57 protein-coding genes and 1 riboswitch (2 of these 58 running past the window's edge) are annotated in these 54,790 nt (G+C 70.1%); of the genes, 42 read left to right on the top strand and 15 right to left on the bottom strand.

The features are described 5' to 3' along the window. From cobN to HWX08_RS20555, 6 genes are all read left to right on the top strand, one after another. Positions 1-312, top strand: the final stretch of a protein-coding gene (gene cobN, locus HWX08_RS20580; protein WP_174922934.1) for a cobaltochelatase subunit CobN. The gene continues 3,498 nt to the left of window position 1, outside the view; the window shows 312 of its 3,810 coding nt (coding positions 3,499-3,810); its start codon lies beyond the left edge, outside the window; its stop codon occupies positions 310-312. Continuing rightward, positions 309-1,385 carry a magnesium chelatase ATPase subunit I gene (locus HWX08_RS20575; RefSeq protein WP_069256651.1) on the top strand — a complete coding sequence of 359 codons (1,077 nt, stop codon included), beginning with the start codon at positions 309-311 and terminating at the stop codon, positions 1,383-1,385. The genes cobN and HWX08_RS20575 overlap by 4 nt, the downstream gene beginning before the upstream one ends. Positions 1,386-1,453: 68 nt before the next feature. Then, positions 1,454-2,062, top strand: coding sequence for a vWA domain-containing protein (locus HWX08_RS20570; protein WP_069256652.1), 609 nt, complete (start codon positions 1,454-1,456; stop codon positions 2,060-2,062). Positions 2,063-2,132: 70 nt separating this feature from the next. Then, on the top strand, positions 2,133-2,585 hold the full coding sequence (locus HWX08_RS20565) for a YaiI/YqxD family protein (protein ID WP_011351963.1): 453 nt from the start codon (positions 2,133-2,135) through the stop codon (positions 2,583-2,585). Positions 2,586-2,729: 144 nt separating this feature from the next. Beyond that, entirely contained in the window at positions 2,730-3,302 is a 573-nt protein-coding gene (locus HWX08_RS20560; protein WP_069256653.1) for a DUF1993 domain-containing protein, read from the top strand. A 31-nt stretch (positions 3,303-3,333) separates the two neighbouring features. Continuing rightward, complete coding sequence (locus HWX08_RS20555; protein WP_174922935.1) at positions 3,334-3,660, top strand: low molecular weight protein tyrosine phosphatase family protein; 327 nt, start codon at positions 3,334-3,336, stop codon at positions 3,658-3,660. Positions 3,661-3,681: 21 nt separating this feature from the next. On the opposite strand, the gene HWX08_RS20550 is transcribed toward HWX08_RS20555, so the two are convergent. Both HWX08_RS20550 and HWX08_RS20545 read right to left on the bottom strand, forming a co-directional pair. Beyond that, complete coding sequence (locus HWX08_RS20550; RefSeq protein ID WP_069256655.1) at positions 3,682-4,104, bottom strand: NUDIX hydrolase; 423 nt, start codon at positions 4,102-4,104, stop codon at positions 3,682-3,684. A gap of 151 nt (positions 4,105-4,255) precedes the next feature. Continuing rightward, entirely contained in the window at positions 4,256-4,504 is a 249-nt protein-coding gene (locus HWX08_RS20545) for a hypothetical protein (protein ID WP_069256656.1), read from the bottom strand. A 279-nt stretch (positions 4,505-4,783) separates the two neighbouring features. On the opposite strand from HWX08_RS20545, the gene HWX08_RS20540 reads away from it, so the two are divergent. From HWX08_RS20540 to HWX08_RS20520, 5 genes are all read left to right on the top strand, one after another. Next, the gene (locus HWX08_RS20540) at positions 4,784-5,956 is read left to right on the top strand and encodes a CaiB/BaiF CoA transferase family protein (RefSeq protein WP_174922936.1); all 1,173 of its coding nucleotides are present in this window, start codon (positions 4,784-4,786) and stop codon (positions 5,954-5,956) included. Between the two features lie 124 nt (positions 5,957-6,080). After that, positions 6,081-7,382 (top strand): CitMHS family transporter, encoded by a 1,302-nt coding sequence (locus HWX08_RS20535; protein ID WP_174922937.1) that lies wholly within the window; start codon positions 6,081-6,083, stop codon positions 7,380-7,382. Further along, positions 7,379-7,540, top strand: a complete 162-nt coding sequence (locus HWX08_RS20530; protein WP_174922938.1) for a hypothetical protein — start codon at positions 7,379-7,381, stop codon at positions 7,538-7,540. The genes HWX08_RS20535 and HWX08_RS20530 overlap by 4 nt, the downstream gene beginning before the upstream one ends. Then, the gene (locus HWX08_RS20525; protein WP_107311930.1) at positions 7,525-8,691 is read left to right on the top strand and encodes an acyl-CoA dehydrogenase family protein; all 1,167 of its coding nucleotides are present in this window, start codon (positions 7,525-7,527) and stop codon (positions 8,689-8,691) included. Before HWX08_RS20530 ends, HWX08_RS20525 begins: the two co-directional genes overlap by 16 nt. A 60-nt stretch (positions 8,692-8,751) precedes the next feature. Next, on the top strand, positions 8,752-9,495 hold the full coding sequence (locus HWX08_RS20520; protein WP_174922939.1) for an IclR family transcriptional regulator: 744 nt from the start codon (positions 8,752-8,754) through the stop codon (positions 9,493-9,495). A 120-nt stretch (positions 9,496-9,615) separates the two neighbouring features. On the opposite strand, the gene HWX08_RS20515 is transcribed toward HWX08_RS20520, so the two are convergent. Next, positions 9,616-10,971 carry a chitinase gene (locus HWX08_RS20515; protein WP_174922940.1) on the bottom strand — a complete coding sequence of 452 codons (1,356 nt, stop codon included), beginning with the start codon at positions 10,969-10,971 and terminating at the stop codon, positions 9,616-9,618. A gap of 259 nt (positions 10,972-11,230) precedes the next feature. Then, positions 11,231-12,133, bottom strand: coding sequence for a LysR substrate-binding domain-containing protein (locus tag HWX08_RS20510; RefSeq protein WP_174922941.1), 903 nt, complete (start codon positions 12,131-12,133; stop codon positions 11,231-11,233). 94 nt (positions 12,134-12,227) lie between these two features. Here HWX08_RS20510 and HWX08_RS20505 point away from each other — a divergent pair, with 94 nt between their 5' ends. Then, positions 12,228-13,436: an MFS transporter gene (locus tag HWX08_RS20505; protein ID WP_174922942.1), complete on the top strand. Its 1,209-nt coding sequence runs from the start codon at positions 12,228-12,230 to the stop codon at positions 13,434-13,436. Between the two features lie 6 nt (positions 13,437-13,442). Here the strand turns inward: HWX08_RS20505 and cobJ are convergent, their stop codons facing one another. Genes cobJ through cobG form a run of 4 tightly spaced genes read right to left on the bottom strand, consistent with a single transcriptional unit; the run spans position 13,443 to position 17,920 of the window. Further along, a complete protein-coding gene (cobJ, locus tag HWX08_RS20500; protein WP_175807049.1) occupies positions 13,443-15,170 on the bottom strand; it encodes a precorrin-3B C(17)-methyltransferase in 1,728 nt (575 codons plus the stop codon). Beyond that, on the bottom strand, positions 15,167-15,901 hold the full coding sequence (locus tag HWX08_RS20495; protein WP_069256665.1) for a precorrin-2 C(20)-methyltransferase: 735 nt from the start codon (positions 15,899-15,901) through the stop codon (positions 15,167-15,169). Before HWX08_RS20495 ends, cobJ begins: the two co-directional genes overlap by 4 nt. Further along, the gene (locus tag HWX08_RS20490) at positions 15,898-16,524 is read right to left on the bottom strand and encodes a precorrin-8X methylmutase (RefSeq protein WP_174922642.1); all 627 of its coding nucleotides are present in this window, start codon (positions 16,522-16,524) and stop codon (positions 15,898-15,900) included. Before HWX08_RS20490 ends, HWX08_RS20495 begins: the two co-directional genes overlap by 4 nt. Further along, positions 16,517-17,920 carry a precorrin-3B synthase gene (gene cobG, locus HWX08_RS20485; protein WP_244122746.1) on the bottom strand — a complete coding sequence of 468 codons (1,404 nt, stop codon included), beginning with the start codon at positions 17,918-17,920 and terminating at the stop codon, positions 16,517-16,519. Before cobG ends, HWX08_RS20490 begins: the two co-directional genes overlap by 8 nt. 68 nt (positions 17,921-17,988) lie before the next feature. Then, positions 17,989-18,177, bottom strand: a riboswitch (cobalamin riboswitch). A 141-nt stretch (positions 18,178-18,318) separates the two neighbouring features. On the opposite strand from cobG, the gene HWX08_RS20480 reads away from it, so the two are divergent. The 6 genes from HWX08_RS20480 to HWX08_RS20455 all read left to right on the top strand — a co-directional run bounded on the left by HWX08_RS20480 (position 18,319) and on the right by HWX08_RS20455 (position 23,555). Beyond that, positions 18,319-18,618: a hypothetical protein gene (locus HWX08_RS20480; RefSeq protein ID WP_157126744.1), complete on the top strand. Its 300-nt coding sequence runs from the start codon at positions 18,319-18,321 to the stop codon at positions 18,616-18,618. Between the two features lie 123 nt (positions 18,619-18,741). Then, positions 18,742-20,004: a precorrin-6y C5,15-methyltransferase (decarboxylating) subunit CbiE gene (gene cbiE / locus HWX08_RS20475; protein WP_174922673.1), complete on the top strand. Its 1,263-nt coding sequence runs from the start codon at positions 18,742-18,744 to the stop codon at positions 20,002-20,004. Further along, entirely contained in the window at positions 20,004-21,092 is a 1,089-nt protein-coding gene (locus HWX08_RS20470; RefSeq protein WP_174922674.1) for a cobalt-precorrin-5B (C(1))-methyltransferase, read from the top strand. The genes cbiE and HWX08_RS20470 overlap by 1 nt, the downstream gene beginning before the upstream one ends. Continuing rightward, a complete protein-coding gene (locus HWX08_RS20465) occupies positions 21,089-21,820 on the top strand; it encodes a cobalt-precorrin-6A reductase (RefSeq protein ID WP_174922644.1) in 732 nt (243 codons plus the stop codon). Before HWX08_RS20470 ends, HWX08_RS20465 begins: the two co-directional genes overlap by 4 nt. Positions 21,821-21,863: 43 nt before the next feature. Then, complete coding sequence (gene cobM / locus HWX08_RS20460) at positions 21,864-22,592, top strand: precorrin-4 C(11)-methyltransferase (RefSeq protein WP_069256672.1); 729 nt, start codon at positions 21,864-21,866, stop codon at positions 22,590-22,592. Positions 22,593-22,709: 117 nt separating this feature from the next. After that, complete coding sequence (locus tag HWX08_RS20455) at positions 22,710-23,555, top strand: hypothetical protein (protein WP_244122745.1); 846 nt, start codon at positions 22,710-22,712, stop codon at positions 23,553-23,555. A 22-nt stretch (positions 23,556-23,577) separates the two neighbouring features. Here the strand turns inward: HWX08_RS20455 and HWX08_RS20450 are convergent, their stop codons facing one another. After that, positions 23,578-24,756 (bottom strand): MFS transporter, encoded by a 1,179-nt coding sequence (locus tag HWX08_RS20450; protein ID WP_174922646.1) that lies wholly within the window; start codon positions 24,754-24,756, stop codon positions 23,578-23,580. 128 nt (positions 24,757-24,884) lie between these two features. On the opposite strand from HWX08_RS20450, the gene HWX08_RS20445 reads away from it, so the two are divergent. Then, positions 24,885-25,427, top strand: a complete 543-nt coding sequence (locus tag HWX08_RS20445; protein ID WP_069256675.1) for a MarR family winged helix-turn-helix transcriptional regulator — start codon at positions 24,885-24,887, stop codon at positions 25,425-25,427. Positions 25,428-25,661: 234 nt separating this feature from the next. Here the strand turns inward: HWX08_RS20445 and HWX08_RS20440 are convergent, their stop codons facing one another. The 3 genes from HWX08_RS20440 to HWX08_RS20430 all read right to left on the bottom strand — a co-directional run bounded on the left by HWX08_RS20440 (position 25,662) and on the right by HWX08_RS20430 (position 30,629). Further along, positions 25,662-26,366: a glutathione binding-like protein gene (locus HWX08_RS20440; RefSeq protein WP_069256676.1), complete on the bottom strand. Its 705-nt coding sequence runs from the start codon at positions 26,364-26,366 to the stop codon at positions 25,662-25,664. 170 nt (positions 26,367-26,536) lie between these two features. Beyond that, entirely contained in the window at positions 26,537-27,661 is a 1,125-nt protein-coding gene (locus HWX08_RS20435) for a porin (RefSeq protein ID WP_174922647.1), read from the bottom strand. A 265-nt stretch (positions 27,662-27,926) separates the two neighbouring features. Further along, positions 27,927-30,629 (bottom strand): winged helix-turn-helix domain-containing protein, encoded by a 2,703-nt coding sequence (locus tag HWX08_RS20430; protein WP_174922648.1) that lies wholly within the window; start codon positions 30,627-30,629, stop codon positions 27,927-27,929. 240 nt (positions 30,630-30,869) lie between these two features. Here HWX08_RS20430 and HWX08_RS20425 point away from each other — a divergent pair, with 240 nt between their 5' ends. The 12 genes from HWX08_RS20425 to HWX08_RS20370 all read left to right on the top strand — a co-directional run bounded on the left by HWX08_RS20425 (position 30,870) and on the right by HWX08_RS20370 (position 42,390). Further along, positions 30,870-31,823, top strand: coding sequence for a universal stress protein (locus HWX08_RS20425; RefSeq protein WP_174922649.1), 954 nt, complete (start codon positions 30,870-30,872; stop codon positions 31,821-31,823). A gap of 18 nt (positions 31,824-31,841) precedes the next feature. Then, positions 31,842-32,822: a quinone oxidoreductase family protein gene (locus HWX08_RS20420; protein WP_174922650.1), complete on the top strand. Its 981-nt coding sequence runs from the start codon at positions 31,842-31,844 to the stop codon at positions 32,820-32,822. Positions 32,823-32,832: 10 nt separating this feature from the next. Then, entirely contained in the window at positions 32,833-33,681 is an 849-nt protein-coding gene (locus HWX08_RS20415; protein ID WP_069256681.1) for a TauD/TfdA dioxygenase family protein, read from the top strand. A 117-nt stretch (positions 33,682-33,798) separates the two neighbouring features. Next, positions 33,799-34,854, top strand: coding sequence for a beta-keto acid cleavage family enzyme (locus HWX08_RS20410; RefSeq protein WP_069256682.1), 1,056 nt, complete (start codon positions 33,799-33,801; stop codon positions 34,852-34,854). A gap of 161 nt (positions 34,855-35,015) precedes the next feature. Next, complete coding sequence (locus HWX08_RS20405) at positions 35,016-36,344, top strand: MFS transporter (RefSeq protein WP_174922651.1); 1,329 nt, start codon at positions 35,016-35,018, stop codon at positions 36,342-36,344. Positions 36,345-36,360: 16 nt separating this feature from the next. Beyond that, positions 36,361-36,936, top strand: a complete 576-nt coding sequence (locus HWX08_RS20400; RefSeq protein WP_069256684.1) for an RBBP9/YdeN family alpha/beta hydrolase — start codon at positions 36,361-36,363, stop codon at positions 36,934-36,936. Between the two features lie 312 nt (positions 36,937-37,248). Then, the gene (locus tag HWX08_RS20395; protein WP_069256685.1) at positions 37,249-38,415 is read left to right on the top strand and encodes an extracellular solute-binding protein; all 1,167 of its coding nucleotides are present in this window, start codon (positions 37,249-37,251) and stop codon (positions 38,413-38,415) included. A 49-nt stretch (positions 38,416-38,464) separates the two neighbouring features. Beyond that, positions 38,465-39,544 (top strand): ABC transporter ATP-binding protein, encoded by a 1,080-nt coding sequence (locus tag HWX08_RS20390; protein WP_174922652.1) that lies wholly within the window; start codon positions 38,465-38,467, stop codon positions 39,542-39,544. Between the two features lie 37 nt (positions 39,545-39,581). Then, positions 39,582-40,451 (top strand): ABC transporter permease, encoded by an 870-nt coding sequence (locus tag HWX08_RS20385; RefSeq protein WP_069256687.1) that lies wholly within the window; start codon positions 39,582-39,584, stop codon positions 40,449-40,451. After that, positions 40,451-41,374, top strand: coding sequence for an ABC transporter permease (locus HWX08_RS20380; protein WP_069256688.1), 924 nt, complete (start codon positions 40,451-40,453; stop codon positions 41,372-41,374). The genes HWX08_RS20385 and HWX08_RS20380 overlap by 1 nt, the downstream gene beginning before the upstream one ends. A 112-nt stretch (positions 41,375-41,486) precedes the next feature. Then, positions 41,487-41,924, top strand: coding sequence for a hypothetical protein (locus tag HWX08_RS20375; protein WP_069256689.1), 438 nt, complete (start codon positions 41,487-41,489; stop codon positions 41,922-41,924). A 253-nt stretch (positions 41,925-42,177) separates the two neighbouring features. Continuing rightward, complete coding sequence (locus HWX08_RS20370) at positions 42,178-42,390, top strand: hypothetical protein (RefSeq protein ID WP_174922653.1); 213 nt, start codon at positions 42,178-42,180, stop codon at positions 42,388-42,390. A gap of 284 nt (positions 42,391-42,674) precedes the next feature. Here the strand turns inward: HWX08_RS20370 and HWX08_RS20365 are convergent, their stop codons facing one another. After that, a complete protein-coding gene (locus HWX08_RS20365) occupies positions 42,675-43,652 on the bottom strand; it encodes a D-2-hydroxyacid dehydrogenase (RefSeq protein ID WP_174922654.1) in 978 nt (325 codons plus the stop codon). 251 nt (positions 43,653-43,903) lie between these two features. On the opposite strand from HWX08_RS20365, the gene HWX08_RS20360 reads away from it, so the two are divergent. The 6 genes from HWX08_RS20360 to HWX08_RS20335 all read left to right on the top strand — a co-directional run bounded on the left by HWX08_RS20360 (position 43,904) and on the right by HWX08_RS20335 (position 48,866). Next, positions 43,904-45,094 carry a CaiB/BaiF CoA transferase family protein gene (locus tag HWX08_RS20360; protein WP_069258006.1) on the top strand — a complete coding sequence of 397 codons (1,191 nt, stop codon included), beginning with the start codon at positions 43,904-43,906 and terminating at the stop codon, positions 45,092-45,094. Between the two features lie 22 nt (positions 45,095-45,116). Further along, positions 45,117-46,079, top strand: a complete 963-nt coding sequence (locus HWX08_RS20355; RefSeq protein ID WP_174922655.1) for a hydroxymethylglutaryl-CoA lyase — start codon at positions 45,117-45,119, stop codon at positions 46,077-46,079. 22 nt (positions 46,080-46,101) lie between these two features. Next, the gene (locus HWX08_RS20350) at positions 46,102-46,485 is read left to right on the top strand and encodes a VOC family protein (protein WP_069256693.1); all 384 of its coding nucleotides are present in this window, start codon (positions 46,102-46,104) and stop codon (positions 46,483-46,485) included. A gap of 243 nt (positions 46,486-46,728) precedes the next feature. Next, on the top strand, positions 46,729-47,556 hold the full coding sequence (locus tag HWX08_RS20345; protein ID WP_174922656.1) for an alpha/beta hydrolase: 828 nt from the start codon (positions 46,729-46,731) through the stop codon (positions 47,554-47,556). 98 nt (positions 47,557-47,654) lie between these two features. Further along, positions 47,655-48,548 carry a LysR family transcriptional regulator gene (locus HWX08_RS20340; protein WP_107314499.1) on the top strand — a complete coding sequence of 298 codons (894 nt, stop codon included), beginning with the start codon at positions 47,655-47,657 and terminating at the stop codon, positions 48,546-48,548. Continuing rightward, positions 48,549-48,866, top strand: coding sequence for a hypothetical protein (locus HWX08_RS20335; protein ID WP_174922657.1), 318 nt, complete (start codon positions 48,549-48,551; stop codon positions 48,864-48,866). It begins immediately after the preceding gene. Between the two features lie 41 nt (positions 48,867-48,907). Here the strand turns inward: HWX08_RS20335 and HWX08_RS20330 are convergent, their stop codons facing one another. Then, entirely contained in the window at positions 48,908-49,432 is a 525-nt protein-coding gene (locus HWX08_RS20330; RefSeq protein WP_174922640.1) for a hypothetical protein, read from the bottom strand. On the opposite strand from HWX08_RS20330, the gene HWX08_RS20325 reads away from it, so the two are divergent. The 4 genes from HWX08_RS20325 (at position 49,338) to HWX08_RS20310 (ending at position 51,409) form a co-directional block, all read left to right on the top strand. Further along, complete coding sequence (locus HWX08_RS20325; protein ID WP_174922658.1) at positions 49,338-49,922, top strand: RNA polymerase sigma factor; 585 nt, start codon at positions 49,338-49,340, stop codon at positions 49,920-49,922. The two genes, HWX08_RS20330 and HWX08_RS20325, sit on opposite strands and share 95 nt — an antisense overlap. Positions 49,923-49,934: 12 nt before the next feature. Beyond that, complete coding sequence (locus HWX08_RS20320) at positions 49,935-50,243, top strand: hypothetical protein (RefSeq protein ID WP_174922659.1); 309 nt, start codon at positions 49,935-49,937, stop codon at positions 50,241-50,243. A 2-nt stretch (positions 50,244-50,245) separates the two neighbouring features. Further along, positions 50,246-50,542, top strand: coding sequence for a 4Fe-4S dicluster domain-containing protein (locus tag HWX08_RS20315; RefSeq protein ID WP_174922675.1), 297 nt, complete (start codon positions 50,246-50,248; stop codon positions 50,540-50,542). A 105-nt stretch (positions 50,543-50,647) separates the two neighbouring features. Beyond that, positions 50,648-51,409: an O-methyltransferase gene (locus HWX08_RS20310; RefSeq protein WP_174922660.1), complete on the top strand. Its 762-nt coding sequence runs from the start codon at positions 50,648-50,650 to the stop codon at positions 51,407-51,409. A gap of 105 nt (positions 51,410-51,514) precedes the next feature. On the opposite strand, the gene HWX08_RS20305 is transcribed toward HWX08_RS20310, so the two are convergent. Continuing rightward, complete coding sequence (locus HWX08_RS20305) at positions 51,515-52,975, bottom strand: MFS transporter (RefSeq protein ID WP_174922661.1); 1,461 nt, start codon at positions 52,973-52,975, stop codon at positions 51,515-51,517. Between the two features lie 732 nt (positions 52,976-53,707). On the opposite strand from HWX08_RS20305, the gene HWX08_RS20300 reads away from it, so the two are divergent. Further along, positions 53,708-54,790 carry the 5' portion of an NAD(P)H-dependent flavin oxidoreductase gene (locus tag HWX08_RS20300; RefSeq protein ID WP_174922662.1) on the top strand. The gene runs 18 nt beyond the window's last position, so 1,083 of the gene's 1,101 nt are visible here — the first part of the coding sequence; the start codon lies at positions 53,708-53,710; its stop codon lies beyond the right edge, outside the window.

Genomic DNA, 54,790 nt, shown 5'->3' with positions numbered 1-54,790 from the left:
GACGGCGTGAAGCGCCACGGTTACAAGGGCGCGGCCGAAATGGCCGCGACCGTCGATTATCTGTACGGCTACGACGCGACCGCGCGCGTGCTGTCCGACCACCAGTACGCGCTCGTCGCCGACGCCTACCTGTTCGACGATGCGACCCGCGCGTTCCTCGAACGGTACAACCCGAAGGCGCTGCACGGCATCTGCGAACGCTTCGTCGAGGCGATGCAGCGCGGCCTGTGGCAGCAGCCGGGCGACTATCGCGAACGGATCGAAGCGGTCTGGCTCGCGAGCGAACAATTCCAGGAAGGAGGACGGCGATGACCGGTCCGACGACGCACCGCGCCCGCGCGGTTTTTCCGTTTGCGGCGCTCGTCGCGCAGGACGCGCTGCAGCAGGCGCTGCTGCTCGCCGCGATCGACCCGTCGCTCGGCGGCGTGCTCGTGAGCGGGCCGCGCGGCACCGCGAAGTCGACCGCCGCGCGCGGCCTCGCGGAGCTGCTGCCGGAAGGGCAGTTCGTCACGCTGCCGCTGTCGGCGAGCGACGAACAGGTGACGGGTACGCTCGATCTCGCGCACGCGCTCGCCGAAAACGGCGTGCGCTTCCAGCCGGGCCTCCTGGCGCGCGCGCATCTCGGCGTGCTGTATGTCGACGAGGTGAACCTGCTCGCCGACGGGCTCGTCGATACGCTGCTCGACGTCGCCGCGAGCGGCGTGAACATCGTCGAGCGCGATGGCGTGTCGCATGCGCACGACGCGCGCTTCGTGCTGATCGGGACGATGAATCCCGAGGAAGGCGAACTGCGGCCGCAACTGCTCGACCGCTTCGGCTTGATGATCGAACTGGAGAACTGCTTCGACGCCGCGCAGCGTGAGCGGATCGTGAAGGCGCGGCTCGCGTTCGATCTCGATCCGGATGCGTTTCGCGCGCGTCATGCCGCCGCGCAGCGCGCACTCGGCGACCGGATTCACGCGGCGCGCGCACGGCTCGCGGCGCTCGATTTCGACGATGCGGTTCATGCGCGCGTCAGCGCGCTGTGCATCGACGCGGCCGTCGACGGGTTGCGCGCCGATCTCGTGATGCTGCGCGCGGCGCGCGCACTGGCCGCGCTGGAACAGGCCGACGCAGTGGCGGTGTCGCACGTGGAGCGGGTGGCTGACGCGGTGCTGCGGCACCGGCGCCATGCGGGCATGCCGCCGTCGTCCGGCGCGCCGCAACCCGACGACGAACGCGGCGGTCACGCTTCGCCCGATGCGCGCGAGCGCCCCGGCGAGCCATCGGGCGCGGCGCAGAACGATGCCACGCCACCGCAAGGCGACTGGGGCTACCTGCCGCCCGAGCCGGCCGGGCTGCGCGACGTGAAAGGCGTGATGCCGCTGCCGCTAAAAAAACGCTGAGCCATCGAGCCCGCGCCGCCGCGAACGCCGTTCGCGGTCCTCGATGGCAAGCAGGCGCCGCCGCGCACGTGCCGGGTACGGCACGCGCGGGCACGGCCGTGGCGTGGCCCGCGACGCTCGCAGCGAAACGCGGCGGCCCGCTGCAGCGCGATCATCTGCGCTTGCGGAAACGCGCGGGCGCGCCGCACGCGCTGCATTGCTTCGTGCTCGACTGTTCGGCATCGATGCTGTCGCACGAGCGGCTCGCATTGGCGAAGGGGCTGATCGTCGCGTATTTCGACCAGGCTGCGCGCGACCGGGTCGAAACCGCGCTGATCTGCTTCGGCGGCAACGGCGCTGTGCGGCGCTTCGGCCCGGCCGTACCGCGCTGGTGGAATGCGCGCTGGCTCGAACCGGTCGAAGGCGGCGGCGGCACGCCGCTCGCGGACGGCATCGCGGCCGCCGCGCAATTGCTCGCGCGCGCGGCACGGCGCGAACCCGGCGCGCAGCGCTGGCTGTGGGTGCTGTCCGACGGACGCACGCGCGAGACGCCCGCGAAACCCGCGGCGGCCGATCACGTCGTGTTCGTCGACTTCGACGACGCGGCCGTGCGGATCGGGCAGGGCGCGCGGCTGGCCGCGGCGTGGGGCGCGCAGTGGGTGACGGCCGACGCGCTGTGCACGGGTCGCGCCGGCTGATCGCCGGCCGGCGGTGCGCTATGATCGCGGCTTCTGCTGCTTCTGCTTCAACCCACTGGAAAAACCCGCCATGCAAGTACTGGTCGATGCCGACGCGTGTCCCGCCGTCATCAAGGACATGCTGTTTCGCGCCGCGCGTCGTGCCGAAATCTGCGTGACGCTGGTCGCGAACCAGTTTCTGCGTACGCCGCCGTCGCCGTTCATCAAGGCGGTGCAGGTGCCGGCCGGCTTCGACGTGGCCGACGCGCGCATCGTCGAGCTGGTGGAAGCGGGCGACCTCGTGATCACCGCCGACATTCCGCTGGCCGCCGCCGTGCTCGACAAGGGCGCGCATGCGCTCGACCCGCGCGGCAACTGGTTCAGCCGCGAGAACATCGAGGAACGCCTGTCGACGCGCGCGATGATGGATCAGCTGCGCAGCGCGGGCATCGACACGGGCGGGCCGGCGCCGTTCAGCGCGCGCGACGGCAAGGCGTTTGCGTCGCAGCTCGACCGGTTTCTGGCGCGACACGGCAAGCCTTGACGATGCGTTGACGCGGACGCGCGCCGCGCATCTCGCGACACGCGCGGCCTGATCCGCATCGAATCGCGCGCATGGCCCCGGCGAGGATGCAGGTTCGTACCGACGCTGCTATCGTGGCGCAAACCACAACACAGGAGCGCACGCGTGTCACCGACCCAACTTCTCGTTCCGACCTTCACCCAGATGCTGCGCGCGCAGACCGCGTGGCTCGACAAGGCGGCCGCGCACCGGCAGGCCGCGGGCGACACGCCCGACACGGCGATGACGCTGAAGCTCGCGCCCGACATGTATCCGCTCGCGGCACAGGTGCGCTTCTCGTGCTTCCAGGCGATGGAGCCCGTCCACCGTTTGCGTGGCGAACCGTTACCGGCCGCGCTGCTGGCGTTGCGCGAGGCCGGATGGAATGCCGATGCGCAGCCCGGCACGCTCGCCGACGCGCAGGCGATCATCGCCGGCACGCTCGCCTTTCTCGGCGAACTCGCGCCGGATGCGCTCGACGGCGGCGTCGCGCTGCCGATCGCGCTCGAATTGCCGAACGGGATCGCGTTCGACATGACGGGCGAACAGTACGCGCGCGACTGGGCGCTGCCGCAGTTCTACTTCCACGCGATCGCCGCTTACGCGATCCTGCGCCACCACGGCGTCGAACTCGGCAAGGCCGACTACGTGCCGCACATGCTCGCGTACGTCCGGCCGGGCACGATTCCGCAAGGGTGAGCAGGCCCGTGTCGGGCCACGTCGAAACGACATGATGCGCGCGCTCTTCATCTGCAGTCGCAACCGGCTGCGCAGCCCGACCGCCGAAGCGGTATTCGCCGCGTGGCCGGACGTCGAAGCCGACTCGGCGGGCCTCGCCCCCGATGCGGATACACGCGTGTCCGCCGAGCAGCTCGACTGGGCCGACGTCGTGTTCGTGATGGAGCGTGCGCACAAGGCGCGGCTGGCGGCGCAGTTCGGCGCGCAGCTGCGGCACAAGAAGATCGTGTGCCTCGACATTCCCGACCGTTACACCTACATGCAGCCCGAACTCGTCACGCTGCTCGAGCGCAAGGTCGGCCCGTATCTGCACGCGTGACCGTTGCGGGCGATAGCGGGCTCAGCGCAGCCGGCCGTTCGCGATCGCCGAAAAGCAGTCGAGCCGCAGCAACTCGATGATCTTGCGCGTCGGCACGCTCGCACGCAGCGTGTCGAGCCGGTCGACGGCGAACCACTTGCAGCGGGCGATCTCGTTGCTCGCGCGCGGCGTCAGGTGCGCCGGCACGTCGGCCACGAACACGTGATGGAGCTTCGTCAGCCCGCCGAACTGCACCGCGTAGTCGAGCGCGAGCCCCTCCAGCCGCGTTTCCTCGGCAAGCTCCCGCAGCGCGGCATCGAGCGGTGTCTCGCCGCGCCGGATCGTGCCGCCCGGCAGCGACCAGCGCGACGCGGTGCGGGCGACCAGCAGCACGCTGCTGCGCTGACGGCACACGATCGTGGCGCGTTCCTTGATGACGTCGAGAATGTCCGGCCCGGTACTCATGTTCGGCAAAACAGGTGCTCAATCGTGGAGAAAATGCACGTCGGCGGCGCGCTGCCGGGCGGCGGGCCGCGACGGTGTGCAGGCAGCCGCAGCGATCATACCGGCCGTTCGTGACAGTTCCGTGCAACCGCGTCGCGGGCCGCGCGCCGGGTCACGCGTGCGTATAGATCCCGCTGCGCGCCGGCTTCGCGTGCCGCGGCTGGCGGCGCTTGTGAACGGCACGCCGGTGGTGGCGCGCCGGCGGCGTCGCGTGCCGGCGCGCGGGGGCAGGCCGTGCGGTCGGCGCGGCTGCGCCGGGCATCTGCGTCTGTCCTTCGCCGAAATGGAACGTCTGCGTTTGCGCGTGTCCGGTGCCCAGCGTCGACGCGAGGATGAAAACTGCCAGCAACATCCGTTTCATGAATGATCCGCCCGATTTTTTGAGATGAAGATTGCCCGCCAGCTTAGCGAAACGCGGGGCGCGACCGCAACCGGCCGGTATTCGGTGTCGCCCCCACTTGCGCACGGCCGCATTGTCCGCCCCGGCTGATCAGGGTGCAGCCGGGGTTGACAACGAAATTCCCGAGTGTGAATATAAATTCATGCACAAGAATTATTCGTCGAATCCGGACGATCGCGCCGCGGAGCACGCGGCCGCCGGAGCCGGCAGTCCGATCAACCGGAACCAGGAGCGGGACGCATGGCGGAACACGCGCAGCAGGGCGCGCTGGCGGGATTGCGCATCATCGATCTGTCGCGGGTGCTGGGCGGCCCGTACGCGACGCAGATCCTGGCCGACCACGGTGCGCAGGTGATCAAGGTCGAGCCGCCGTCCGGCGACGAAACCCGCACGTGGGGGCCGCCGTTCGACGGCGATACCGCGTCGTACTTCCTCGGCGTGAACCGCAACAAGCTCGGCATCGCGCTCGATTTGACGCAGGCGGCCGACCGGGAGCGGCTGCTCGGCCTGCTCGAACACGCGGACGCGATCGTCGAGAACTTCAAGATCGGCACGATGGAGCGCTGGGGGCTCGGCTTCGACGCGCTGCATGCGCGCTTTCCGCGCCTCGTCCACTGCCGCGTGTCGGGTTTCGGCGCGGACGGCCCGCTCGGCGGGCTGCCCGGTTACGACGCGGCCGTGCAGGCGCTCGCGGGGCTGATGAGCGTCAATGGCGAAGCCGGCGGCGCACCGCTGCGGGTCGGCGTGCCGATCGTCGACCTCGTCACCGGGCTGAACGCGGCGCTCGGCGTGCTGATGGCGTTGCGCGAGCGCGACGTGAGCGGCCGCGGCCAGTTCGTCGAATCGACGCTGTTCGACTGCGCGCTGTCGATCCTGCATCCGCATACGCCGAACTTCTTTCATTCGGGTCGCGCGCCGGTGCGTACCGGCAATGCGCATCCGAACATCACGCCGTACGACAGCTTTCCGACCGCGGGCGTCGACATCTTTCTCGCGGTCGGCAACAACGGGCAGTTCGCGGCGCTGTGCGACGTGCTCGGCACGCGCGACTGGCTCGACGATCCGCGCTTCGCCGACAACCGCGCGCGCAGTGCGAACCGCGCCGCGCTGCGCGCACGGCTCGAAACGGCGCTGGCCGGCCACGACGGCGCCGCGCTCGCCGAGCAGCTGATGCGTCGCGGCGTGCCGTGCGCGCCGGTGCTCGGGCTCGACGCGGCGCTCGACCATCCGCATGTCGCGCATCGGCGGATGAAGGTGGAGCTGGGCCGGCATCGCGGGATCGCGTCGCCGATCAAGCTCGGCCGCACGCCGGCCACGTACCGGCGGCCGCCGCCCGCGCTGAACGAACACGCGGCGCAGGTGTTCGCCGACGCAGTCGGCGGCGAGCGCGACACCGAACCGCACCGGCGCTGACCGCCAGCGCGGGCGCCGGCCGTGCCGCGCGCCCGACGCCGCCGCACGGCCGTGCATACCGCACGACTATTCGAACGCCACGCCGGGCCGCCCACGGCCGCACCGGCGCAAGAGGAGACGCATCATGCTTGCATGGATCGGCGCGATCGCCATCGTCGCGCTGTTCGGCCTGATCATCGCGAAGCGGCTGTCGCCGCTCGTCGCGCTGATCGTCGTGCCGGTGGCCGCCTCGCTCGCGGCCGGTTTCGGATTGCAGACCGGCAAGTTCATCGTGCACGGCGTACAGAACATCGGCCCGATCGCCGGGATGTTCGTTTTTGCGATTCTTTTTTTCGGAATCCTCACCGACGCGGGGATGCTCGACCCGATCATCGCGGGCGTGCTGCGCGTGATCGGCTGTCATCCGCCGCGCATCGTGATGGGCTCGGCGCTGCTCGCGCTGCTGATCCATCTCGACGGCTCGGGCGCCGTCACGTTTCTCGTCACGCTGCCCGCGATGATGCCGCTCTATACGCGGCTCGGGATGGATCGCCGCATCCTCGCGTGCATCGCGTCGATGGCGGCCGGCGTCAACTTCCTGCCGTGGGTCGGGCCGATGCTGCGCGCGTCGGCGGCGCTGCACATTCCCGGTTCCGCGATCTTCATGCCGATGATTCCGGTGCAGATCGTCGGGCTCGTATTCGTGTTCGGCACCGCGTACGTGCTCGGCGCGCGCGAGGCGAGGCGGCTCGGGCTCGATCGTGCCGGCGCGGCGTCGCTCGCGATTACCCCGCGCGCGCTGACCGATGCCGAGCGCGCGTTGCGCCGGCCGGAGCGCTTCCGGATCAACGTCGCGCTGACGCTCGTCGTGCTCGTCACGCTCGTATCGGGCATCGTCGACCCGATGGTGATGTTCATGCTCGGCACGGTCGCCGCACTCGTGATCAATTACCCGGATGTGCAGGCCCAGCGCGAGCGGATCGACGCGCATGCGAAGGCTGCGCTGATGATGGCGAGCGTGCTGCTCGCGGCCGGCGCGTTCACCGGCATCATGTCCGGCACCGGGATGCTGAAGGCGATGGCGGAAGTGGTCGTCGCGCACGTGCCCGTCGAGCACGCGCGCCACATGCCGTTCGTGCTCGGGCTGCTGTCGATGCCGCTCAGTCTGCTGTTCGACCCCGATTCGTTCTATTTCGGCGTGCTGCCGGTGCTCGCGGAAAGCGCGAAGCTGCTGGGCGTGCCGCCGATCCAGATGGCGCAGGCCGCGCTGCTCGGCCAGATGACGACCGGCTTCCCGGTGAGCCCGCTCACGCCCGCGACGTTCCTGATCGTCGGCCTGACCGGCGTCGAACTGGCCGAACACCAGAAATTCACGATTCCGTTCCTGTTCGCCGCGACGGTGCTGATGGTGTTCGCCGCGGTGATCGTCGGCGTGTTTCCGCTATGAGCGCCGCCGACTCGCCGCTTCGTTTCGGCGTGCCGGGCGCACCGTTTCGCACCGGCACGGCGCTCGTGGCGAAAGTCCTGTCGCCGCCCGACATTTTCTTGAGAGCGGCGCGACCGCTCACGTTTTTCCAGGAGAGCAATCCATGCAGTTCGACCTGACCGATGACCAGCGCGCGATCGAAAGCGCGATCGAGAAAATCTGCGCGCGCTTCGGCGACGACTACTGGCTCGAACGCGATCGCGCGGGCGGGTTTCCGGCCGATTTCCACGCGGCGCTCGCCGAGGCCGGCTGGCTCGGCATCGCGATGGACCCGGCCCACGGCGGCGCCGGGCTCGGCATGACCGAGGCCGCGCTGATGATGCGCACGATCAGCGCATCGGGCGCCGGCCTGTCCGGCGCGTCGGCCGTCCACATGAACATCTTCGGGCTGAACCCGGTGCAGGTGTTCGGCAACGACGCGCAGAAGGCGCGCTTCCTGCCGCCGCTGATCGCCGGGCGCGACAAGGCGTGTTTCGCGGTGACGGAGCCCGACGCGGGCCTCGACACCACGCATCTGACCACGCAGGCGCGCCGCGACGGCGACCACTACGTGCTGAGCGGGCGCAAGATCTGGATCTCGACCGCGCAGGTCGCGAACAAGATGCTGATCATCGCGCGCACGACGCCGCTCGACCAGGTCGCGAAGCCGACCGACGGGTTGAGCCTGTTCTATACCGACCTCGACCGCACCCGCGTCGAAGTGCGCGAGATCGAGAAGATGGGCCGCAAGGCGGTCGATTCGAACATGCTGTTCATCGACAACCTGCGCGTGTCGCGCGACGACCTGATCGGTAACGAAGGCGACGGCTTTCGCTATCTGCTGCACGGGCTGAATCCCGAACGGATCCTGATCGCCGCGGAAGCGATCGGGCTCGGGCAGGCCGCGCTGCGCCGCGCGACGCAGTATGCGAGCGAGCGCGTCGTGTTCGGCCGGCCGATCGGGCAGAACCAGTCGATCCAGCATCCGCTCGCGCTCGCGTGGATGCAGCTAGAGGCTGCGTGGCTGATGGTGATGAAGGCGGCCACCCGCTACGACGCGGGGCAGCCGTGCGGCGCGGAGGCCAACGCCGCGAAATACCTCGGCGCGGAAGCCGCGTTCCACGCGTGCCAGACGGCGGTCGCGACGCACGGCGGAATGGGCTATGCGAAGGAATACCATGTCGAGCGCTATCTGCGCGAGTGTATGATTCCGAGGCTCGCGCCCGTGAGCCCGCAACTGATCCTCTGCTACATCGCGGAGAAGGTGCTCGGGCTGCCGAAGTCGTACTGACCGTATCGACCCGGCCGCCGGCCCGGTGCGCGGTTTCCCGTTCCGATTCAAGCGCTCGTCATGGACGTCAAACTCGTTGCCCGCACGCTCGACCTGTTCGAGCTGTTCGCCGCCGAACGGCGGCCGCTGCCGCTGACCGAACTCGCGCGCCTGCTCAATGTGCCGGCGTCGAGCTGCCTCGCGATGGCGCGCACGCTCGTGAGCCGCGGCTACCTGTACGAAGTGCGCAAGCGCGGTGGCTATTACCCGACGCGCCGCCTGCAAACGATCGCCGCGGCGATCGACGCGACCGACCCGGTCGTCGACATCGTCCATCCGCATCTCGTCGCGTTGCGCGACGCGAGCCGCGAGACGGCCGTGCTCGGCAAGATCCAGGGCGTGTCGGTCACGTACCTCGACGTCGTCGAATCGGAGCAGGCGATCCGCTATACGCGCGCGCCGGGCGAACTGCGCCCGCTGCACGCGAACTCGATCGGCAAGGCGATCTTCGCGGAACTGGCGGGCGACGCGCAGCAGGCGCTCGGCGCGCAGTTGCCGTTCGAGCGCCTCACCGGCGCGACGGTGGCCGATCTTCCCGCGCTCGTCGCGCAGACCGCGCGGTTTCGCGATCTCGGCTGGGCCGAGAACTTCGGCGAGAGCGCGCCCGAGCTGTCGGCGATCGCGGTCGCGCTGACGCTCGACGGCGACTGGTACGGGCTGTCGGTGGTCGGGCCGACCGAGCGCATCCGCCAGTATCGCGATACGCATGCGGCGCTGCTGGTCGACGCGAAGGCGCGGCTGCTGGCCGAGCACGCGCGCGGCTGAGCCGGCGGCTGACGGCGAGCGGGCCGCGCCCGCCGCGCGACGGGGCCGTCCGCCGGCGTTCGGCAAGCGATCGCCGTGAACGGCCCCCCGATGCGCGGGCCTAACGACGGCCGTGCCGCATCACGACTTCACCCACACACCGCCCGCACTCGGGTTGTCGCCCTGCGTCCACCATTTCGCGCAGTATTTCGCGCCCTGGTACATCACGCAGGTGCCGCCGGAATACGCGGTAGTCGCCGACCACGTGGCCGTGCCGCCGCCGACCGGCTTCCACACGGCGGCCTGGCCGGGCACGTCGCCCTGCGTCCACCATTGCGCCTGATACGTCGTGCCCTGGTAGGTGACCGTCGCGCCGGCCGTGTAGACCTGGCCGGCCGCCCAGGGCGCACCCGGCTGCGGCGTGCCGCCGTCCGAGCCGCCGCCGTAGTTCGGGTCCTGCGTGACGCCCGCGCCCCACTTGCCGCCGAGCTGCTTGAAGATCGTCGCGAACGCGTACGGCTGCTGCGCGACGCCCGAGCAGGTCGGCGACGCATAAGCGCCGCCGGACGGGCACGCCTGGTCGCGGCCGACCGACCAGTTGCCGAAGAAGCCGTAACCGTTGGCGAGCGCCGCGTTCAGCACGCTTTGCGCATTCGCGAGCGTGAAGGTTTCGCCCTGCACGTCGTTCACGCCGATCATCGGCGTGACGCCGACCATCTGCCGGAGCTGCGCATCGGTCTTCGGCTGACCGGCCGACTTGAAGGCCGTATCGAGCTGAGAATAGAGCGCCTGCGCGGCGCTGATCGCCGCGGCGCCCATGTCGATGTTGGCGGGGCCGTAGTCCATCGCCATCACGTTCACCGCGTCGAACACGGTCCGGTTCGAGATCGCCGCGTTGACGACGTTCAGGCCGTCCTGCGTGAGCCCGGTCGGCATCGTCGGCAGCGTCAGCGTGACGTGCAGCGGCTTGCCCTTCGCCGCATAGCTCGCCTGCAGCTGCGCGACCGCCTGGAAGTTGCGCGCGATCGCGGCCGTGTCCGTCTGCGACGCCCCCTCGATGTCGAAGTCGACGTGCGTGAGGCCGTACGTGTCGATCACGGTCTGGTACGCGCTCGCGAGCGCGGGGACCGTCGAGCACGCCTGCATCAGCGGCGTGCCGTTCGCGCCGCCGAACGATACGGCGACTTCACCGCCTTTCGCGCGATAGCTCGCGATCGACGTCGACAGCGCGGTCAGCAGGCCGCCGCTCGCGCCGTTGCCGATCGGCTGTACGCCGCCCCACGACGGCGTACAGCCGCTGCCCGCGACCACGAACGCGAGCGTGAACTGCTGGATGCCTTGCCGGACGCCGATCTGGTCGACGAGCGGCGTCGGATAAAGCGTCACGTCGACATAGGGCGCATAGACGCCGGCGCCCTGGGACACGCTCGCCACGGCGAGCAGACAACCCGCGGCGAGGGCGCGCGGGATGAAACGCGGCAACACATTGTTGTTCATTGTGTTCTCCAAGTGGAAGAGGGATACGCTGGCCCGCGTATCGCCGCCGGTCGGGCGACCGGGCGTGCCCGGCCGACGGCGTGCTCATCTTGGAGGATTCGCGCCGAATAGTGAATAGTCAGGAGTTCTTTTTGTTATTTGATTCCCGATACGTAACGATCTTGCCGATTCGACACGGTTGCGCAACGGCGTGACGGGCGATTTTGCCGATCGATTGCGCGATGCCCGACGCCGCCCGATGCGCATCGCTCGCGATGATTCAGGCCGGCGCCGGCCGTGCCAGCGTGCGCGCCAGCGCGACGAAGCGCTCGACGCATGCCGATGCGAACGGCGCGTTCCACGACACGATCTGCTCGACCGCGCGCGTGCCGGCGAGCGGCACGTACACGACACCCGGACGCTGCAGCGTGGCCGTGAAGCCCGGCACGATCGCGATGCCGCGCTCGGCGGCCACCAGCGAGACGAGCGTCGTGATCTGCGCGGCGGTCGCCCCGATGCGCGGCGCGAAGCCGGCACGCGCGCACAGGTCGTCCAGCGCCGCGGTCAATGCCGAGCCGAAGCCCGGCGGAAAAGTGACGAAGGTGGCGTTCGCAAGCTCCGCGACGTCGACGCTCGCCCGGCCCGCGAGCGGGTCTCCGGCCGGCACGGCCGCGACGAGCGGTTCGCGCGACACGACGAGCGACGCCACCGGCACGCCGGGCGCACCGTCCCATGCCCAGCCGAAGCCGATGTCCATCGTGCCGTCCGCGATCTGCCGGCGCTGGCTGGCGGTCGCCGCCTCGCGGAACACGAGTTCGACGTCGGGCATCGTGCGGCTCGCGACGCGGATCACGTCCGGGAACGTGTCGGACATCGGGATCGAACTCGCATAGCCGATCACGATCCGCCCGGCGACGCCTTGCGCGATCTTGCGCGCGCTCGCCTCGGCCTCGGCGGCCGCGCTCACGACGTTGCGCGCGTGTTCGAGAAACGCGGTGCCTGCCGGCGTCAGCCGCACCGCGCGCGTCGAGCGCTCGAACAGCCGCACACCGAGCTCGCTTTCCAGCGCGGCGATATGGCGCGTCAGCGGCGGCTGCGCGACCCGCAGGCGCAACGCCGCGCGGCCGAAGTGCAGTTCGTCGGCGACGACCACGAAATAGCGGAGGCGGCGCAGGTCGAGCATTGTTGTCGTTCCGGTATCAATCGCGATGAAAACGGTATTGGCGTGCACACGGCGCGCTCGTCAGACTGTCGGCATCGACGACCGGGCAGCTCCGATGAACGACAGGACCACGCGCATCGCGTTCTTTCTCTGCGGCTTCGCCGCGTTTCTCAATCTGTATTCGACGCAGGGCATCCTGCACGAACTCGCGGCCACCTTCGGCGTCAGCGCGGAGCGCGCGGGGCAGGGCGTGAGCGCCACGACGACGGCCGTCGCCATTATCGCGCCGTTCGTCGGCGTGCTGGCCGCGCGCATCGAGCGGCGCGTCGCGATCTCGCTGGCCGCGGTGGCCGTCGCGCTGCCGGTCGTGTGGTCCGCGCATGCGGGCAGCTTCGCGTCGTTTCTCGGCGCGCGCTTCGCGGCCGGTCTCGTGATGCCGTTCGTCTTCGCGTTGTCGATCGCGTACGTCGCCGAGCGCTTCGATCGCGGCACGTCGGCCGAGATCAGCGCGCTGTTCGTCGCCGGCACGACGCTCGGCGGTTTCGCCGGCCGCTTCGCGACCAACCTGATGACGTCGATGTGGGGCTGGCGGCATGCGCTCGACGTCGTCGGGGCGCTGTGCGTCGTCACGGGCGTCGCGATCTACGCGAGCCTGCCGGCATCCGGCGCGATCGCGCGACGCGTGGACCACGCGGCAGAGGCCGGGGCCGAGCCATCGTGGCGCATCGTCACGCGCGGCCCGCTGCTCGCGTCGTTCGCGATCGGCGCATGCGTGCTCGCGTCGCAGGTCGCGACGTTCACGTTCGTCGGCCTGCGTCTCGCCCGCGCGCCGTTCGGCTTCGGCACGGTCGGGATCGGCGCGATCTATGCGGTGTTCCTGGTGGCGGTGGTCGTGACGCCGCTGGCCGGACGCCTCGCGCGGCATCGCGGCCCGCGCGCGCCGGGCCTCGCCGCGGCCGCGCTCGCGATCGGCGGGGCGCTGCTCACGCTGTCCGACGACGTGCCGGTGATCCTGGCCGGCCTCGCGCTCAGCTCGACCGCCGTGTTCGTCGAACAGGCGTCGGCCAACACGTTCATTTCGCAGGCCGCGTCGGGCGCGCGCTCGACGGCGATCGGCATCTACCTGTCCTGCTATTACTTCGGCGGCAGCCTCGGCTCGATCCTGCCGGTGCCCGGCTGGCACCGGTGGGGATGGGCCGGATGCGTCGCGTTCGTGGTCGCGGCCCAGGCCATCGTCGGCGTGCTCGTGTACCGCTTCTGGCGCGGCGGCGGCACGGCCGGCACCGCGCCTGCCGGCGCGCGCGGCGTCACGCCGACGCGATGACCGGCTTCAGCGATACCAGCGCGGCGTATAGACCCATTCGCGGCCGTCGCCGATCGTGAAGCGGCGCGTCGTCGACGAGCCGACGATCACCATCGTGCGCATGTCGACCTGGTCGCTGCGCAGCGCGCCGAGCGTCGTCGTCGTGAGCGTCGCGCCAGGCCGGCCGATGTCGCGGCCGAGCACGACCACCGTCTCGGCCGTGCGGTGCGCGCGCACGACATCGAGCGCGCGATCGAGCTGCCACGGCCGCGCCCGCGAGATCGGGTTGTAGAACGCCATCACCAGATCGGCCCGCGCCGCATGCCGCAGGCGCGTCTCGATCACGTCCCACGGCTTCAGGTTGTCCGACAGCGAGATCGCACAGAAGTCGTGACCGAGCGGCGCGCCGGCCTGCGCGGCCGTCGCGAGCGATGCCGAGATGCCGGGTTCCACGCGCAGGTCGACCGCGGCCCAGCGCGGATCGCGCGCTTCGTCGAGCGCTTCGAGCACGGCCGCGGCCATCGCGAACACGCCCGGGTCGCCCGACGACACGACCGCGACGCGCCGGCCCTCGGCCGCGAGTTCGAACGCATGGCGCGCGCGCTGCATCTCCTCGCGATTGTCGGTGCCGTGGACGCGCTGGTCGTCGCGGAACGGGCCGGCCATGTTCACGTAGGTCGTGTAGCCGAGAATGTCGGTCGCTTGCGCGAGCGCGGCCCGCGCGGCCGGCGTGAGCCACGCGGCGCCGCCCGGGCCGAGCCCGAGCACCGTGAGGCGGCCGCGCGCGCGGCCGAGCGCGGCGGGATCGACCGGGTGCGACGCGACCGCGCAGGCGATGCCGTTCGTCGTTGCGCGCAGCGTGTGCGCGACCCGCAACGCGCGGCCGAGCAGCGCGGCGGCATCGGCGGTTGCTTCATCATTGCCGTCGGCATCGACATCGGCATCGACGAAACGCAGCGGCACGTCGAGCGTTTGCGCCGCGTCCTCCAGCACCGCGTCGCCGATTGCCGACGCGGGCGCGACGATGGCCGCGAGCGCGAGCCGCGCGAGACCTTGCGCATCGAGTGCGGCATCGATACGTGCGGCAAGCGCGCCATCCGCGTGAAGCGCGTGCGCATCGACGCCGATCACCACGCTGCGCGGATGAATCACGAGTTCGTCGCGCGCGCCGCGCCATGCGTCGGGGCTCACGCGGATCGCATGCGCGGCGGTATCGTCGCGCGGCAGCGCGACATCGTCGAGCCACGGCGCCGCGCCGTCGATGCGCGTCGACGCGCCCGCGAGCAGATCGGACACGAAACGCTTGCCCTGTGCGAGATCGGCGAGCGCATAGCCTTCCGGCGGATTGAGCACGCACGCGCCGAAGCGCAGCTCGCCGCTCGTCGTGATCGCCGGCGCAACGCCAACGCATGCGGCGATTTCGCGCGCCATCGCGTTGACGCCCGTCAGCCCGCCGAGCAGCGGCACGACCGCCGACCCGTCCTCCGCCACCGCGAGCACGGGCGGCTCGACGCCCTTGTCGGCGAGCGCGGCCGCGATGCAGCGGATCACGATGCCGGCCGCGCACAGCGCGACGATCGGCAAACCGCGGCCATAGAGTTCGCGCAGGTGCGCGCCGAGTTCGTCGAACGGCACGTCGGCCTCGACGCGCGACGCGAGGCCGTGCACGCGCGCGCCCGGATAGCGCGCCTGGATGCGCCGCGCGGTGTCCAGCGCGCCCGCGCCGAGAATCACGATCGCGGGCGGCGTCGTCATCCTTGCCATTTTTCCCCCGGCACGACGAGCAGCGAGAAGTACGGCGACGCCATCGGATCGACTTCGTCGAGCGGCACGATGCGCTGGCTCGCCATCGTCGCGCGTTCGACGTATAGCGCGCGCTTCGCGAGGCCCAGTTCGTCGAGCACGCGCCGCACCTTGTCGAAATTGCGGCCGAGCTTCATCACGACGGCCGCGTCGGCCTGCGCGAGCCGCGTGCGCAATTCATGCTCGGGCAGCACGCCCGACAGCACCGACAGGCTCTGGTTGCGATAGACGAGCGGCTGGCCGAGCACGGCCGTGCCGCCGAGCATCGCGCACACGCCGGGAATCACCTCGGTGTCGTAGCGCGGCGCGAGGCGGTCGTGCAGGTACATGTACGAGCCGTAGAAGAACGGGTCGCCTTCGCAGATCACCGCGACGTCGCGCCCCGCATCGAGGTGCGCGGCGACGATCTCGGCGGCCGTATCGTAGAAATCGGCGATCACCGTCTCGTAGCAGAGCGGCGGCGGCAGCGCCTCGGTCGTCACCGGGTAGACGAGCGGCAGTTGCGTTTGCGTGTCGTGCAGGTGCGCTTCGACGATGCCGTACGCATTGCCTTTCTTGCCCTTCGCGACGAAATACGCGACCACGGGCGCGGCCTGCAGCACGCGCAGCGCCTTGATCGTCATCAGTTCGGGATCGCCGGGGCCGACGCCGACCCCGAACAGGCGTCCACGTGCGGTCGTCATTCGACCTCCGTCGCGAGCGCATTGACCGCCGCGGCCGCCATTGCGCTGCCGCCGCGCCGGCCGAGCAGCGCGACGTACGGCACGCCGCGGCTGTCGGCATCGAGCAGCGCCTTCGATTCGGCCGCGCCGATGAAGCCGACCGGGAAACCGAGGATCAGCGCGGGGCGCGGCGCGCCGGCGTCGATCATGTCGAGCAGGTGGAACAGCGCGGTCGGCGCATTGCCGATCACGACGACGCTGCCGGCGAGGTGCGGACGCCACAGTTCGAGCGCGGCGGCCGAACGCGTATTGCCGAGATGCCGCGCGAGATCGGGCACCTCGGGCTCGCCGAGCGTGCAGATCACGCGATTGCCGGCCGGCAGCCGCGCCCGCGTGATGCCTTCGGCGACCATCCGCGCGTCGCACAGGATCGGCGCGCCGGCCGCGAGCGCCGTGCGGCCCGCGGTGCCGGCGCCGACGGAGAAGCGCAGGTCGCCGACGATGTCGACCATCCCGCACGCGTGGATCACGCGCACCGCGAGTTTTTCGAGGTCGGGCGGAACCCGTGACAGGTCGGCCTCGGCGCGGATCGTCGCGAACGACCGGCGGTAGATTTCCTGCCCGTCGCGAATGTAGTCAAGCATCGGTGGTGTCCTGGCTGTGCCGCGCGCCCGTCAGTCGGGCCGCGGCCTGGTCTATCGTCAGATGGCGCGCGAGCGGGGCGCCGAGGCCCGCGGCCGCGTCGCGCCGGTAAAGGTCGTAGTGCGCGGGCGCGACCGCGACGAGCGTGTGCGTCGCGGGATGCGGCAGCGCGCAGTGGCGCTCGCAGCCGCTCAGGTGGACGTCGGCCGCATGGCCGAGGCGCGCGGCGAGCGCGAGCGCATCGTGTTTCGTGTCGGCGCGCGCCTTCGCGCAGCCCACGCTGCCGGCGCACGCGACGAGCGACGCGAGCGGGTCCGACGGCACGCAGACGAGGCCGAGCGACGCGAGCGCATCGAGCGTGGCCGAAGCGCGTTCGTTCGGCACGCCGTGCAGAAACACGCCTTGCCACGGCGTCATCGACAGCGTGCCGTCGCCGTCGGTTTCGGCCAGCGCGGCCAGCCGTTCCAGTTGCGTTGCGTCGAGCCGGCCGAGCACGAATTGCGCGCCGACGTTGCAGCGCACCGCATCGCGCGAAGGATGCGCGCCGAAACGCAGCGCCGGGTCGGTGCGGGCGCGACGCCAGCCGGCGAGCGCCGGATCGGCCGCGAACGGGAAGGGCAGATGGTGCTGCGCGCGTTCGAACAACGCGCGCTCGCCGCGGGTGGCGAGCAGCGCGCGCATGCGCGTGACGTCCGCCGGCGCGAGATCGACGAACGCGAGCAGCCACGCGCGCGCGAGTGCGACGACTTGATCGGGCGCGACATCGACCGACGCGGGTCGATCGTCGCGCGCGACCGGCGGGCAGCCGGCAAGCCCTGCCGCGACGCGCACCGCGCCGTCGCCGCGACGCCACGCGGCCAGCCAGATGTCGTGCGGATGATCGAGCGCCGCGACCGATTCGCCGCCGTCGAGCTGGATCGAGAATTTCGGCGACAGCTCGCCGCGGCGCGGCTCGCGCGCCAGCATGTCGAACAGCGGCGCGGCGAGCGCACGGCTGTCGACGAGCGCGGCGGGATCGTGGCCGGCGAGCGGGCTGAGCATCACGTTGCGGACGTCGTCGCTCAGGGCGACGGCGGCCGCATCGGCCGCTGGATGCCCGGTGGCGTCGATGCGCGGGCCAAGCCCTGCGTCGACGAGCGCGCGCGCGAGCGCGTCGGCCGCGCCGTCGCGGATACCGCGCAACTGGAGATTCGCGCGATTGGTCGCGTCGATCGCGCCGGAGCCGAATGCGCGCGCGGCGGCGGCGATCGCGCGCGCCTGGCGTACATCGAGCCGGCCGCCCGGCAGCTTGATCCGGCACAGCCCGCCGTCGGCGGCCGCGACCACGCGCACGAGCCCCGGGCAGGCCGACGGGCGTGCGGCGGGCGACGCAGGAATCGAAACGGGGGCGGAACTCAACGGGATACCGGGGCAGTGTCGCGCCGCGGCCAACGCATCGGTACACCCCGCCCGACGCCGACTGGCACGCACGCACTTTCTGGCCGGCAGGTCTCCTGGCTGACAGGTCGGCGCCGGCTCCCGGCCTTCCCGGTCGAACCAGTGGCGTGAGGGGGATCGGCTCGCTGTCTACAGTTGCGGGGGCAGCCACAGCGGCGCGCGGCGCGCCCTGTGTTCCCTCTTCGGCCCCGAAGGGCACCGGCGAACGAACGGCCGTAGGATACCCGATTTCGGCACCGCTCCGACATCAGCGGTTGCGCTGCAACCGTGTCGCAGCATGGCTGTGGCGCGCTTCGCGCGGTCGCGCGAATGGTACGATTGTCGGCTCGACGTACGCTCGGCGCGAGCCGATATCCGCGATGATGAAACTCGGCAGGACGGAGCTGTTTGGCATGGGGATCGCTTTGGCCATGTCGGGCATCGCTGCATCGGAGGTGCTCGAAAGCCTGCTGATTCCGTTTGCGCCGTCCGCAGCGTGGCCCACGCATGTCGCGCTTGCCAGCCTCGGCGTGCCGATCGTGGCGGGCGGAACCTGGCTGTTCAGGCGAGGCGGCGGACAACCGCTGGCATGGCTGCTGCTCGGCTGGCTGCTGGTCGCATCGGTCGTCGGCGTGTATTCGATCTTGCTGACTCATATCGTGGGCATACCGCTCGGCTGACCTCGCTGCCACGCTCTGCGTCCGGACGGGCCGCGCCGACGGCAATCGACGGATCAACGCGCGGCGGCACGATCGCCGCGCATCGCAACAAACTGGATGAAATCGAACGATGGGGAAGGGTGCATGACGGCGTGGCTGACGATAGTGGGCATCGGCGACGACGGTTACGCGGGGCTCGGCCGCAGCGCGCGCCGCGCGCTGCTCGACGCGACGCTCGTCGTCGGCGCGAAGCGGCATCTCGACATGCTGCCCGCGCGGCTGCCGGCCGCACGCGAAACGTGGCCGTCGCCGTTCGACCTCGCCGGCGTGCTCGCGCGGCGCGCGGCGCCCGTGTGCGTGCTCGCGAGTGGCGACCCGATGCTGTTCGGCGTCGGCGCCACGCTCGCGCGCACACTGGCCCCCGACGAATGGCGCGTGCTGCCCGCGCCGTCGTCGCTGTCGCTCGCGGCCGCGCGTCTCGGCTGGGCGCTGCAGGACGTCGGCGCGGTCTCGCTCGTCGGCCGCCCGCTGGCGACGCTCGCGCGTCACCTGCTGCCCGGCCGACGCCTGTTCGTGCTGAGCGCCGACGGCCGCACGCCGGCCGCCGTCGCGGCCGAACTCGTCGCACGCGGCTTCGGGCCGACGCGCATCAGCGTGTTCGAACACCTGGGCGGCCCGCTCGAGCGGCGTCTCGACGGTCTCGCGCAGGACTGGCGCATCGACGAGACGGCGGCGCTCAATCTCGTCGCGCTCGACTGCCGGGCCGGCCCCGACGCACCGCGCCGCGCGCTCACGCCCGGCCTGCCCGACGATGCGTACCGTCACGACGGCCAGCTCACCAAACGCGACCTGCGTGCGATGACGCTCGGCCGCCTCGCGCCCGCGCCCGGCGAACTGCTGTGGGACGTCGGCGCCGGCAGCGGCTCGATCGGCATCGAATGGATGCGCGCGCATCCGTCGTGCCAGGCGATCGCGATCGAAGCGCACGCGGAGCGCCAGCGCTTCATCGAGCACAACCGCGACGCGCTCGGCGTGCCGGGCCTGCAACTCGTGACGGGCCGCGCCCCCGATGCGCTCGCGGGGCTCGCCGCGCCCGATGCGGTCTTCATCGGCGGCGGAGCGACCGCACCCGGCGTGCTCGACACCTGCTGGGCGTCGCTGAAACCCGGCGGCCGGCTGGTCGCGAACGCGGTCACGCTGCAAGGCGAGATCGCGCTCGCCGCATGGCGCGATGCGCACGGCGGCACGCTCACGCGCGTGTCGCTCGCGCACGCCGAGCCGCTCGGTCGCTTCGATACGTGGCGGCAACCGTTGCCGGTGACGCTGTACGACGCGCGCAAGCCCGAAGCCGCCGACCCGACCGCCGCCACCGCATCGTCGGCCACGACGAACCCGACGGACGCATGATGCGCGACGAAACCCCCGAACAGCCTGCGCCGCTACGCTTCGGCTACACGACCGGCAGTTGCGCGACCGCGACGTCGCTCGCCGCCGCACGGCTGCTGCTGGCGGGCCGCGCGGACGACGCGGTCGAGATCGTGCTGCCGAAGGGGCAGCACGTGATGATGCGGCTCGAATTCTGCCGCACCACGCCCGACGGCGCGGAAGCCGGCACGCTCAAGGACGCCGGCGACGATCCGGACGTCACGCACGGCGCGCTGATCTTCGCGCGCGTCGCACTCGCGGCGGCGCCCGGCGTGCGGTTTCACGCGGGGCCGGGTGTCGGCACGGTCACGCGCGCGGGGCTGACGCTGCCGGTCGGCGAACCGGCGATCAACCCGGTGCCGCGCCAGATGATGACGACGCACCTGCAGGCGCTGGCGGCCGAGCACGGCTATGCGGGCGGCTTCGACGTGACGATCGGCGTCGAAGGCGGCGAAGCGCTCGCGCTGAAGACGATGAACCCGCGCCTCGGCATCGTCGGTGGGCTGTCGATTCTCGGCACGACCGGCATCGTGCGGCCGTTCTCGTGCTCGGCCTATATCGCGTCGATCCATCAGGGCATCGACGTCGCGCGGGCGAACGGCATCGCGCACATCGCCGCGTGCACGGGCAACGCAAGCGAGGACGCGATGCGCGCGCACTACCGCCTGCCGGACATGGCGCTGATCGAGATGGGCGATTTCGCGGGCGCGGTGCTCAAGCACCTGCGGCGCGCGCCGGTCGGGCGGCTGTCGATGTGCGGCGGCTTCGGCAAGCTCAGCAAGCTCGCGGCCGGCCATCTCGACCTGCACAGCCGCCATTCGAGCATCGACCTGCCGCTGCTCGCGCAATGGGCGGCCGAGGCCGGCGCAAGCGAAGCGCTGCAGGCCGCGATGCGCGCCGCGAACACGAGCCAGGAAGCGTTGGCGCTCGCGCACGCCGACGGCGTGCCGCTCGGCGATCGGGTCTGCGCACACGCGCTGCGCGTCGCGCGCGACATCGTGCCGCCGTCGGTCGCCGTCGAGATGTTCGCGATCGACCGGCAGGGCCGCTTCGTCGGGGAGGCGCGATGAGCGCGCGCATCCTGCTGCTCGGCGGCACCGGCGACGCACTGAAGATCGCGCGCGCGCTCGGGCCCGGTCACGGGTATAGCCTCGCCGGTCTAGGCAAGGTACCCGACGACCTGCGCTGCGACGTGCGCGTCGGCGGCTTCGGCGGTGCCGCCGGGCTGGCCGCGTATCTGCGCCGCGCCGGCATCGGACTCGTGATCGACGCGACGCATCCGTATGCCGCGCGGATCAGCGCGAATGCCGCTGCCGCCGCGCACGAAGCCGGCGTGCCGCTGTGGGCGCTGCGCCGCGCGCCGTGGGTGCCGCAACCCGGCGACGACTGGCGCATGGTCGACGACTGGGCGGGCATCGAGGCCGCGCTCGCGCCGTTCCGGCGGCCGCTGTTCACACTCGGCCGCGAACCGCTCGCGCATCTCGACGCGATCCCGCCGCACCAGTTCTGGCTCGTGCGCTGCCTCGACGCGCATCCCGGCCACGCGCGGGCACAGATCATCGCCGCGCGCGGGCCGTTCACGCTCGACGGCGAGCGCACGCTGTTCGCGCTGACGGGCATCGACGTCGTCGTCAGCAAGAACAGCGGCGGCGCGGCCACCGAAGCGAAGCTCGACGTCGCGCGCGAACGCCGGCTGCCGGTCGTGATGCTGCGCCGCCCGCCGCTGCCCGACGCCGACCGCACGTTCGATTCGGTCGCGGCGCTCGTCGACGCGCTCGACCCGGCCGCGCGCGCATGACGCCGCGCGGCCGGTCACCCCATGAATTGACGGAGATTTTTCGATGACGGTGTATTTCATCGGCGCGGGCCCCGGCGACCCGGAGCTGATCACGGTGAAAGGCCAGCGCCTCGTGCGTACGTGCCCGGTGATCCTGTATGCGGGCTCGCTCGTGCCGGCGGCCGTGCTCGACGGCCATCGCGCGGAGCAGGTCGTCAATACGGCCGAACTCGACCTCGACGCGATCGTCGCGCTGCTCGCCGGCGCGCACGCGAAAGGGCAGGACGTCGCGCGCGTGCATTCGGGCGATCCGTCGCTGTACGGCGCGATCGGCGAGCAGATCCGCCGTCTCAAGACACTCGGGATTCCATACGAAATCGTGCCCGGCGTGACGGCCACGGCCGCATGCGCGGCGACGCTCGGGGTCGAGCTGACGCTGCCCGGCGTCGCGCAGACGGTGATCCTCACGCGCTTCGCGGGCAAGACGACGATGCCGGAAGGCGAGGCGCTCGGCGCGCTCGCCGCGCATCGCGCGACGCTCGCGATCCATCTCGGGGTGCGCCATCTCGCCCGCATCGTCGACGAAGTGCTGCCGCACTACGGCGCCGATTGCCCGGCCGCGGTGATCTATCGCGCGAGCTGGCCCGACGAGGAACGCGTGACCGGCACACTCGCCGATATCGTCGGCAAGGTGCAGGGCACGCAGATCGAGCGCACCGCGCTGATCCTGATCGGGCGCGTGCTCGACGCCGAAGGATTCGCGGATTCGACGCTGTACGCGAGCGCCGGCTGATTGCGCACGGCGCCGCCGGTACTTTCAGGCAGACTGGGCCACGTCGCGCGATCACCGCGCGGCGCGCAAGCCCCCTTGCAAGGACACTTTTGAATGGGTACCCGTATTCGAGCACGCATGTCCGCCCTGGCGGGATGGACGGTCGCACTGCTGGCGGCATCCGCGGCCTGCGCCGCCGGCGAAGCGAATGAAGCCCGCGCGGTGCCCTTTGTCGAGGTCGCGAAATCCGCCGCGCCCGATCGCGACTGGCAGCACCGGCTTTGCGCGTTGGCGTCGGCATCGTGCGGCGCTACCGGCCAGTCCGGCGACGCGGACGACGCGCCTTTGCTGTACCGGGCCAGGAACGATACGTCGGGCATCTACTACGCGACCCTGCCGGGCCCGCGGCTGCTGAAAGCGCGTTTCGCGTCCGCCGCCGGCTGGAAGATCGTGCAGCAGTGGGACTTCTCCGACTACCGGCCCGTCGACCGGGTCGACGGTGACGGCCAGCCGCCGCCGCTTCGAATCTACCCCGCGCTGTATCCGCTGGGCGGCGAACGCTTCGCGGTCGCGGTGCTGGCCGGTTGGTCCGAAAGTTACTCCGGCGGTGGCGGAAGCTGGGAAAACGCCGACTTCGTCGAACTGCTGCCGAACGGCGGGCATGCCGGCACGCCGCGCGTATCGACGCTCCCGTTCAGCTGCAGCAAGCAGATTCGCGCCTGCTTCACCGAGCACGACTATCAGCACTCGCCGCATTGCAGCGAAGACTTCGACGGCTCGCTGCGGCTGCGCTTCGTGCCCGGCGCGAGCGAGGGCAATCTCGACTGGATCGCCACCTGGAAGGAGAGCCATTGGCCGGGCCAGGAACCGCAAAGCAAGACCGGGCATACGTCGGTTACCGTCACGCTGCCGGCCGGACGAGGCCCGGCCGCCGCGGGCAACGCGCTGCGCGACAAGATCCCGTTTTGCGAGCCGGTCAACTGAGCGGCCCGGGCGGCCGCCGACGCTACGCACGCGCGGCATGCAGCGCCCGCTTCGGCGCAAACCCGGCCGCCAGCGCGAACAGCGCGACACACAGGCAGGCCATCGCCCCCCACGCGGGCGTCAGGTCCGCCAGATGCTGGCGCACGATGCCTGCCGCGAACGGAAACAGCCCGGCGATCAGGTAGCCGATGCCCTGCACGAAGCCCGTCAGCGCCGCGGCATCCGCGGGCGTCGTCGCATGGTCGACCGTGACGATCAGCGACAGCGGAAACAGCGCGCCGATCCCGGCGCCCATCAGCAGCGCGGCCGGCAACGCGAGCGCTTCCGGAGCGGCCAGCATCGCCAGCAAGCCGACGAACAGCGCCGCGATCGCCACATGCAGCGCGGGCCGGCGATCGGGCAGGCGGTCGATCGTCGCCGAGATCGCGAGCCCTGCGACGACTTCCGCGAGCGTCACGCCGCCGAGCAGGCTGCCGGCCGCGGTCGGCGACCAGCCGAGCCGCATGTAGTACGGCGGCAGCCACGCGAGCACGAGCGTGTACGCGCCCGTCGCGATGCCGAAGAACAGCGCGAGCCGCCACGCGCGCGGCGAGCGCGACGGCTGCGCATTCGAAGCCGACGCCGGCCCGGCGGCGAACGCGGGGCCGCCGCGGCTCGCCAGCGGCCACGCGAGTGCGGCCACCGCGGCCGGCAGCGCCCAGCCCGCGAGCGCGACGAGCCAGCCCCAGCGCGCCGCGGCGAATGGTGCAACGACGCTCGCGAGCACGGCGCCGCCCATGATCGACGTCGAATAGACGCCCATCGCACCGCCGATCCGCGTCGCGAAATGCGCCTTCACGAAACCGGGCAGCAGCGCCTGCACCATCGCGATCCCGACGCCCGCACAGCACGCGCTGGCGAGCAGCAGCCACGCGTGCTGTGCGCCGACGCGCGACACGCAGGCGAGCCCGATCAGCGCGACGCCGAGCCAGACGCCGCCCGCGATGCCGGTCACGCGCTGCAGCCGCCGCGCACTCAGCGCGCCGAGCCCCATCAGCAGGATCGGGATCGTCGTCAGCAGGCTGGCCGCGCCGTCGCCGATGCCGGTCGCGCGCTGGATCATGTCGAGCAGCGGCCCGACCGCCGCGAGCGCCGGCCGCAGGTTCAGCCCGACGAGCACGACGGCGGCGAGCCGCCATCCGGGGGAAGTGAAGCGATTCATCGCAAGGCCTCTAAATCGGTGCGCGGCTCCCGTGAGACGCCGCGCGTTTTTCAGGTAAAGTATCTCGACATCAAGATAAACGCCGATTTATCTCGACGTCAAGATAACTGGTGAGCCGAGGAGGGTTAATGGATCGAGCCGCGTATGCGCTCGCGCAATGGCGCGCCGAGCGTCCGGATCTCGACGCGTCGTCGATGGTGGTGATGGGGCGGCTGCAGGAAGCCGCGCTCGTGATCGCGCGCGACCGTCTCAATCCGCTGTTCGCGCGTTACGGGATGCAGCCGGGCGAATTCGACGTGCTCGCGACGCTGCGCCGCGGCGGCGCGCCTTTCGCGCTGACGCCGACGGCGCTGTACGACGCGCTGATGATGTCGTCGGGCGGGATGACCGCGCGCATCGACCGGCTGCAGAAAGCGGGCTGGGTGGAGCGCCGGCCGAACCCGGCCGACGGGCGCGGCACGCTCGTCGCGCTGACGGAGGCCGGCTGCGCGCTGATCGACGAGGCGGTCGTCGCGCACATCGACAATCAGCGCGCGGTGCTGGCCGTGCTGTCGGATGCGGAGCAGGCGACGTTGTCGCAGTTGCTGGAGAAACTGCTGGCGGGGCTGGGAGACGGTGCGCCGAAAGAGGCGGAAAGGAGCGCAGGGAAGGTCACGCCGTCGAAGGCATGACGCGAACGCACGCGGCGGGCGTCAGTTGCGGATAACGACGAGAAAGCTGGGCGACCGGTTTTCGCCGATGGCGCGCGGCTCGTCGAACGACCGCATCCGGCCGGCGTCGAACGCCGACCGCTTTCCGCGGCGCGCCCCGGAAGTTCGCGATGAACCGGGCAAGCCCGCCGCGCGATGCGGCGGGCGGGGCAAAGCGCAGGTCGCGGGCCGCACCGCGTGCGCCCGCGTAGCGCGTCAGCCTCGTGCCGGGATGTTGAGCCCGCGCGCGACGGCCGGGCGCGCAACGAACGCGTCGAGCACCCGCTTGACGTTGCGGAATTCGCTGAAGCCGACCAGGTCGCCCGCTTCGTAGAAGCCGACGAGGTTGCGCACCCACGGGAAGATCGCGATGTCGGCGATCGTGTAGGTATCGCCCATCACCCACTGGCGGTTCGCGAGATGCGCATCGAGCACGCCGAGCAGGCGCTTCGATTCGTCGACGTAGCGGTCGCGCGGGCGCTTGTCCTCGAAGTCGCGGCCGGCGAACTTGTGGAAGAAGCCGAGCTGGCCGAACATCGGCCCGATGCCGCCCATCTGGAACATCACCCACTGGATCGTCTCGTAGCGGCCGGCGGGATCCTGCGGGATCAACTGGCCCGTCTTGTCCGCGAGATAGATCAGGATCGCGCCGGATTCGAACAGCGGCAGCGGCTTGCCGTCCGGGCCGTTCGGATCGAGGATCGCCGGGATCTTGTTGTTCGGGTTCAGCGACAGGAACGCCGGCGAGAACTGGTCGTTCGTGTCGAAGCGCACGAGGTGCGGTTCGTACGGCAGGCCGGTTTCCTCGAGCATGATCGACACCTTGACGCCGTTCGGCGTCGGCAGCGAGTAGAGCTGGAGGCGGTCGGGATGCTGGGCCGGCCACTTTTGCGTGATCGGGAAGGCGGACAGGTCGGACATGGGGGTTCGCTCGTCGAAGTGGATGATCCGCGCTCCGTCGGGGCTGCCGCGCGCCATGGTCGGGGGCACGGCAGCGGGGCGGAGCGCGCCGAAAACGCCCACTGTAGCCGATCCCGGCGATCGGTGCCGGAGACGGCCGCGTGCGCGCCCCGCCACGCTGCCGCCAGCCGTCAGAAGTTGTGCCGCAGCCCGATCATCGCGGCCGTCGTGCCGACGCCCGGCGCGACCGGCTGCCCGTACACGAGCATCTGGTCCATCGTGCCGCGGTTGTTCACGTGGCCGACCTGCGCGTAGACCATCGTGCGCTTCGACAGGCTGTAGTCGGCCGCGAGCACGACCGCCGCCGACCGGTTTTCGGACCGGTTGCGATCCTTCAGGTAGTACACCGCGGACGTCAGCTGCAGCGCGGGCGTGAAGCGATAGCCGATGCCGGCCGACAGCATGTCGAGGTTCACCCTGTCCGCGTGCGACGGATTCCTGCCGTTGCCGTACGACGCCGATACCGAAAAATCGCGGATCGTGTATTTCGCGCCGACGTAGACGAAGCGGTTGTTGTCGACGCCGGTCGGCGCGACGCCCGGCGCCGGGTTCGTGTCGTGCCCGTTGTAGTAGACGGCCGATGCGTTGAGCCCGCCGTTCGCATACCTGAGCACGACCGATTCGCGCGTGCCGCCCTGGATCTGCCCGGCCACGCCGCCCGGCGCATATTCGAGCGCGATCGACGCACCCGCGAAAACCGGCGACTGATAGACGAGCGCATTGCTGTCGTACAGCGCGCCGATCGCGCCGTTGGTGCTCGTGCCCGGCCAGCCGGCCGCCGTATTCAGGCCGAGCCACGCGGTCAGCACGCTGCCGAAGAACTGCGCGTTGCGCACGTCGGTGTCGGCCATCGCATAGATCATCGGCACGATCTGGCGGCCGGCCGTGAAGGAGCCGAACGGGCCCGACATGCCGACCGACGCGACCTGGTTGAAGATCGCGACAGCGCCCGGCGTATCGCTCAGCTGCAGCTTGCCCGTGCCGCTGTCGAACGAACCCTGCAGCTTGAAGTTGATCTTGTAGCCGCCGCCGATGTCCTCGCTGCCCTTGATGCCCCAGAAGCTCGAGTAGATGCCGCCGTCCTTCATGCGGAATACCTTGCCGGTATTCGGCGCGCTCGGGCTGAACGACGCTGCCGACGTGCTCTGGTACAGCAGGCCCGAGTCGATCACGCCGTAGAGCGTGACGGAGGATTGCGCGTGCGCGAACGCCGAACAGCCGGCAAGCGCCGCGAGCGCGGCCAGTTTCGTCTTCATGGAGTCTCCAGGGGTCGTATTGAACCGGACGGGATCGAGCCCGGCCGGGTAAAGCGGGGAAGCATCGAGGCTGACGCAGGGGCGAGACCTGCATCGCCCGTGCGAGCCGTGCGGAAAGACTACGCAACGGCGAACGGCCGCTCCCCCCCACGCGCGGGGGGCAGGGTTGCGGAGAATCGGCGGGAGGCCGGAGGGGAAATCGGCAGACCGGCGAGGGAGGCGGGCGCGGCAGCACGCCCGACCGGACGAAGCCGCGGAACGGGCGCTACGGCGCGCTTTCGAGCAGGCCGAGCACCAGCGCGCGGCGCACCGCATGCTTGCGCGAGCTGGCGTCGAGCTTGCCGAACAGGTTCTTCAGGTGCCACTTCACGGTTTCCTCGCCGACGGCGAGCGCCACCGCGATCTCCTTGTTCGACAGGTTGCGCGCGAGCAGTTCGAGAATCGCGCGCTCCTTCGGCGTCAGCACGACGCTCGGCACCGCGCGCGGGCTGGCCGCGGCGCGCGGCGCGGGCGGCACGATGCGCGGCTGCGGCAGCACGTGCCGCGCGGGGCCGGCGTTCGCCGCGGCTTCGTCGCCGGCGCGGCGCGCCCAGTCGGCGACGGCCGGATGCGCGTCGACGAGCGTGCGCGTGAGCCCGTACAGGTCCGCGAGGTTCATCGCCTCGTCGAGCAGCGCGCGACCGCCGCCCCCCGACTGTTCGCGCGCAAACGCGCTGAGCGCCATGATCTCGATGCGCGCCTGCCCCAGGCTCATTTCGCGGGCCAGCACGGCGGCTTCGTCGAGCGCGGCGCCGGCGTCGTCCCAGCGGCGCGCGGCGAGCGCCGCGCCCGCGTGCGCGCTCGCCTGCAGCAGCACGACCGGGCGCCGCCACAGCGGCCCGTGCGACGGAAACTCGGCCGCGGCGATCGCATCGATCCGCTCGACGAGCGCATGGCAGGTCGCCTCGCGATAGCGCGCCGCATGAATGCGCACTTGCTCGGCGAGACTCGCGACCGACAGGCGCGGCAGACGGCGCGCGACGCCCATCGCATCGAGCGCTTCGAGCAGGTCGATCGCGCGATGCTCGACGCCGCGCAGCAGCGCGATGCGCGCGGCCGTGCGGTAGCCGAGCAGCACCGTATCGGGCGTGCCCGCATGCTCGAGCACGTCGAGCCGGTTCGCGAGCAGCGCGGCGGCCTGGTCGACGCGGTCGGCCTCGTACGCGAGCGCCGCGCACATCGCCGCGAGCATGCAGGTCAGCGGATGGCGGCGCCCGAGGTCGGCTTCCGCGCGTGCGAGCGCCGGCGACAGCGTGTCGTCGGCCAGCCGGACCTGGCCTTCGCACAGGTAGCTCAGGCCCGTGATCAACTCTCCCCAGCGCGCGACATAGCCGTACCCGGCCGCCGTCTCGCCGCGCGGCGCCGCGTGCTGGAAGCGGCGTGCCCGCGCCGGTTCGCCGACGATGATCGCGCGCGCCGACAGCCGGTTCGCGTGCATTTGCGCGAGCCACGTCGCCGCCGGCGGCGTGAAGTCGGCCCACGGCTCGAACAGCTCGACGAAGCGGTCGATTTCGTCGGCGTAGTACGCGGCCGCGCTGAGAATCAGCGCGCATTCGTAGCGCATCGCCGCAGGCGTGCCGCTATCCGCGAGGATGCCCGCGATCTGGCGCCGCGCCTCGACGTGGCGCTCGCCGAGCGCCAGCGCCCATGCGACCGCAACGCGCAGCGTCGGACGCTTGTCGAGTTCCGCATCGGGCAGCAGCGCGAGCCAGTCGAGCACGTCGTTGATGCGGCCCTGCTTGATCGCATCCTCGAGACACCGCTGCGCGAGCGCGTACGCCACGTCGAACTGGCCGGCCGCGTACGCGTGGCGCGCGGCTTCCTCTGTCATCCCGTGCGCGTCGAGCCATGCGGCCGCACGTGCATGCAGCACGCTGCGCGCGGCGGTGGGGTCAGCGGCCAGACGGTCGCGCAGCGTGTCGCGCACGAGCGGATGCAGCCGGCACCAGTCCGAATCGTCCGACGCAATGAACAGCGGCGTGTCGCGTGCGAGCCGTGCGAGACGAGCGGGCGCGCTGGCGTCGTCGACGAGCGCGGCGCACAGCGACGGATGCAGGCGATCGGCGACGCTCGTGCGGGTCAGGAATGCGGTGTCGTCGGCCGACAGGTTCGTGAGCAGCAGCTCCACGAGCCGGTCGCGTGTGCCGTCCACGCGGGCGGCGAGCGCATCGACCGCCTGGCGCGGATCGGCCGAGCGCGCCATCGCGGCCATCGCGAGCTGCAGGCCGAGCGGCCAGCCGTCGACGCGTTCGAACAGCCGCGCGCACGCATCGGCGTCGACCCGCTGCGCAAAACGCGCGCCGACCAGCGCAATCGTCTCGTCGAGCGTGAAACGCAGCCAGTCGGGGCCCGCGAGCGTGCATTGCCCGCCGGCGAGCAGGTCGCCGGCCACGTGATCGAGCCCGCGTCGCGCGGCAACGACGACATGCAGGTTTTGCGGCGCGTTGTGCAGCACATACGTCAGCGCATCGAGGCCGGCTGGCGGCAGCCGCTCCGCATCGTCGACGATCAGCAGCGCATCGATCGACAGTTGCGCGACCTCGGCCAGCCACGCGGTCACGCCTTCCAGCGCGCGCGCCGCGTCGGCCGCGCCGACCGGGATCAGGCGCCCGAAGCCGGGCCGCGCGCAGCCGGTCCGCACCGCTTGCACAAGCCCCTGCAGCAACCGCGCCGCATCGTCGCGTTCGTCGGCCGACAGCCACACGACCGCCCGGCCGAGCGCGAGCGTCTCGCGCCGCCACTGCGCGAGCAGCGACGTCTTGCCGTAACCGGCAGGCGCCTGCACGAGCGTGACCGGCCGTCCGTCGAACGCGGGCGCGGCGAGGCTCAGCCGCGCGCGGGCCAGCAACTGCGCCGGCACGCGCGGTGCGGTCGTCTTCAGGACCAGTTCGGTGGGCGGCGCGTCGGCGCGATCGGGTGGGTGGGCCATCGGGGCAGCAGTCGGAATCCGGCGGTGCCATGCGAGCCGGCTTCGGGGTGGGTGTGGGGGGAAGGATCGGTCGAACCGCGTTCGCGCGTCAATCCCCCCCGCGACGAGTGGGGCCGCGCCGGCACCGCGTCGATAGCATGGGTTCCGATCCATGACGAACGCAACGAGGAGGGGCCATGAACATCGTATCCACCGGCACGCGGCGCGGCACGCCGCTCGCCGGCTAAGCGGAGCGTCACGATGTACCGCCATCTGCTCGTGACGGTCGACGGTTCGCCCGGCGGCATCGACGCGATCGGTCATGCGCTCGAACTGGCGCGTGCGGTCGGCGCCCGGGTCACGTTCATGCTGTGCGGCGCCGCGCCGGACTCGCGTTTATCCGGAGCGCGGCGGCCCGAGCACGGTGCGAAAGTGGAAGCCGCCGCACGGGCGCAGGGGCTGTCCCATGTGATCGCGGGGGCCGGCCATCCGGGGGCCGGCGACGCCGCGCCCGGCGCGCTGGCCGCCGAACTCGGCTGCGACCTGATCGGCGTCGCGGCATTGCCGCCCGACGCCGATGCGGCGGCCCGCGCGCAACGGCAAGACCTGCTCGCGACGAGCGGCGTGCCGGTGCTCGTGTGCACGTGTCGGCGATCGCCCGCCGAGGCGCGCGTGATGGCGCGTTGTCTCGATGCACATCGCGCGGTCGGCGCGTTGCTGCATGTGCTGACGGCGTGCGGCGCGCAGCGAACGACGGACGCCGGCCCGGCCGCGCGGCAGCGGCAGGCGGCCGACGCGCAGCATGCGCTGGCATCGCTCGCCGCACTGCAGCGCGCCCGCGTCGCTACGGCCGCCGAAGCACGCCTGTTCGCGGCATTGCGCGTGCGCGCCGAATGCGTCGCGGCCGAACTGGACGAGCTCGACCGCCAGCGGCAGCGCGACGCGCAAGCACTCGATGCGCTCGCCCGCATCGCCGCGGATGGGCTGCCGTCGGCCGCGTTCGACGCGGCGCTCGCCCGCTATGCGCACGGCGCGTTCGAGCAGATGGGACGGATGGAAGGCGTGATTTTCCCGGCCGCGCGGCGCTACCTCGCCGACGCGGACTGGGCCGGACTGGATCAATCGCTGGCGGACGGCCCTCCCGCGCCGCCGCCGCGTGCAATCGAAGCAAACGAACCGACCGAACCCGACGATGCGCGCCGCGCATCCGACTGACACCCTACGGAGAACAAGATGGCCCATGCAGTGCGATTCCACGAAACCGGCGGCCCCGAGGTCCTGCGCTGGGAGGAGGTCGACGTCGGCGACCCGGCCCCGGGCCAGGTGCGCCTGCGGCACGAAGCGGTCGGCCTGAACTTCGCCGACACGTATTTCCGCAGCGGCCTGTATCCGGTGCCGCTGCCGGCCGGTATCGGCGTCGAGGCGGCCGGCGTGGTCGACGCGGTCGGCCCCGGCGTGACGAACGTCGCCGTCGGCGACCGCGTGACCTACACGGGCTTTCTGAACACGCTCGGCGCGTACAGCACCGAACGGCTGATTCCCGCCACGCCGCTCGTGCGGCTGCCGGCCGGCATTTCGTGCGAGACGGCCGCCGCGATGACGATGCGCGGCCTGACGTCGGCCTACCTGCTGCGCCGCATCCACGCGTTCGCGCCGGGCGACACGATCCTGCTGCACGCGGCCGCCGGCGGCGTCGGGCTGATCGTGTCGCAATGGGCGAAGCTGCTCGGGCTCACGGTGATCGGCACCGTATCGAGCGAGCACAAGGCCGCGATCGCCCGCGCCCACGGCTGCGACCATACGATCGACTACGGCCGCGAGGACGTCGCGAAACGCGTGCGCGAACTGACGGACGGCGCGGGCGTCGACGTCGTGTTCGACAGCGTCGGCAAGGATACCTTCGAAGGCTCGCTCGATTCGCTGAAGCGGCGCGGGCTGATGGTGTGCGTCGGCACCGCGTCGGGCCCGATCCCGCCGTTCGATCCGCAGCGTCTCGCGATGAAGGGCTCGCTGTACCTGACGCGCCCGGCGCTGGCCGACTACATCGCCGATCCGGCCGAGAAGAGCGACCTGGCCGGCGAACTGTTCGCGCACGTCGCCGCCGGCCGGATCCGGATCGGGATCAACCAGCGCTATGCGCTGCAGGACGCCGCGCACGCCCACCGCGATCTCGAATCGCGCAAGACGACCGGTTCGTCGGTGTTCATCGTCTGAGGAGACGCCCATGCGAGTCGAACCCCTGACCTGCGCGATCGGCGCGGAACTGCTGGACGTGAGCCTCGCCGATGCCGTGCACGACGACGGCCTGTTCGCCGAGATCCGCGCGCAACTGCTGCGGCATCGCGTGCTGTTCCTGCGCGACCAGGACATCACGCGCGCCGAGCACGTCGCGTTCGCGCGGCGCTTCGGCGAGCTCGAGGATCATCCGGTGGCCGGCAGCGATCCCGAGCACCCGGGGCTCGTGCGGATCTACAAGTCGCCCGACCAGCCGAACGACCGCTACGAGAATGCGTGGCACAGCGATGCGAGCTGGCGCGTGGCGCCGCCGTTCGGCTGCGTGCTGCGTTGCGTCGACGGTCCGCCGGTCGGCGGCGACACGATGTGGGCGAACATGGTGCTCGCATACGAGCGCTTGCCCGCGTACGTGAAGCAGCAGATCGACGACCTGCGCGCGCGTCACAGCATCGAGGCGAGCTTCGGCGCGGCGATGCCCATCGACAAGCGCCTCGCGCTGAAGGCGCAGTACCCGGACGCCGAGCATCCGGTCGTGCGCACGCACCCCGAAACCGGCGAGAAGGTGCTGTACGTGAACGCGTTCACCACGCATTTCACGAACTTCCACACGCCCGCGCGCGTGCGTGTCGGGCAGGACGCGAACCCCGGCGCCGGCCAGTTGCTGCAGTACCTGATCAGCCAGGCGGCCATCCCCGAATACCAGGTGCGCTGGCGCTGGAAGAAGAACAGCGTCGCGCTCTGGGACAACCGCAGCACGCAGCACTACGCGGTGATGGACTACCCGCCGTGCGTGCGCCGGATGGAGCGCGCGGGCATCGTCGGCGACGTGCCGTTCTGAGCGCCGCCGCGCCGTAACCGATCCGCACCCCATGCAACGCGCCGGGCCAGCCGCCCGGCGCGGCGGGATACGCACGCCCGTACGCCCGCAATACAACGCTTTCCACTGGAGGACGACATGCAATTTCTCGACGATTCGCTGCACCCGGAAAACCAGGACAAGGTGGTCATCACGGTCGCGCCGTACGGCCCCGAATGGATGCCCGCCGATTTTCCGGAAGACATTCCGGTGACGATGGACGAGCACGTGCAGAAGGCCGTCGACTGCTACAACGCGGGGGCGACGGTACTGCACCTGCACGTGCGCGAACTCGACGGCCACGGCAGCAAGCGGCTGTCGAAGTTCAACGAACTGCTCGGCCGCCTGCGCGAAGCGGTACCCGACATGATCCTGCAGGTAGGGGGCTCGATTTCGTTCGCGCCGGAAGGCGAGGGCGCGGACGCGAAGTGGCTGTCCGACGACACGCGCCACATGCTCGCCGAGCTGACGCCGAAGCCCGACCAGGTGACGGTGGCGATCAACACCGTCCAGATGAACATCACCGAGCTGATGAACCGCGAGGATATCGCCGGCACGTCGCTGAACGAAGCCGCGCTGTGGAACGCGTACCGCGAGATGACGGTGCCGGCCGGCCCCGGCTGGGTCGACGAACACCTGCGCCGCCTGCAGGCGGCCGGCATCCAGCCGCATTTCCAGCTCACCGGCATGCATGCGCTGGAAACGCTCGAGCGGATCATCCGGCGCGGCGTCTATCGCGGCCCGCTGAACGTCACGTGGGTCGGCATCGGCGGCGGCTTCGACGGCCCGAACCCGTACAACTTCATGGAATTCGTGCGGCGCTGCCCGGACGGCGCGTGCATCACGCTCGAATCGCTGATGAAGAACGTGCTGCCGATCAACACGGTCGCGATGGCGCTGGGCCTGCATCCGCGCTGCGGGATCGAGGACACGATCATCGACCAGAAGGGCAACCGGATGACGTCGGTGCAGCAGGTCGAGCAGTGCGTGCGGATCGCGCGCGAGCTCGGGCGCGACATCGCCACCGGCAAGGAGGCGAAGGCGATCTACCGGATCGGCGTGCAGTACGACGGCATCGACGAGACGCTCGCGCACCTCGGGATGGCGCCGAACCGCCGGCCGGGGCAGCCGAACGTGCCGCTGCGGGCCGCCTGACGCGCCGCGCATCCCCGCAGGCGGCCGTCGCGGCCGCCGCCCGCCGATCGTTGTGGCGCGGCACCCGTCCCGCGCACCGCGCGGGGCCGACTCCGGTCAACGGAGCGGGGCCGCGCATGCCGCGCCGGAGCGCAACCGCTCCGGTGCGGGAGGAGACACGCATGCTGATCCATCATGTCGAGCCGTCGATGCAGGACGTCGCCGCCGCCGGCCGGCGCGCGCCTGCCTATGCGTGGCTCGTGTTCGGGCTGACCGTCGGCCTGCTGCTGTCGGACTACATGTCGCGGCAGGTGCTCAACGCCGTGTTTCCGCTGCTCAAGCACGCGTGGGCGCTGTCGGACACGCAGCTCGGTTCGCTGTCCGGCGTGGTCGCGCTGCTGGTCGGGCTGCTCACGTTTCCGCTGTCGGTGCTCGCCGACCGCTTCGGGCGCGTGCGCAGCATCGTGCTGATGGCCGCGCTGTGGAGCGTCGCGACGCTCGGCTGCGCGCTGTCGGCCAACTACACGGAGATGCTCGTCGCGCGCGGCCTCGTCGGGCTCGGCGAAGCCGCGTACGGCAGCGTCGGCGTCGCGCTGATCCTCAGCATCTTTCCGGCCCGGCTGCGCGCGACGCTGACCGGCGCGTTCATGGCCGGCGGCGCATTCGGTTCCGTGTTCGGGATGGCGCTCGGCGGGCTGGTCGGCGCGCATCTCGGCTGGCGCTGGTCGTTCGGCGTGATGGCCGCGCTCGGCATCGTGCTGCTCGTCGCGTATCGCTGCGTCGTGACCGAGCGGCGGCTCGCCGCGTATCGCATCGAACCGTGCCGGCGCGACGCCGGCGCGCCGCGCGACCTGCGCGGCAGCGTGCGCGCGCTGATGTCGGGCCTGTTCGCATCGCGTTCGGTGATCTGCGCGTATCTCGGCAGCGGGCTGCACCTGTTCGTGCCCGGCGCGCTGTTCGCGTGGCTGCCGAGCTACCTGAACCGCTACTACGCGATGGCGCCCGACCGTGCGGCCGTGCTCGCGGCCGGCTTCGTGCTGCTCGCGGGCGTCGGGATGGTCGGCTGCGGGATCGTCACCGACCGCGTCGGCAAGACCGACGGCAGGCGCAAGTGGCTGACCGCGATCGCGTATTGCGTGCTCACCGGTGTGTGCCTCGCGATCGCGTTCCGGCTGCCGCCCGGGCCGTTGCAGCTCGCGCTGATCTGCGTGGGCATGCTGGTCGGCGCGGGCGCGTCCGGTGCGTCGGGCGCAATGGTCGCGAACCTGACGCCGGCCGCGATTCACGCATCGGCATTCGCCACGCTCACGCTCGCCAACAACCTGCTCGGCATGGCGCCGGGCCCGCTGCTGACGGGGTGGGTCGCCGATCGCGCCGGGCTCGTCGGCGCGCTGCAATGGATTCCGGTCGTGCCGCTCATGGCAGCCGTGCTGTTCGCCGTCGGACGCGCGAGCTATGTGGCCGACCTCGCGCGCGTCGAACGCGAACGGCGCGCGTCCCCACTTTCCTGAACGTTTCGGAGACCGCATGACCCTGACAACCATCCCGACCCTCCTGATCGTGCCCGGCTTGCGGGATCACGTCGACAACCACTGGCAGACGCACCTCGAACGGCGCCTGCCGAACGCGCGCTCGGTCGCGCCGCTCGAGGCGGACAAGCTGAGCCGGGCCGCGCGCGTCGCGGCGCTCGATGCGGCGCTGGCCCGAATCGACGGCCCCGTGATCCTCGTCGCGCACAGCGCCGGCGTGATGATGACCGTGCACTGGGCGCGGCAGGCCACGCGCAAGATTCACGGCGCGCTGCTCGCGGCGCCGGCCGATCTCGAGTCGCCGATGCCGCCCGGTTATCCGGCGCCCGATGCGATCGACGCAAACGGCTGGACGCCGATTCCGACCGGGCGGCTGCCGTTTCCGAGCATCGTCGCCGCGAGCCGCAACGATCCGCTCGCGCGCTTCGAACGCGTCGAGGCGCTGGCGGCCGGGTGGGGGAGCCGGCTCGTCGATCTGGGGGAGGTCGGGCACCTGAACCCCGCGTCCGGGTATGGCGAGTGGCAGGATGCCGAACGGTTGATCCGCGAAGTGGCCGCACTCGGCGCGGCCTGACTGACCGAACAGGACTTCACCGCGCCGGCCCGTTCGGGTACCCCGCGCGCGTCCCGTCACGGTCCGGCCGCGATGCGGCCCCGAACCCGTTCCAGCGTGTCGCTCGTCGAGATATGACGTCTTAACACGCGTCGCGATCAGCGCCGCACGCCTCCGCAGCCATGAACGGTACAGAAATCGTCAACCAACGGAAGGCATTTGTCAGGGAAAGTCCCGCCCCGCGCGCCGTGGTTTTTTGTTGACCGACATCGTATAACGCCGTCATGATTTCCTGAAAAGAAAGGTCCCATCCACCGACCGAAGTGAGGAGACATGAACGCCACCCGAATCGCTCGCCGTGTCCGCCGGATCGCACTCGCCCTGGGTTTCGCGCTGTCGGCGGCGACCGCCGTGGCCGCCCCCGTGTCGCTGAACATCGTCGATGTCGCGGGCAATCTGCAGCTCACGCAGAAGGCCATCGAAGCCTTCAGGGACAAGAACCCGAACCTCGTGTCGAACGTCACGTTCACGAATGCGCCGGCGCCGCAGTTGCCGGGCAAGATCAAGGCGATGCAGGCGGCGGGGCGCGCCGACATCGACCTCGTGCTGACGGGCACCGATGCGCTGGCCGCCGGCATCGAACAGAACCTGTGGATGAAGCTGCTGCCCGAGAACGCGGCCGCGCTCCCCGGCGTGCTCGACAAGTACGCGCCGGGCCCGCGCAAGATGCAGGATCTCGCGCAAGGCTTCGGCCTCGAAGTCACGTATATGCCGGCCGGCCCGCTGCTCGAATACAACCCGGCCAAGGTAAGCAACCCGCCGAAGACGCCCGATCAGCTGCTCGCATGGTGCAAGGCGCACCCGAACAAGCTGATCTATGCGCGCCCCGCGAATTCGGGCCCCGGCCGCACGTTCCTGATGGGGCTGCCGTACGTGCTCGGCGACAAGAATCCGCAAGATCCGATCAACGGCTGGGACAAGACCTGGGCGTTCCTGAAACAGCTCAACGACTGCATCCCGTACTACCCGGGCGGCACGTCGGCCGTGATGAAGGAACTCGGCGAGGGCACGCGCGACATGACCGTGACCGTCACCGGCTGGGACCTCAACCCGCGCGCGCTCGGCATCGTGCCGGCCGAATTCCGGGTCCAGGCGTTCGACGACATGACGTGGGTCAACGACGCGCACTACATGGTGATCCCGAAGGGCGTGCCGAAAGAGAAGCTCGACGTGCTGTTCAAGCTGATGAACTTCCTGCTCGAACCGGCGCAACAGGCGATGACCTACGACGACGGCTACTTCTATCCGGGCCCCGCGGTGAAGGGCGTGACGCTCGAGATGGCGCCCGCGCACAGCCAGGAGGTGATCCGCAAGTTCGGCCGCCCCGAGTACGCGAAGCTGCTGGCCGATCGTCCGCACGTGCAGCCGCTCAACGCGCAGGCGATGGTCGCCGCGTTCCAGAAGTGGGATCGCGAGATCGGTTCGCAGAAGTCGAAGTGACGCATGAACCCGCGGGCGCCGCGGCGCCCGCGCCGACGGAGTTCGCGCAATGACGCACAGTTTCGAACGGCTGCGGCTCGACGGCGTATGCCGCAGCTTCACCAATGCGCAAGGCGCGCAGGTCGCCGCGCTGAACGGGCTCGATCTCGAGATCCGGCGCGGCGAGTTCATCGCGCTGCTCGGCCCGTCGGGCTGCGGCAAGTCGACCGCGCTCAACTGCATCGCGGGGCTGCAGCCGCTCACGCGCGGCGGCATCTGGCTCGACGACACGCGCATCGACGTGCTGCCGCCCGAGCGCCGCGGCTTCGGGATGGTGTTCCAGAACTATGCGCTGTTTCCGCACATGTCGGTGCTCGACAACGTCGGCTTCGGCCTCAAGATGCGCGGCGTGCCGAAGCAGGAAACCCGGCGGCGCGCGCAGCAGGCGCTCGAACTCGTGCAGCTCGTCGGTCACGAAGCCAAGCTGCCCGGGCAACTGTCGGGCGGGCAGCAGCAGCGCGTCGCGATTGCGCGCGCGATCGTCATCGAGCCGCCGCTCGTGCTGATGGACGAGCCGCTGTCGAACCTCGACACGAAGCTGCGCATCGAGATGCGCGCGGAGATTCGCCGCATCCACACGCAGCTCGAACGCGCGACGATCTACGTGACGCACGACCAGGACGAAGCGTTGTCGATGGCCGACCGCATCGTCGTGATGAAGGAGGGCGTCGTGCAGCAGGTCGCGTCGCCGAAGGACGTCTACACGCGCCCGCACAACCTGCACGTCGCGCGCTTCATGGGCTATCGCAACGTGCTGCCGTTCACGCTCGAAGGGACGGCCGGCGAGTACGTGAACGTCGTGGCCGGCGGCATTCGCGTCACCGGCGTGCCGATGGCCGGCTTCGACGCGAAGGACGTCACGGTCGCGCTGCGCCCCGACGACATCGAACGCGCGGACGAAGGCGGCGACAACACGTTCGATGCGACCGTCGAAACGGTCGAGTACGGCGGCCGCGATTCGCTGATCCGCGCGCTTACGCCGTTCGGCCCGATCTGGGCGCGCGCGGCCGGCGAATTCGCGCAAGGCGAGCAGTTGCGGCTGCGCGTGGCGCCGTCACGCACGCTCGTCTACCCCGGAGCGCCGACATGAGCGGCGCGGCTGCCGCGCGGCGACACCGGGAGGCCGCATGAGCACGCTGCCGGCCGGCGCGCCGCGCGACGCGAAAGCGTGGCTCGTCACGCCCGCGCTCGCGTTCATCGCCGCGCTGTTCATCTACCCGTTCGCATACGGCCTCGTGCTGTCGTTCCAGCCGACGAACGGCGGCGGCGCACTCGCGAACTACGTACAGTTCTTCACCGACACCGCGATGTGGCCGACCGTGCTCGTCACGCTGAAGCTCGCGGTGCCGGCGACGCTGCTCAACGTCGGCATCGCGGTGCCCGTCGCGTTCGCACTGCGCCGCCATTCGCCGTACCAGAAGTTCGTCACGACGCTGCTCGTGATTCCGGTCACGCTCGGCACGGTGCTCGTCGCCGACGGGATGCTCACGTATTTCGGGCCGAACGGCTGGTTTCCGCAGGCGCTGCACGGGCTGCACCTGTACACCGACGAAGTGCGCCTCACGCACAACTACTGGGGCGTGCTGCTGTCGCTGATCGTGTCGGGCTTTCCGTTCGCATTCCTGCTGATGCTGTCGTACATCAGCGGCATCGATCCGACGCTCGCGCGGGCGGCGGCGACGCTCGGCGCGAACCCGTGGCAACAGTTCCGGCAGATCTACCTGCCGCTGCTCGTGCCGGGGCTCACGATGGCCGCGTGCCTGTCGTTCGTGCAGGCGTTCTCGGTGTTCCCGTCGGCCGTGCTGCTCGGCGCGCCGGCCGGGCCCACGCGCGTGATCTCGATCGCGGCGGCGGAAGCCGCGTTCGAAAGTTACGACTATTCGCTCGCGTCGGCGATCGCGATCGTGATGGGTTTCGTGCAGCTGCTGGTGGTCGCGTCGATGCTCGGCGCGCGCCGCTTCTTCTATACGGGCGCGGTGACGGGAGGCAAGGGCTGATGGCGACCGACAATCATCCCGCGCGATCGTGGCCGCCCAGCCCCGACGCGCCCGATGCGCGGCCCGTCGACGCGAGGCAACCGCAGAAAATGACAGGCAATCTCGCCGGCCGCGCGTGGAAGGCGTTCGTCTGGGGGCTGATGGCGTTCTTCCTGCTGAACGTGATGCTGCTGATCGCGACCGTCGCGGTGAACTCGATCGCGACACGCTGGTTCGGCACGCCGCTGCCGCAAGGCTTCACGCTGCACTGGTACGCGAAGGCGTGGGCGGACTTCCAGCTCGCGAGCGTGCTGTGGGTGACCGTCGAGGTCGTCGGCTCGGTCGTGCTGCTGTCGATCGCGCTCGGCGTGCCGGCCGCGTATGCGCTCGCGCGCGTGCAGTTTCGCGGCAAGCGCTTCGCGCTGCTGGTGTTCCTGCTGCCGCTGATGGTGCCGCCCGTCACGTACGGGATTCCGATGGCCACCGTGATGTACAAGGTCGGGCTCGCGGGCACGCTGCCCGGCGTGATCCTCGCGAACCTCGTGCCGGCGCTGCCGTTCGTGATTCTCGTGATGACGCCGTTCATCGAGCAGATCGATCCGAATCTCGAAGCCGCCGCGCGCATCTTCGGCGCGAACACGTGGCGCTATTTCCGGTACGTGCTGCTGCCGCTGCTCGTGCCCGGCATGCTCGCGGCGGGGCTGCTCGTGCTGGTGCGCACGATCGGGATGTTCGAGCTGACGTTCTTCACCGCGGGGCCGAGCACGCAGACGCTCGTCGTCGCGCTGTATTACGCGGTGTTCTCGACCGGCGTGCGCGCGCCGCAGTCGATCGACGCGATGGCGATGATCTACATGGCCATCACGCTCGTGTGGGTGGTGATCGCGCTGCAGTTCGTGAGCCCGACGCAGCTCGTCAGCCGCGTGAAGCAGGAGCGCCAGTAGCCGCGCGGAAGGAGCCGCCCGACGGCCGCCGTGCAATTGGTTACAAATGGATACCGCGCACGACACGCGGACGTTGCAGACTACGCGGCGTTCCCCCGATCGACGGAAATCCATGAAGTTTCAAACGCTGCTGACACTCGCCGGTGCATCGACACTGCTGGCCGCCTGCAACCTGCTCCACGACGGCCCCGGATCGAGCGACGTCGACGCCGCCGTGCGGCGCGCGCTCGAAGCGGAAAACCACGGCGGCCTGAACGCGCTGTTCGGCCAGCCGCTGCCCGTGTCGGCCGACGTCGTCTCGGCGAAGCCCGACGGCGACTGCAGGAAGCTAGGAGACCGCACCTACGCGTGCGACGTCGTGGTCACGTGGCGCAATGCCGACTACAAGCCTTCGCGCGCGAACCTGACCTTCGTGAAGGCCGCCGACGGTTCGTGGCAGACGTCCGGCGTCGACGCGGCGATCGTGACGGGCACCGCGAAATCGCTGGTCGACGAGATCGGCAAGGCATGGCCCGGCAACGCGGCGAGCGGGGCGTCGGCGCCGCAGTGACGCGCTGCGCAGACGCGCGTTCAGCTTTCGCGGGCGAACGGTTCAATCCTGCGGGCCGCGATCGTCCCGCTTCTTCAAGCCCTCGATGACGGGCGACCATGCCGGCGCGACCGCCGCTCCGACACCAATGAATCGAAAAGGGGCGCGACCATCCGGTCGACCCGGGACCGAATACATCCTCGGTATGCGGGTCTCCGTATAGGGAAAACCCTTATCTCGCGCTATAATCACGGCCTGAAAGATAGGTCGAACCATGCCTGAACGTTTCCAAACCCTTGAAAAATTTGTGTTTTCCCTCGTCGTGATGTCCGCGGTCGTGTGCTCGGCATTCCTCGCGTACGAGCGTCACCCCGAGATCAAGATCGCGCTGCACGAAGGCGAAGCGCTGATGCGCGAGAGCGCCAGGTATTCGGCCATCTGCTCGCCGTCCAAGGTCGATCCTTGCGTCGAGATGTCCGCTTACTGACGTTCGCGTCGATGGCGGCGTGCCGCCGTTGATCCAGCACGGACGTTTTTCGGATTCGTCGCGTTCGGTGTCGGGCTCGCCCGACAGCGCCGGTGGTCCGGATTGCCTGAAGTAACGCCCGTTACGCATCCCGGAACCAGTCGCTGCACAGCGCGGATGCACGCGCGCATCACGTGCCGAATCGCTGGCGCAAGCAGCCCCCGAATTCAGCCGGCCCCGCTTCGAGCAATCGAACGGGGCCGTCTCGTTTGCGCGGTGCATTCGAACGCGCTGCGCCACGCACGTCACACCACGTGTCGCGGCATGCCGCCCACGAACGCGGCGACGTTGTCGACGAGCTGATCGGCGAGCGCCTGCATCGCTTCGTCGCTCGCCCATGCGACGTGCGGCGTCAGGATGAACGCCGGATGCGACAGGATCGCGTGGAACGGATGCGCGGCCGGCAGCGGCTCCTGCGTGACCACGTCGAACCCGGCGCCCGCGATCTGCCCCGACCGCAATGCGTCGACGAGCGCGCGTTCGTCCACGAGCCCGCCGCGCGCGGTGTTGATCAGCAGCGGCCGGCGCGCCATCCGCGCGAATGCGGCCGCGTCGATCAGGTGGCGCGTCGCGGGCGTGAGCGGGCAGTGCAGCGTGATCACGTCGCTGTCGCGCAGCAGCCTGTCGAGCGGCACGGTGTCGACGCCGCCGGCACGACCGGTGCCGTCGCCATGCTCGGCAAACGTCACCCGCATGCCGAGCGCCTGCCCGATCGCGGCCACCGCGCGTCCGAGCACGCCGTGGCCGACGATCCCGAGCGTCGAGCCGCCCAGGTCGCGAATCGGATGATCGAAAAAGCAGAACTGCCCGCTGTCGAGCCATCTCCCGGCGCGCACCGCGTCGCGATACGCGACGAGGCTGCGGCGCAGCGCGAAGATCAGCGCGAACGTGTGCTCCGGCACCGTGCGAACCGCATAGCCGCGAACGTTGCTCACGACGATCCCGCGTGCCGCGCAGGCGTCGAGATCGACGATGTCGGCGCCCGTCGCGGCGATCGCGATCATCCGCAGGCGCCGCGCGACGCCGAGCGTCGCCGCATCGAGCCGCACCTTGTTGGTCACGACGACGTCCGCGTCGACAATGCGCGCGGCGACTTCGTGCGCGGCCGTCCGGTCGAACGCGTGCAGTTGGTGCGGGAACGGGAACGGCTTCAGCACCGTGCGCGGCGACAGCGTCGCGCGGTCGAGAAACACGATCTTCGCGGGAGCGGAAACGGAAAACATGGCGGGCCTCGCTGACGGGCGCCCGGCGGGCGCGCAACGGGCTCGATTCTGCCGGCGGCGCGCGGGCCGTCGTTCGATCGTTGCGCGAGCTCGCTTTCCCGGATGGAAAGGCCGACACCCCGCGCATGCGAAGAGACGCAGCGCACGCCTTTCCGTTTCGGAAAGGCTGGTTGAGCATCGATCGATTTTCGCCGGGCGCGAACGCCGTCATGATCGCCGTCATCGACAACACGATTGCATCGGAGACCGCCATGACACGCCCCCTCGACGGCATTCGGGTGCTGGAACTCGGCCAACTGATCGCCGGACCGTTCGCGGGCCGGATGCTCGCCGAATTCGGCGCGGACGTCCTCAAGGTCGAGCCGCCCGGGCTCGGCGACCCGCTGCGCAAATGGCGGCTGCTGCACGACGGCACGTCGGTCTGGTGGGCCGCGCAGTCGCGCAACAAGACCTCGCTCACGCTCGACCTGCGCACGCCCGAAGGGCAGGACGTCGTGCGCCGCCTCGTCGCGCAAACCGACGTGCTGATCGAGAACTTCCGGCCCGGCACGCTCGAAGGCTGGGGGCTCGGCTGGGACGCGCTGTCCGCGATCAATCCGGGGCTCGTGATGCTGCGCGTGTCGGGTTTCGGTCAGACGGGTCCGTACCGCGACCGCCCCGGCTTCGGCGTGATCGCCGAGGCGATGGGCGGCCTGCGGCACCTGACCGGCGAGCCCGGCCGCACGCCGGTGCGCGTCGGCATCTCGCTCGGCGATTCGCTGTCGGCGCTGCACGGCGTGATCGGCATCCTGCTCGCGCTGCGGCATCGCGAGCAGCAGGGCGGCAACGGGCAGGTCATCGACGTCGCGCTGTACGAATCGGTGTTCAACATGATGGAAAGCCTGCTGCCCGAATACTCGGCGTTCGGCGCCGTGCGCGAGGCGGCCGGCAGCAGCCTGCCCGGCATCGCGCCGACCAACGCGTACCGCTGCCGCGACGGCAAGTACGCGCTGATCGCCGGCAACGGCGACAGCATCTTCCGGCGCCTGATGGAGCTGATCGGCCGGCCCGATCTCGGCAGCGATCCCGCGCTCGCGCACAACGACGGACGGGTCGCGCAGGTCGAGCGCATCGACGCGGCGATCGGCGCGTGGAGCGCACAGCACGATCTCGACGCCGTGCTGGCTGCGCTGAACGACGCGCGCATCCCGTCCGGGCGCATCTACGACGTGGCCGACATCGCGGCCGATCCGCATTACCGCGCACGCGACATGCTCGTCGACGCCGCGCTGCCCGACGGCACGCCGGTGCTGGTGCCCGGCATCGTGCCGAAGCTCGGCGCGACGCCCGGGCGTATCGAACGCGCGGCGCCCGCCCTCGGCGCAGAGACCGACGCGGTACTCGAATCGCTCGGCATCGATGCGGCGACGCGCGGCGACTGGCGCACGCGCGGCGTGATCTGAACCCGAACCCGGAGACGACGACATGAACGGACCACGCAAACGGCTCTACCTCCACGAGGTCGCGACGCGCGACGGCTTCCAGAATGAAGCGGCGTTCGTCGACACCGACGACAAGATCGCGCTCGTCGATGCGCTGAGCGCCTGCGGCTACGCGAAGATCGAGGTCACGTCGTTCACGTCGCCGAAGGCGATCCCCGCGCTGCGCGACGCGGAGGCCGTGATGCACGGCATCGCGCGCGCACCGGGTGTCGTCTATACGGTGCTCGTGCCGAACGTGCGCGGCGCCGAGCGCGCGCTGTCGTGCGGCGTCGACGAAGTAAACCTCGTGATGTCGATGAGCGAAAGCCACAACCGCGCGAACCTGAGGATGACGCGCGAGCAGTCGTTCGCGCAGTTGCGCGACGTGATCGACGCGGTACGCGGTTCAGGTGTCGCGATCAACGTGTCGCTGTCGACCGCGATGGGCTGCCCGATGGAAGGCGACGTACCGGCCGAAGGCGTGCTCGCATGGATGCAGCGCTTCGCGGATCTCGGCGTGCACGGCTTCACGCTGTGCGACACGACGGGCATGGCGTTTCCGTCGCAGGTGGGGGACCTGTGCGCACGTGCCCGCGAGCGCTTCGGCGCGCGGCAGCTCACGCTGCACTTCCACAACACGCGCGGGATGGCGCTCGCGAACACGCTCGCGGCGCTCGACGCCGGCATCGACCGCTTCGACGCGTCGCTCGGCGGGCTGGGCGGCTGCCCGTACGCGCCGGGCGCGACCGGCAACGCGTGCACCGAGGAACTCGTGCACATGCTCGAACTCGACGGCTACGACACGGGCGTCGATCTCGCGGCCGTGCTGGCCGCGTCGGCCCGGCTGCCTTCGCTGATCGGTCACGACGTGCCGAGCCAGATCCTGAAGGCCGGGCGCCGCTCGGACCTTCATCCGTCGCCGCGCGCGGACGCCGGCGACATGCCCGCGCAACGCGCTTTCTCGTGAACGACCCACTGGAGCGAACCTCATGGCGCTGATCGACCACCTCGACCATCTCGTGCTGACCTGCGTCGATCCCGACCGGACCACGCATTTCTACACCGAAGTGCTGCAGATGCGGCTCGAAACCTTCGGCGCCGGCCGGATCGCGTTCCGCTTCGGCAACCAGAAGATCAACCTGCACGTGCGCGGCGCGGAATTCGAACCGAAGGCCCATGTGCCGGTGCCCGGCGCGCTCGACCTGTGTTTCATCGCGTCGGTACCGCTCGACGACGTGATCGCGCACCTGAAGCGCGTCGCATGGCCGATCGTCGAAGGGCCCGTCGAGCGCACGGGCGCGACGCAGAAGATCCGCTCGGTCTATGTGCGCGATCCCGACCTGAACCTGATCGAGATTGCCGAGCCGATCTGACCGGCGGCGCATCGCCGGCGCCTGTCGTGCAGCCGTGCATGCGGCCCGGGTCGCGCAGGCCAGACCGCATGCCGCGCCGCTCTCCCGCCGAAAACGGACAGCCGGTTCCCGCGCTCGCCGATTCCGGATAGCCGGCCCGTGCCGCGCCGCGGATAATGCGTGCACCGGCGGACGCGAGACCCGCTGCGCACGGCGCGCGATGCTTGCGTGCGCGCTTTCGCAACCCGACCCAGGAGATTCCCGATGACGATCCTCTATCGCGGCATGGACCGCGCGGCGCTCGACGCCGCCTATCTGAACACGAAAGCGGTGCCCGATTTCCCGGCGCTGCTGGCGTCGATGCAGGCGCGCAGCGCGGCGCTTTACGAAGCCGCGCCCGGCCGGCGCAATCTGCGTTACGGCGCACGACCCGCGCAGCGTTTCGACTGGCTGTCGTGCGGCGCACCCGATGCGCCGCTGTTCGTGTTCATCCACGGCGGCTACTGGCAGCACTGCGCGAAAGAGGATTTCGCGTATGCGGCGAGCGGGCCGCTCGCACGCGGTTTCGACGCGATACTCGCCGAATACACGCTCGCGCCGGTCGCGACGATGACCGACATCGTCGCCGAGATCGGCGCGCTGCTCGATTACCTCGCGAACGATCCCGACGGCATCGGCACCGCGAAGCGGCCGATCCACCTGAGCGGCCATTCGGCCGGCGGTCACCTGACGGCCGTATACCGCGCGCATCCGGCCGTCGTGGCGGCGCTCGCGATCAGCCCGCTCGTCGATCTCGAACCGATCTCGCTGTGTTGCCTGAACGACAAGCTGCAGCTCACCGCACGCGAAATCGATGCATACAGCCCGTTGCACGATGTCGGGCCCGGCGCGCCGACAGTCGTCGCGGTCGGCAATGCCGAGTTGCCGGAACTCGTCCGGCAGGCACGCGACTATGCGGCGGCATGCGAAGCGGCCGGCGAACGGATCGCCTGTGTCGGATTGCCGGGCATGCAGCACTTCGACGTGCTCGACGATCTCGCGAAGCCGGACGGTGCGATGCTCACGGCATTGCAGGCGATCGCGCCGCGCTAGCCTCGCCGTGCCGCGCTCACGCGGCCGGGCGTATGACCGGTGTCAGGCCGCGCCAAGACGCATGCACTCGCCGGCATGGCCCATCCTGGACCCACGACATGGTGAACCCGCTTCATTTCGATCTGCAGTCGCTGCGCGTGTTCGCGCTCGTCGCCGAGCACGGCAGCCTGACGAAAGCGGCCGAGCACGGCCAGCTCACGCTGTCCGCGGTCAGCAAGCGGATCGCCGAACTCGAAAGCGTGACGGGCAGTGCGCTGTTCGTCCGGCACGCGCGCGGTGTCGAGCTGACACCCGCGGGCCGTGCGCTGCTCGACCATGCGGCGAAGGTGATCGAGCAGGTCAACCGGATGGCGCACGAGATGAGCGACTACGTCGCCGGCGTGCGCGGCCACATCCACGTGTGGACCAACACGTCCGCGATCGTCCAGTTCCTGCCCGCCGATCTCGCCGCGTTCCTCACCGGCCATCCGGGCATCAAGGTGAGCCTCGAGGAGCGGCTGAGTCACGAGATCGTCGACGCGCTCGCATCCGGCAAGGCCGACCTCGGTGTGTTCGCCGACAACGTGCCGGCGCCCGGCATCGAACGGCGCCTGTACCGGCGCGACGAACTCGTGCTGCTCGTGCCGCGCACGCACCGGTTCGCCGCGCGCGACAGCATCCGTTTCGCGGAGACGCTCGACGAGGATTACGTTGGGCTCAGCGACGGCAGCTCGCTGCTCGCACGGATGACCGACGCGGCATTCGCGGCCGAGCGTTCGCTGAAGCTGCGGATCCAGGTATCGAACTTCGACGGCGTGAGCCGGATGATCGAGGCGGGGCTCGGGATCGGCATCCTGCCGCGCGATGCGGTGACCGGCGAGCGCGCAGCGCGGCTCGGGGTCGTCACGCTCGACGATGCGTGGGCGACGAGAACGCTGTGGGTCGGCGTGAAGGCCGGCAGCGTGTTGACGACGGATGTCGCGAAGCTGTTCGATTTCATGTCGGCGCGGTGAATGCGGTCGGTCAGCGACAGGATCGACCCGGCACGCCGGCCGCACGCAACGATGGAGATGCAGATGGTGTTTTTTGCCTGCTCCAAGCCCGGAGTCGCGGCATTCGAACGACTCTGGCGCGATGACCCTGCGCACCGGCTGTGGGTGAACGCCGGCGTCCTGTCTGACGAAGCGTTGGCTGCGCTTCGCTCCATGGGCATGCTTGTCACGGATTTCACCGGCCACGTGCGTGCGGCGGACGCCCGGGAAATGGCGCAAGCCGTCGACGCAATGCGAGAGCACCATCCTGCGGAGCCGATCTGGATCGAGGCTTCGTGAAACGCGGAGCCTCGCTCGCACAAACAGTTCGCTGAACGTTTTCACTCGGTCTCGGCCATTTCGAAGCGATCGCCTTGGCGTCGGAGGCGCGCGAGGGTGGGGTGAATCGGCCTGAATGGCAGTCGGCGAAGCGCGTCGTGCTCGCATGTCAGCTTTGCGGCGTTGAATTCTTGACTCGCCATGTCGGCAAAGGGGTGGGGCCGGGGCATGAAACCGACCTGCCCACAGTCCGGCCGGATACCGCGTATCGGAACACGATAGGCGCGTGGGCTCGACCGCCGCCGCCGACACGCACCTTTCATCATCTTTACATCGCGCCCCCTTATATCGATGCTGACTTGCGGGCCGAACGAAACGCGTATTCCCGCTGGCTCGGCCGCGCACACGACGCTACTCAGACAGCCGCTCCATTCACGCAGTAAATTTTCACCCTCGACACAATATTCGCGCGCCTGAAACGTCTCCAGGCGCATGGAATCGCCACTCACTTCACGCACGATGACCGACCCAGACCGCGACATCACCGCGATAGTGATGCGTGAACGAACGAGGCTCGTGAGCTTCATCCGGCGTCGGATTCGCGACCCGGACGATGCCGAGGACATCCTTCAGGACGTGTTTCACGAATTCGTCCAGGCGTACCGGCTGCCGGCGCCGATCGAACAGGCGAGCGCGTGGCTGTTCCGGGCCGCGCGCAACCGCATCGTCGATCGCTTTCGCAAGAAGAAGGAGCAGCCGCTCGCCGAACTGTTCGACACCGACGACGACGCGGACAGCGAATATCGCCTGGACCTCGTGCTGCCGGCGCATGACACCGGCCCCGACGCGCGCTATGCCCGCACGGTGTTGCTCGGCGCGTTGCAGGATGCGCTCGACGAGTTGCCGGCGAATCAGCGCGACGTATTCATCGCGCACGAACTGGAGGGCCGCTCCTTCAAGGAGATGGCCGCGCAAAGCGGTGTCGCGCTCAATACGCTGCTCGCTCGCAAACGCTATGCGGTCTTGCATCTGCGTGCGCGGCTGCAGCCCGTTTATGACGAACTGGACAATACCTAGAGGAGTCGACAGATGAAGTTTCGAATCAGATGTGCAGGCAAGGCGCTGCTCGCGGTGATCGCCATCGGCGTGCTCGGATGGGTCGTCATGATGTTGTGGAACTGGGTGATTCCGGCGCTGTTCGTCGGCGCCCGCACGATCGACTTCGCCCATGCGCTGGGCCTGCTCGTGTTGAGCCGCATCCTGTTCGGCGGATTCCGCGGGCACCACGGCTGGCGCGGCCGGCGGCACTGGCGCAAGTGGGAATCCATGACACCCGAGGAGCGCGAGCAGTTTCGCAGCGCGTGGCGCTCCGGCGGCAACCGGCCCGCGGGAGAGTGAACGTGCGCGAACCATCAGCGGGCAACTGCAAACAGCCGCCGGGCGTGATAGCGCCGGTCATCGATCTGAAACGTTGCGAAGGCAAGGGCGATTGCGTCGCGGTGTGTCCCGAGAACGTGTTCGAGATCCGGCGCATCGACCACGCCGATTATGCCGGCCTCGGCCTGATGCATCGCGTGAAACTGCGCGTACATGGGATGAAAGTCGCGTACACGCCGAACGCGCAGGCCTGCCGGTCATGCGGACTGTGTGTGACCGCGTGTCCCGAACGTGCGATCACGCTCGCGCGGCTCGCCTAGCGGCGTTCGTCGTTCGTCGATATCGAACGACGGCGCGGAGCCGCCGACGAAAGCGGCGGTCGCTCCAACCCTCGTCGACAGGATTCATTTCATCAAGGACTGCACATGGCTTCACCCACGCTCGCGCTTCTGCAACGGCTCCACGACGAGAGCCGCACCGAAATCGTCGCCCGTGCCCGCGCACAGTTCCAGGGATCGAACGAGGATTTCCTGTCGCTGGCCGACGAATACGAAGCGATCGCCCCCCGTCTGCGCGGGCGGTTTCTCGAAACGCTCGGATTGTTCACCGACGATTTCGAGTCGCCGGCAGGCAGCCCGCTGTCGTTGGCCGTGTCGCCGGAAACGGGCGGATTCTTGCGCAACATGGTGCTGTCGCAACGGCCGGCGCGCATCCTCGAACTCGGCAGTTCGTGCGGCGTGTCCACGCTGTATTTCGCCGACGCGCTGCGCACGCTGGGCCGCGGCACGGTCGTCGCGACCAAACGCGATGCGCTCAAGTGCGCACGTTTGCGCGAGCACGTCCGAACGGCGGGCCTGGACGCGTATGTCGACGTGCGGGAAGGCGATGTATTCGAGACCGTGGCCGCACTGGACGGCGCGTTCGACATGGTGTTCATCGACGTCTGGGCCGACACCTACCTGACGGTGTTCAAGGCCGTCGAGCGCCTGCTGCGCCCGGGATCGGTCGTCCTGGCCGACAACATGTACACGGCCGAGGATGCCGTTCGACCGTACAAGCGCTACCTCGATGACGATCCGCGGTTCTCGACCACGACGCTGGATTTCGAATCGGGGATCGAATTCACGGTCGTCGTTTCCGAGGCGGGCATGGCGTCGCAGCGTTCCTGCCACAGCGCCCCGGACTGAACAGCGCAGCCGTCGATCGACGGGCCTCCCGCTGCGGATTTCACCCTCCGTCGTCTGGCGCACGCATGCGTGAGCGCGTTCCCGCGCCCCCGCATCGACCGGCGTTCAAACCGGATTGATTTCATCCTGGCTGCGCCGCGTCGTCAGCGGCCCGAGCATGCGCAGCGTGACGGCGACGATACCCAGCGCGAACGAAATCACGCCGAACATCGCACCGGCGCCGTAACTCGCGAGCACCGGCAGCAACACAAACGGCAACCCGCCGCTGACGATCCGCGACAGCGCATAGGTACTACCGATCGCCGTCGAGCGCACGCGCGCCGGGAAAATCTCCGCCTGGTACACGTGATACGCGTTGCTGAATACGTTCGACGCGCAGGTCGTCAGGAATCCGAACCCGACGATCAGTACCGTATTGCCCGAATACGCGAAGCACAGCCCGAACGCGGCGATCGACAGGATCGACGCGATCACGAGCGTACGGCGTTCGATCCAGTTGAGCAGCGGAATCGACAGCAGCGAGCCGACCGGATAGCCGATGAACGACAGCGCGATGAACAGCGTGCTGTCCGTCACGTCGAAGCCGCGGCTCTTCACGACCGTACCGGCCAGCGTACCGAAGCCGTAATAGCCGAAGCCCTGGAACAGGTGAAAGATCGCGAGCATCAGGTAGCGCGCGCCGTACGGCTCACGCCGCAGCAGCGCGATGCGCTCGCCGAGCCCGAGCGGCCGCTGCGGCTCGACCGGTTCCGCGAACCGATCGGGCACGCGCACGCCGGTGCCTTGCGCAAAGCGCCGCACGGCCGCGTGCGCGTCGGCGGTGCGCCCCTGCGCGAGCAGCCAGCGCGGGCTCTCCGGCAGCCGGTGCTGGACGAGCAGCACGTAGACGGCGCCGAGGCTGCCGATCGCGAGAATGACGCGCCAGCCGGCCACGCCGCCCACGTGCAACGGATTGAGCCACAGCGCGAGGAAGCCGACGAGCGGCACCGCGACATACGAGGTCGTATAGGCCCACGCGGCGAGCCGTCCGCGCTTGTCTTTCGGCAGGATCTCGGACAGGAAGCTGTCGGCGACCGGATAGATCGCGCCGACGCCGATGCCGGTCAGGAACCGGCACGCGACGAGCATGTCGGCATTCACCGAAAACGCGCCGACCAGCGAGAACGCGCTGTACCACGTGAGCGTCAGCAGGAACGCCTTGCGCCGGCCGATGCGGTCCGCGAGGCTGCCGAGGCACATCGCGCCGACGAACATGCCGATGAACGCCGAGGCCAGCAGCAGCTTGAAATCGGTGCTCTGCCGGCTCAGCCCGTACTCGTTCTGCAGCGCGGAGCCGATCGTGCTGACGAGAAAGATCTCGTACATGTCGAAAAACAGCGCGATGCCGATCACCCAGACGACGAACCGGTGCAACGCGCTCACCGGCAGGTCGTCCATGAAATCGCCGAGCGTGACGCGGCGGGCGGGCAGGGCCGACGCATCGGCTCTGCCGGCGGCGGCAGTCGGCGGTCGCGCGGACGCGGGGCCGCCCGCGTTGCCGCCGAGATCGAGGGAAGGGCTGTTCATCGTGTCTCCTGATTTATCGATATGCCGCGGCGCGGAACCCGGCCTTTCGCGACCGGCGCGATGCATCCGGTCGCATGACGCGGCGGCAGGCGCCGCAAGGCCCGTGAAAGAGCCGATCACGCGGGCCGTACCGATCGTCCGACACATGGTGGGCAATTCCGCCGCACGTGATAATTGCGGATGCTTCAAGGATCCTTTCCTGCGCAGAAAGGGTGCGGAGCAGACGGCGGCCAGCCGGTGCGCGGCAGGGCCGTGCAGCCTGCGCGGCGCACGGCAGCGCACCGGAGCCAATTGCGCGTCCATGCAACCGGCATCCCGGGAAAACCATGAGATCCGTGGCGTGAGCGCCGGCGTGGGCACAACAGGCGCACCGACAGGCCGGTCGTGACGTGGGTCGCACGCATCGCGGCGCGCGTCTTTTTCACGTGCTGGACGCCCGACCCGCGCGTGCGCGTCGCGTCGAACCGCACACCGCAGTCCGGCAGCGGTCGCGCATCGGCACCGCGTGTGACGCCGATGAATCCGTCACGCGTGCTGTGACGGTGTCGCTGGTTCGACAGCGGAGCCGCTCGAATGTCGGCCGCAGTGCTCGGCGAACGCTGCACGCCGACAGCCTTGGATGCGGTTTCTCCGTCCGCTATCCTACGGGTGAAGCCGGCAATCCGATACGCAAGGCCAACACAGCGCAGCGCGGCGCATTCGCGCTTCGGCTGCCAACAGGAGGCAAGCAACATGAATCCATCGACCGACAACCGGACGCTGTTGCGCACGCTCGGCATCCGCGCACCGATCGTCCAGGCGCCGATGGCCGGCGTCAGCACGCCGGCGCTGGCTGCCGCCGTGTCGAACGCGGGCGGGCTCGGCTCGCTCGGCGTCGGCGCGACGAATGCCGACGGCGCGCGCAAGATGATCCGCGACACGCGCGCGCTCACCGGCCAGCCGTTCAACATCAACGTGTTCTGCCACAGCCCGGCGCAAGCCGACGCCGCCGTCGAACGCGCGTGGCTCGACTGGCTCGCGCCGGCGTTCCGCGAATACGGCGCGACGCCGCCCGCATCGCTGTCGGAGATCTACACGAGCTTCGTCGCCGACGACGCGATGCTCGCAATGCTGCTCGACGAGAAACCCGCCGTCGTCAGCTTCCATTTCGGGTTGCCGTCCGACGAGGCGATCGCGACATTGAAGCGTGCGGGCATCACGCTGTTCGCGACCGCGACGAATCTCGACGAGGCACACTGCATCGCCGCCGCCGGCATCGACGCGATCGTCGCGCAGGGCATCGAGGCCGGCGGACATCGCGGCGTATTCGATTCGACCACCGACGACGACCGCCTCGGCACGTTCGCGCTGACGCGCCTGATCGTGCGCGAATGCGCGGTGCCGGTGATCGCGGCCGGCGGCATCATGGACGGCGAGGGCATCGCCGCCGCACTCGCGCTCGGCGCGCAGGCCGCGCAGCTCGGCACCGCATTCGTCGCGTGCCCGGAGACGTCGATCGACGACGGTTATCGCCGCGCGCTGCTCGGCGACGCGGCCCGCCGCACGACCTTCACGGCCGCGATCTCCGGCCGGCTCGCGCGCGGCATCGCGAACCGCCTGACCGCGCTGGGCGACGATCCGCGCGCGCCGGCCACGCCCGCGTACCCGATCGCATACGACGCCGGCAAGGCGCTGCATGCGGCCGCGAAGGCGAAGGGCGAATTCGGCTACGGCGCGCAGTGGGCCGGGCAGGCGGCGTCGCTCGCGCGATCCTTGCCGGCGGCCGAGCTGTTCGCCACGCTCGAACGCGAAACGCAGGCGGCGATCGAGCGGGTG

Origin of the sequence: Burkholderia metallica (assembly GCF_902832845.1) — a bacterium.
GTDB classification, from domain to species: domain Bacteria; phylum Pseudomonadota; class Gammaproteobacteria; order Burkholderiales; family Burkholderiaceae; genus Burkholderia; species Burkholderia metallica.
Note: the sequence above shows the minus strand (reverse complement) of the source record. Positions and strands in the feature narration are given on the sequence as shown.

Bases quoted from the DNA above. Each gene is read 5' to 3' on its own strand.
- HWX08_RS20520 (WP_174922939.1), top strand. From the start codon at position 8,752: ATGGACGTCAAACTCGTTGCCCGCACGCTCGACCTGTTCGAGCTGTTC.
- HWX08_RS20480 (WP_157126744.1), top strand. From the start codon at position 18,319: ATGATGAAACTCGGCAGGACGGAGCTGTTTGGCATGGGGATCGCTTTG.
- HWX08_RS20470 (WP_174922674.1), top strand. From the start codon at position 20,004: ATGCGCGACGAAACCCCCGAACAGCCTGCGCCGCTACGCTTCGGCTAC.
- HWX08_RS20325 (WP_174922658.1), top strand. From the start codon at position 49,338: ATGGAATCGCCACTCACTTCACGCACGATGACCGACCCAGACCGCGAC.
- HWX08_RS20370 (WP_174922653.1), top strand. From the start codon at position 42,178: ATGCCTGAACGTTTCCAAACCCTTGAAAAATTTGTGTTTTCCCTCGTC.
- HWX08_RS20320 (WP_174922659.1), top strand. From the start codon at position 49,935: ATGAAGTTTCGAATCAGATGTGCAGGCAAGGCGCTGCTCGCGGTGATC.
- HWX08_RS20365 (WP_174922654.1), bottom strand. From the start codon at position 43,652: ATGTTTTCCGTTTCCGCTCCCGCGAAGATCGTGTTTCTCGACCGCGCG.
- HWX08_RS20425 (WP_174922649.1), top strand. From the start codon at position 30,870: ATGTACCGCCATCTGCTCGTGACGGTCGACGGTTCGCCCGGCGGCATC.
- cbiE (WP_174922673.1), top strand. From the start codon at position 18,742: ATGACGGCGTGGCTGACGATAGTGGGCATCGGCGACGACGGTTACGCG.
- HWX08_RS20340 (WP_107314499.1), top strand. From the start codon at position 47,655: ATGGTGAACCCGCTTCATTTCGATCTGCAGTCGCTGCGCGTGTTCGCG.
- HWX08_RS20380 (WP_069256688.1), top strand. From the start codon at position 40,451: ATGGCGACCGACAATCATCCCGCGCGATCGTGGCCGCCCAGCCCCGAC.
- HWX08_RS20390 (WP_174922652.1), top strand. From the start codon at position 38,465: ATGACGCACAGTTTCGAACGGCTGCGGCTCGACGGCGTATGCCGCAGC.
- HWX08_RS20420 (WP_174922650.1), top strand. From the start codon at position 31,842: ATGGCCCATGCAGTGCGATTCCACGAAACCGGCGGCCCCGAGGTCCTG.
- HWX08_RS20440 (WP_069256676.1), bottom strand. From the start codon at position 26,366: ATGTCCGACCTGTCCGCCTTCCCGATCACGCAAAAGTGGCCGGCCCAG.
- HWX08_RS20410 (WP_069256682.1), top strand. From the start codon at position 33,799: ATGCAATTTCTCGACGATTCGCTGCACCCGGAAAACCAGGACAAGGTG.
- HWX08_RS20515 (WP_174922940.1), bottom strand. From the start codon at position 10,971: ATGAACAACAATGTGTTGCCGCGTTTCATCCCGCGCGCCCTCGCCGCG.
- HWX08_RS20400 (WP_069256684.1), top strand. From the start codon at position 36,361: ATGACCCTGACAACCATCCCGACCCTCCTGATCGTGCCCGGCTTGCGG.
- HWX08_RS20350 (WP_069256693.1), top strand. From the start codon at position 46,102: ATGGCGCTGATCGACCACCTCGACCATCTCGTGCTGACCTGCGTCGAT.
- HWX08_RS20545 (WP_069256656.1), bottom strand. From the start codon at position 4,504: ATGAAACGGATGTTGCTGGCAGTTTTCATCCTCGCGTCGACGCTGGGC.
- cobM (WP_069256672.1), top strand. From the start codon at position 21,864: ATGACGGTGTATTTCATCGGCGCGGGCCCCGGCGACCCGGAGCTGATC.
- HWX08_RS20555 (WP_174922935.1), top strand. From the start codon at position 3,334: ATGATGCGCGCGCTCTTCATCTGCAGTCGCAACCGGCTGCGCAGCCCG.
- HWX08_RS20490 (WP_174922642.1), bottom strand. From the start codon at position 16,524: ATGCTTGACTACATTCGCGACGGGCAGGAAATCTACCGCCGGTCGTTC.
- HWX08_RS20415 (WP_069256681.1), top strand. From the start codon at position 32,833: ATGCGAGTCGAACCCCTGACCTGCGCGATCGGCGCGGAACTGCTGGAC.
- HWX08_RS20565 (WP_011351963.1), top strand. From the start codon at position 2,133: ATGCAAGTACTGGTCGATGCCGACGCGTGTCCCGCCGTCATCAAGGAC.
- HWX08_RS20430 (WP_174922648.1), bottom strand. From the start codon at position 30,629: ATGGCCCACCCACCCGATCGCGCCGACGCGCCGCCCACCGAACTGGTC.
- HWX08_RS20345 (WP_174922656.1), top strand. From the start codon at position 46,729: ATGACGATCCTCTATCGCGGCATGGACCGCGCGGCGCTCGACGCCGCC.
- HWX08_RS20360 (WP_069258006.1), top strand. From the start codon at position 43,904: ATGACACGCCCCCTCGACGGCATTCGGGTGCTGGAACTCGGCCAACTG.
- HWX08_RS20525 (WP_107311930.1), top strand. From the start codon at position 7,525: ATGCAGTTCGACCTGACCGATGACCAGCGCGCGATCGAAAGCGCGATC.
- HWX08_RS20445 (WP_069256675.1), top strand. From the start codon at position 24,885: ATGGATCGAGCCGCGTATGCGCTCGCGCAATGGCGCGCCGAGCGTCCG.
- HWX08_RS20510 (WP_174922941.1), bottom strand. From the start codon at position 12,133: ATGCTCGACCTGCGCCGCCTCCGCTATTTCGTGGTCGTCGCCGACGAA.
- HWX08_RS20305 (WP_174922661.1), bottom strand. From the start codon at position 52,975: ATGAACAGCCCTTCCCTCGATCTCGGCGGCAACGCGGGCGGCCCCGCG.
- HWX08_RS20450 (WP_174922646.1), bottom strand. From the start codon at position 24,756: ATGAATCGCTTCACTTCCCCCGGATGGCGGCTCGCCGCCGTCGTGCTC.
- HWX08_RS20335 (WP_174922657.1), top strand. From the start codon at position 48,549: ATGCGGTCGGTCAGCGACAGGATCGACCCGGCACGCCGGCCGCACGCA.
- HWX08_RS20505 (WP_174922942.1), top strand. From the start codon at position 12,228: ATGAACGACAGGACCACGCGCATCGCGTTCTTTCTCTGCGGCTTCGCC.
- HWX08_RS20435 (WP_174922647.1), bottom strand. From the start codon at position 27,661: ATGAAGACGAAACTGGCCGCGCTCGCGGCGCTTGCCGGCTGTTCGGCG.
- HWX08_RS20405 (WP_174922651.1), top strand. From the start codon at position 35,016: ATGCTGATCCATCATGTCGAGCCGTCGATGCAGGACGTCGCCGCCGCC.
- HWX08_RS20385 (WP_069256687.1), top strand. From the start codon at position 39,582: ATGAGCACGCTGCCGGCCGGCGCGCCGCGCGACGCGAAAGCGTGGCTC.
- HWX08_RS20330 (WP_174922640.1), bottom strand. From the start codon at position 49,432: ATGAAGCTCACGAGCCTCGTTCGTTCACGCATCACTATCGCGGTGATG.
- HWX08_RS20530 (WP_174922938.1), top strand. From the start codon at position 7,379: ATGAGCGCCGCCGACTCGCCGCTTCGTTTCGGCGTGCCGGGCGCACCG.
- HWX08_RS20540 (WP_174922936.1), top strand. From the start codon at position 4,784: ATGGCGGAACACGCGCAGCAGGGCGCGCTGGCGGGATTGCGCATCATC.
- HWX08_RS20575 (WP_069256651.1), top strand. From the start codon at position 309: ATGACCGGTCCGACGACGCACCGCGCCCGCGCGGTTTTTCCGTTTGCG.
- HWX08_RS20465 (WP_174922644.1), top strand. From the start codon at position 21,089: ATGAGCGCGCGCATCCTGCTGCTCGGCGGCACCGGCGACGCACTGAAG.
- cobJ (WP_175807049.1), bottom strand. From the start codon at position 15,170: ATGACGACGCCGCCCGCGATCGTGATTCTCGGCGCGGGCGCGCTGGAC.
- HWX08_RS20550 (WP_069256655.1), bottom strand. From the start codon at position 4,104: ATGAGTACCGGGCCGGACATTCTCGACGTCATCAAGGAACGCGCCACG.
- HWX08_RS20455 (WP_244122745.1), top strand. From the start codon at position 22,710: ATGTCCGCCCTGGCGGGATGGACGGTCGCACTGCTGGCGGCATCCGCG.
- HWX08_RS20395 (WP_069256685.1), top strand. From the start codon at position 37,249: ATGAACGCCACCCGAATCGCTCGCCGTGTCCGCCGGATCGCACTCGCC.
- HWX08_RS20310 (WP_174922660.1), top strand. From the start codon at position 50,648: ATGGCTTCACCCACGCTCGCGCTTCTGCAACGGCTCCACGACGAGAGC.
- HWX08_RS20535 (WP_174922937.1), top strand. From the start codon at position 6,081: ATGCTTGCATGGATCGGCGCGATCGCCATCGTCGCGCTGTTCGGCCTG.
- HWX08_RS20495 (WP_069256665.1), bottom strand. From the start codon at position 15,901: ATGACGACCGCACGTGGACGCCTGTTCGGGGTCGGCGTCGGCCCCGGC.
- HWX08_RS20375 (WP_069256689.1), top strand. From the start codon at position 41,487: ATGAAGTTTCAAACGCTGCTGACACTCGCCGGTGCATCGACACTGCTG.
- HWX08_RS20355 (WP_174922655.1), top strand. From the start codon at position 45,117: ATGAACGGACCACGCAAACGGCTCTACCTCCACGAGGTCGCGACGCGC.